We start from the raw sequence: 57359 nt of genomic DNA on the forward strand, positions 1-57359 counted from the left end.
CGATACGTGGCTCGAAATCGTCCAGCATATCGATTTTGTTCATCACCAGAAGCGTTGGGATCTCGTGCGCATCGATCTCTTCGAGCACGGTATTCACCGCGTCGATGTTTTCCTGCACGCGAACATCCGCAGCGTCGATGATATGCAGCAGCAGCGTCGCCTGACGCGTCTCCTGCAGTGTGGCTTTAAACGCGGCCACCAGGTCGTGTGGCAAATGACGAATAAATCCTACGGTATCCGCCAGCACTGTTTCACCCACATCCGCAACGTCAATGCGACGCAGCGTCGGGTCAAGGGTCGCAAACAACTGGTCTGCGGCATAAACCTTGGCCTCAGTGATCTGGTTAAACAGGGTGGATTTACCGGCGTTGGTATACCCCACCAGCGACACCGTTGGGATGTCAGCTTTGGTTCGCGAACGACGTCCTTGCTCACGCTGTTTTTCAACTCTTGCCAGACGTGAGAGGATCTGGGTAATACGGCCGCGCAGCAGTCGACGGTCGGTTTCGAGCTGGGTTTCACCCGGACCGCGTAAACCAATCCCGCCTTTTTGCCTTTCAAGGTGGGTCCAGCCGCGCACAAGACGCGTGGCCAGATGACGCAATTGCGCCAGCTCAACCTGCAATTTCCCCTCGTGGGTACGTGCACGTTGAGCAAAAATGTCTAAAATCAGTCCGGTACGGTCGATAACACGACATTCGCACAGGGCTTCCAGGTTACGCTCTTGAGCCGGAGATAGCGCATGGTCAAACAGCACGACGGACGCGCCGGTTGCTTTTACGGCTTCCGCAATTTCGACTGCTTTACCTTCACCAACAAAAAACTTTGGGTGCGGGGCTTTACGGCTACCGGTAATCACCTGTAATGCTTCGACACCGGCAGAAGAGACCAGAGCTTCAAACTCCTGGAGATCTTCCATATCTTTGTCTTGCGTAAAATAGATGTGTACCAGTACCGCATGCTCGCCGGCATCATAACGGTCAAACAAGCGTATTATCCTCAAAATAAATCAGCGGGGAACGCAGAAACCTGGCTCCCCGTGTGGAAAAACAGCCCGTTACCTTATTCGGTTTCTTCGCTGTCCTGCGCAGGAGCAGAAGAGCCCTGTGCGTTGCTGCCATGATGGTAGTTACTACCGGTGCCGCCGCCAGCGTTGTTGCTGTGATGAGATACTGGACGAGACGGAACAACAGTAGAGATAGCGTGCTTATAAACCATCTGGCTGACCGTGTTTTTCAACAGGATCACGAACTGATCGAAAGACTCAATCTGACCTTGCAGCTTAATACCATTCACCAAATAAATAGAAACTGGAACACGTTCACGACGCAATGCGTTCAGAAACGGATCTTGTAAAGATTGCCCCTTAGCCATTCTATCTTTTCCTTATATGCTTGTTATGTACTTAGAACCTTGCGATTCTGAAAAATTGCGCACGATACGACTTAATTGTACACATTCAGTCTGCGATAGCACCCACAACCTGTAAAACTTCATTGTACGCCTGGTCTGGCTTCTCACTGTCTAACCAGTGGATACCGTCCCAACCGCGCAACCAGGTTATCTGGCGTTTCGCTAACTGTCTGGTGGCGCAAACACCTCGATAAACCATTTCATCGTATGAGATCTCGCCTTCAATGTATGACCACATCTGGCGGTATCCGACACAACGAATGGAAGGCATGTCCGTATGCAAATCTCCGCGAGCAAATAGCGCCCGCACTTCTGCTTCAAAACCTGAAGCTAACATCTGATGAAAACGCTGCTCAATTCGTTGATGGAGCAGTTCACGGCTCGCCGGGGCGATGGCGAACTGATGCACCTGATACGGCAGAGCCTCTCCTGACGTTTGCGTCAGTTCCGTTAAAGTTTTACCCGAAATGAAAAAAACTTCCAGTGCCCGGGAAAGCCTTTGCGGATCATTTGGATGAATCCGTGCTGCGGCAACCGGGTCAATTTCCTCCAGCTGCTTGTGCAACGCGCCCCATCCTTGCTCTGCCGCCTGCTGCTCAATTCTGGCTCTCACCTCAGGGTCTGCGGATGGCAAGGGTGATAACCCTTCCAGCAGCGCCTTGAAGTAGAGCATGGTCCCGCCAACTAACAACGGTATCCGGCCCGCTGCGGTGATCTCGGCCATTTGCGCCAGCGCATCGCGGCGGAAATCCGCTGCGGAGTACGCCTGGGACGGGTCGAGAATATCCAGCAGTCGGTGCGGTGCCGCGCGCAGTTCTTCTGCGTCTGGCTTCGCCGTGCCGATATCCATCCCTTGATAAATAAGGGCGGAATCGACGCTAATCAACTCTACTGGCAAAACTTTACGTAGCTCAATGGCTAACGCGGTTTTACCCGAGGCCGTTGGGCCCATTAAAAAAATCGCCTTTGGCAGGCTCGCCTTACTCACATCACTCATTTTTCAGGGCATTCATCGCCGAATCTAAATCAACACGTTGTAATAAACCACCCGGCGGTGCTTTGACCAAATGAGGGCAAAGACGTTCAACTTCGGCCAATACGGTAATGGCTTGCGCCATATTCCACGGATGATGGTCGCTCGCTAAATGACGGGCGATCCACTGCGCGGTATTGGTGGCATCAAAGGTCGTTTGCTGCGCCAGGTAGCCTATCAGTTCAGGAATCAAGTTTTGTAAATTTTGTTGGCGTAAGGGTAAAGGCACCGCGCGAATCGTCACATGATGCGCCTCTAACACAAATTCGATGCCCATTTCCGCCAACAGCGCTTTCGCACGGTTTAACAGGCCGGCTTCGTCCGCTGAAATTTTGAGCCGAACCGGAATCAGCAGCGGCTGAGCACAGGCCGCATTTGCCCCGGGCGTCACCTGTGCCTGCTTCAGCCAGCGCTCCGCAACCGGTAACGCCAGCAGAGCCAGTTTCCCGTCACGCTCCAGCAGCGCCACATCCGGCGCAATGATGGTTAACACCCGACCAAAACTTTGGCTGTGGCCTTCCAGCGCAGGGGCCGATGGCGCCACGGGCTCTTTGCGCTCTACGGCTGGAGTATCCAGCAATTTGCTATAAAGCGCACCCTGCTGCTTTTGATAACCCGGCGCATGAGGGTAATTCGCCCCGCTCGGGCGCGGCGCCTGGCTGGTCGGGGAATAGCGCGGGGTTTCGGGTTCACGGGCAACGGCGGGTTCTGCAAACTGGTTACGGCCAGCCGCCACGCGGTTTTCCGGGATCGGACGCGGCGCGGCGCTCTCTTCTTCCAGCGGCAATACCGCTTCCGCCTGCAGCTGTAAAACGCTCAGCACGCCCTGATAGATAAAATCATGGACCAGACGCGACTGGTGGAAACGCACTTCATGCTTGGCAGGATGCACGTTGACATCCACCTGATGCGGATCGATTTCAAGATAGAGAACAAACGCAGGCTGCTGATCCGCGCCGAGTTTATTTTCACAGGCCTGGCGGATAGCGTGGTTGATCAGACGATCGCGCATCATGCGACCGTTGACGTAACAGTACTGGATTTCCGCCAGCGCCGCGTTCATGGATTTTGGATCGGCCACCCAGCCGCGCATCGCGAGATCGCCGTGCTGCCATTCAATTGCCAGCGCCTGTTCCAGGAAGCCGGTCCCGCAAATCGCCCCCAAGCGACGCTCTTTCTGCCCGCCTTCCGCAACGGCGCGATACTGGCGCATCACTTTGCCGTTGTGGCTCAGGTTGATCGTCACGTCAAAACGCGCCAGCGCGATGCGGCGAATGATTTCGTCGATGTGGCTAAATTCGGTTTTTTCGGTGCGCATAAACTTGCGCCGCGCCGGGGTGTTATAGAACAGATCCAGCACTTCCAGCGTGGTGCCCACCGGATGCGCGGCGGGTTTGACGGTCACGTCCATGTCGCGCCCTTCCGCGTACGCCTGCCAGGCTTCCTGCTGTTCGGCGGTGCGGGAGGTGAGCGTCAGACGCGAAACGGAGCTGATACTGGCCAGCGCTTCGCCGCGAAAACCGAGGCTGATAATGGCTTCCAGATCGTCGAGAGAGGCAATTTTACTGGTGGCGTGACGCGCCAGCGCCAGCGCCAGCTCGTCTTTTTTGATCCCACAGCCGTTGTCGCGAATGCGGATAAGTTTGGCACCGCCGCGTTCGATATCAATATCGATGCGGGTGGCTCCCGCATCGAGACTGTTTTCAACCAGCTCTTTCACGACCGATGCAGGACGCTCCACCACCTCGCCGGCGGCGATTTGGTTCGCAAGCTGCGGCGGCAGAACCTGAATCGGCATGATCTCTCCTTAGTTGGTCGCGCTCATGTCGCCAGGCAGGGCGGCGCTGGCGGTTTGACCCGCGCCCCCTTGCGGCGCTGACTGGAGCGGATGCGCGGCAAAATAGTTGCGCAGACCGTTATAAATCGCATCGGCAATTTGCTGCTGATAGCTGTCGCTGCCCAGCAGGCGCTCTTCGCCGTTATTGGTGATAAAACCGGTTTCAACCAGAATCGACGGGATATCCGGTGAGCGTAACACCCCTAAACTCGCATGCTCAGGACGGCGTTTGTGGATCGCACCGACGCGCTGAAGCTGGCTAATCACGTTCGTCGCCACATCATACCCGACGCGCTGAGAATGGCCGAATTGTAAATCCAGCACCGCCTGGCTGAGATACGGGTCGGACTGGCTGTTCGCCAGCACGTCACCTGCGCCGCCGAGCAGTTCAGACTGTTTCTCATGCTCCTCGAGCCAGTTCGCCATTTCGCTGTTCGCACGACGATTTGACAGCACCCACACCGACGCACCGGTCGCGCTGCGATTCGGCGCAGCATCCGCGTGAATCGACACCAGGAAGTTGGCGTTTTGCTTACGCGCCACGTCGGAACGCCCCATCACGGAGATAAAGTAGTCGCCGTCGCGGGTCATGACGCCTTTAAACATCGGATCGTCATTCAGCAACGCGCGCAACTTACGCGCAATCGAAATCGTGACGTTTTTCTCCTGCGTACCACCCGGCCCAATCGCGCCAGGGTCCTGACCGCCGTGACCGGCATCAATGGCAATGATCACTCTCTCATCGGACGACACCGCACGGGCGCGCGCCGCGGGACGCGTCACGGTATTGCTGCTGGTGACGCTGGTAAGACGATCGTTTTGCGCTTTGAACGGATTCCGCGCCGGTTCAGAAGGACGCGGCGCGACCACCGGCTGCTCTACACGTTGTGCCACGACGGGCGCTGGCGGCGGAGGGGGCGGCGGCGGAACATCGGCATTGATGGTAAAGACCACGGTGTAGTTAGCACCATTTTGCTGCTTCACCGCACGGGTTTTGCCGTTTTGCGTCAGATCCACCACCAGTCGCAGGGACTGAGGATCTTTTGCATTGCCGGAGCGAATACTTTTCACCAGGTTATTCCCGCTAAACTGCAGCGGTAGCCCCTGGATCACGCCGGTCTGTTTAATATCCAGCGCAACGCTACGTTTATCGACCTGGGTAAAGGCGTAATCGGGATCGCCCATAAAACTGAAGGTGATACGCGCCTGCGCATCACCGTTGGACACCTGAATGTCCGATAAGCTCGCCGCACCGGCCTGCGCGCACAGCAGCACCGTGGCGGCCAACAACCAACCTTTAACGCGATTAATCATCCCGTTATCCCTTCATTCAGCTGGCTAAGCGAGCCAGCAAGGAACAGCCTGATGAGGAAACTGCACTGATGCGTGCCTCACGCCCTTGCGCCTGGTAATCTAAGTGAATTTCGACATCCGGGTCAGGCAACACACCCGCACCTTGTTGCGGCCACTCCACCAGGCAAATGGCATCGTTGGCGAAATAGTCACGGATACCCATAAATTCCAGCTCCTCTGGGTCCGCAAGACGGTAAAGATCAAAGTGATATACCATCAGATTGTCGAGCGTGTAGGGTTCGACCAGGGTATAGGTCGGGCTTTTTACATTCCCTTTGTGGCCTAGCGCCTGTAAAAAACCCCGGCTGAAGGTGGTTTTACCCGCGCCCAAATCACCGTACAGATAGATGACGGTGGCACCGTCACAGGCCAGTGCCAGGCGCTTGCCGAGATCCAAAGTTGCCTGCTCGTCGGGTAAAGCAATCACACGATTAGTCATTTTCTACGTCAATCACATCCGGGTTAACAACACGCCGCAGCGTGTCAAAAATATCGGTGGCCAGCATGCCGCGCGTTCCATACTGCACCGCCACTCTATCAGCGGCGGCACCGTGCGCCACGCAGCCTGCAATAGCTGCATCATAAGGGGTAAGTTTCTGTCCAAGCAACGCGCTGATAATGCCGGAGAGCACATCGCCCATTCCGCCACTTGCCATTCCCGCATTGCCCGCGTCGATAATGCCCAACGCGCCAGATTCACAGGCCACTATCGTGCCTGCCCCTTTCAGAACCGCAACACCCCCATAACGTTTTACCAGACGCTGCGCAGAAAGTAAGCGATCGCTTTCAATTTCTGCGACGCTGCAGTTAAGCAGCCGCGCGGCTTCGCCGGGGTGTGGCGTCAGGATGCGATTGTGACGTTTATCAGGATTGATTGCCAGAAGGTTCAGCGCGTCGGCATCCCACAGCATCGGTTTACGGCAATTCTCGACTTTCTGTAGCGCTTTTTTGCCCCAATCCTGTTGACCCAGCCCCGGGCCTATCGCCACCACGTCCGCCCAGGCCAGGCTCTCTTCGAGAGAGTGCGGCGTGAGTTCGCTGACCATCAGTTCAGGGCGAGCGGTAATTAACGGCGGGATGTTTTCGATGCGAGTGAGCACTCGCACCAGACCCGCGCCCGCTCGCAGAGCGGCCTCTCCGGTCATGCGAATCGCCCCTGCCGTGCCGTGATCGCCACCTATGACCACCAGTTTTCCGTGATCGCCTTTGTGGGACGTCGGACGGCGCGGCGGCAGCCACTGCGCAAGCTGGGAAGCATCAAAACGGGAAAGCGACGTCTCCTGGCCCGCAAGCCAGCTATCCAGGCCGAGTGCATGATGGTGAAGTGTCCCCACCACATCACGTGCTTTGCCGGTCAACAATCCAGGTTTAAGGGCGATAAAGGTCACGGTAGCCGTGGCGTGAATCACCGCGCCAGGCGTCGCGCCCGTTTGCGCCAGCAGGCCCGAAGGAATATCCAGGGCGATTACGGGAGCGGGATGGCTGTTGGCATGTTCAATCAGTGTCGCAACGTTCTCGCGCGGAGCCTGGCTCAGCCCGGTGCCGAGTAAACCATCAATAATCAGATCGATACCCTCTGGCCAGACGATATCCGCAGCATGGATCACGCCACCGGCGTTTAGCCAGGCGTCTCGGGCTTCGCTCGCCTCGTCTGGCAACGGTTTGTCGCTCTCCAGTGCCAGCAGGGTCACATTCAGGCCAGCGGCGGCGGCCAGTCGGGCCACCACGTAGCCATCGCCGCCGTTATTGCCGTGCCCGCAAAGAATCAACCAATGAGTGGCGTGCGGATAGGCTTCACGCGCAACGCGAAACGCCGCTTCGCCCGCGCGGAGCATCAGCTCATACAGGGTAATGCCCAGGCTATCTGCCGCCTCTTTTTCAGCGCGTCGCAGGTCATCCGCAGGCCAAATGGAATGTGGTATACTTGCGGGGATTTTCTTCACCGTATGGTCCGTCATGTCACAGCCCCTCGATCTCAATCAATTAGCGCAAAACATTAAACAATGGGGCGCTGAGCTTGGCTTTCAGAAAGTCGGTATCACCGATACTGATCTTTCCGCGAGCGAGCCAAAACTGCAGGCCTGGCTGGACAAACAATACCACGGCGAAATGGAGTGGATGGCGCGTCACGGGATGATGCGCGCCCGGCCCCACGAGCTTTTACCGGGTACCCTGCGCGTCATTAGCGTTCGCATGAACTACCTCCCCGCTAACGCGGCGTTTGCCCGCACGTTGAAAGATCCCTCCCTGGGTTACGTCAGCCGATATGCGCTTGGGCGTGATTATCATAAGCTTTTGCGTAACCGCTTAAAAAAACTCGGGGAAACTATCCAGCAGCACTGCGGCTCGCTGAATTTTAGACCTTTTGTCGACTCTGCGCCTATTCTTGAGCGCCCTATCGCTGAAAAAGCCGGGCTTGGCTGGACAGGTAAGCACTCACTTATCCTCAGCCGCGACGCAGGCTCATTCTTCTTTCTCGGTGAATTGCTGATTGATTTGCCGCTGCCGGTCGACGGCCCGGTCGAAGAAGGGTGTGGTCGCTGCGTAGCGTGCATGACCATCTGCCCGACAGGAGCGATTGTCGAGCCTTACACCGTGGATGCACGCCGCTGCATCTCGTATCTCACCATCGAACTGGAAGGGGCGATCCCCGAAGAGTTCCGCCCGCTGATTGGCAATCGAATTTATGGCTGTGACGACTGTCAGCTCATCTGCCCCTGGAATCGCTACTCGCAGCTCACGGATGAAGACGATTTTAGTCCGCGTAAAGCGTTACATGCGCCGAAACTGACGGAGCTGTTTGCCTGGGACGAACCGTATTTCCTCAGGATCACCGAAGGTTCGGCAATTCGCCGTATCGGCCATCTGCGCTGGCTGAGAAATATTGCCGTTGCGCTAGGAAATGCTCCCTGGGACGAGGCCAATATTCAGGCGCTTGAAAAGCGCAGAGGTGAGCACCCACTTCTCGACGAACACATAGAATGGGCGATTGCGCAGCAAATTGAGAAGCGAAACGCCTGTGTAGTCGAGGTGCAATTACCTCAGAAAAAACGTCTGGTGAGAGTGATCGAAAAGGGGCTTGTGCGCGACGCCTGAACTATTCACAGCCTGTGAATAAAATCATGAAGTCAGCAACCATCGGGCTTTGCAGAGAGGTCAAGAGATCTCAATAACATTTTGAAATGATATTTTTAGCTTTATATTCAATTGGTTATGAATATACCGTTCACCCTGCGAAGGTTTTTGGGCTTTTAGCAAAATAGTGGGATCTGTGGATAACTCTGTTCACAAGAGTTTGTCAGAAACAAAAGAAAGCGTCCCCAACGAAGCATTTCGCTGTGGATAAACTGGGTATGAAGAAGAATTTGGAGCGGGAAACGAGACTCGAACTCGCGACCCCGACCTTGGCAAGGTCGTGCTCTACCAACTGAGCTATTCCCGCTTGGGTGGTGCGTGTCTTGCGACACTTTTCAAATTTTGGAGCGGGAAACGAGACTCGAACTCGCGACCCCGACCTTGGCAAGGTCGTGCTCTACCAACTGAGCTATTCCCGCTTGGGTGGTGCGTACATCTTGCGATACTTTTCAAATTTGGAGCGGGAAACGAGACTCGAACTCGCGACCCCGACCTTGGCAAGGTCGTGCTCTACCAACTGAGCTATTCCCGCAAAAATTTGTTGCTGTCGTAACGTGTAATTCTCTGTCGTTACGGGAGGCGCATTATACGAGAAATCCTTTTAGCTGCAACCCCCCTGAAAGCGATTTTTTTGAAATCCTGTTCAAGTGCCTAATTAATCGGCAAGCTGCACAATTTAACGGCAAAAACCCGGCTGCGCAAGCGCGCCGGGCAGCAAACTTACAACTTAATAAAGTTTTCGCGGTAATACGCCAGCTCAGCCACCGACTCACGAATATCGTCCATCGCCTGATGGGTGCCCTGCTTCTTAAAGCCATCCAGAATTTCCGGTTTCCAGCGACGCGCCAGCTCTTTCAGGGTGCTGACATCCAGATAGCGGTAATGGAAATAGGCTTCAAGCTCCGGCATGTACTTAAACAGGAAGCGGCGATCCTGGCCGATGCTGTTACCGCAGATCGGTGATTTACCGGCAGGCACCCACTGTTTCAGAAACTCAATGGTCGCCAGCTCCGCGTCGCGATCGCCCTGAGTGCTGGCTTTCACGCGCTCTACCAGTCCGCTGCCGGTATGGGTGCGCACGTTCCAGTCGTCCATCAGCGCCAGCTGTTCGTCAGACTGATGTACCGCAATGGTCGGGCCTTCCGCCAGAATGTTCAGGTTGGCATCGGTCACCAGCGTTGCGATCTCAATGATGCGATCGCGCTCGGGATCCAGACCGGTCATTTCAAGATCAATCCAAATCAGGTTGTTTTCATCCGCGCTCATGTTATTTTCCACCCTTCTCGCATAACCGGCAGTAGCAGGTTAACTAGTATTAATTAGTGTGTATCATAGAGGTTTTGCCCGATACGGGCGACCAGGAGTCAGCACGATTGAGTAAAAATAAACTCTCCAAAGGGCAACAGCGCCGTGTGAGTGCCAACCATCAGCGCCGTCTTAAGACCACTTCGGAGAAACCCGATTACGACGACAACCTGTTTGGCGAAACGACCGAAGGCATGGTGATCAGCCGTTTCGGCATGCACGCCGATGTGGAAGCCGCCGACGGTAGCGTCCACCGCTGCAACATTCGTCGCACCATCCGTTCACTGGTGACCGGTGACCGCGTGGTATGGCGTCCAGGCAAAGCGGCGTCCGAAGGTGTCAACGTAAAAGGGATCGTCGAAGCGGTTCATGAGCGCACGTCCGTTCTGACACGCCCCGACTTCTACGACGGCGTTAAACCGATCGCTGCCAACATCAATCAGATCGTGATTGTATCGGCGATCTTACCCGAGCTTTCGCTCAATATTATCGACCGCTATCTCGTGGCCTGCGAAACGCTGGACGTTGAGCCGCTGATCGTGCTCAACAAAATCGATCTGCTGGATGACGACGGTATGGCATTTGTGAACGAGCAAATGGACATCTACCGTAATATTGGCTATCGCGTACTGATGGTCTCCAGCCACAAGAAAGATGGCCTGAAACCGCTTGAAGAGGCGCTCACCGACCGCATCAGCATCTTTGCGGGTCAGTCTGGCGTGGGGAAATCCAGCCTGTTAAATAATCTTCTGGGGCTGCAGGAAGAGATCCTGACCAACGATGTGTCCGACAACTCCGGGCTGGGTCAGCACACCACCACGGCCTCGCGCCTGTACCACTTCCCACACGGCGGCGATGTCATTGACTCTCCAGGGGTGCGTGAATTTGGTTTGTGGCACCTTGAGCCGGAACAAATCTTCAATGGATTTGTCGAATTCCATGACTATTTAGGCGCTTGCAAATACCGCGACTGTAAACACGATAACGACCCTGGCTGCGCCATTCGTGAAGCGGTTGAAACCGGGAAAATTGCCGAAACCCGTTTCTACAACTATCACCGCATCCTCGAAAGCATGGACCAGGTAAAAACGCGTAAAAACTTTTCTGATTCTGATAACTGACAACTAAGCTAAGCGTCGCTAAAATCGTCCCCTTTTTTCAGGTTCCGGCGCTGTGAAGCCGGATCAGGAACGACAAAACAATGGCCTGGAGGCTACCTTGTTAAACTCATTCAAACTTTCGCTTCAATACATTCTGCCTAAACTATGGCTCACCCGCCTGGCGGGCTGGGGCGCGAGCAAACGAGCGGGCTGGCTGACTAAGCTGGTTATCGATCTGTTCGTTAAATACTACAAGGTCGACATGAAAGAGGCGCAGAAGCCGGACACCGCCAGCTACCGCACCTTTAACGATTTCTTTGTCCGCCCATTGCGTGATGACGTTCGTCCGCTGAACACCGACCCGAATGTGCTGGTGATGCCGGCAGACGGCGTGATAAGCCAGCTTGGCAAAATCGAAGAAGACAAAATCCTGCAGGCCAAAGGCCACGACTACAGCATGGAAGCCCTGCTGGCAGGTAACTACCTGATGGCAGACCTGTTCCGCAACGGCTCATTTGTCACCACCTACCTCTCGCCGCGCGACTATCACCGCGTACACATGCCGTGCAACGGTATCCTGCGTGAGATGATCTACGTGCCAGGCGATCTGTTCTCCGTGAACCATCTGACGGCGCAAAACGTCCCGAACCTGTTCGCCCGTAACGAGCGCGTCATCTGCCTGTTTGATACTGAATTCGGTCCAATGGCGCAGATTCTGGTGGGTGCTACCATTGTTGGCAGCATCGAAACCGTCTGGGCTGGCACCATCACGCCGCCACGCGAAGGTGTAATCAAACGCTGGACATGGCCGGCTGGCGAAAACGAAGGCTCGATTGCCCTGCTGAAAGGCCAGGAGATGGGTCGCTTCAAACTGGGTTCTACCGTGATCAACCTGTTCGCGCCGGGTAAAGTGAATCTGGTGGATTCTCTGCAAAGCCTGTCCGTGACCAAAATTGGTCAGCCGCTGGCTATCTCGACGGAAACCTTCGTGACACCAGAAGTCGAGCCAGCGCCACTGGCAGAAGAAGAGATTAAAGCCGAACACGACGCCAGTCCGCTGGTTGACGACAAGAACGACCAAGGCTAACCAAAGGGGTTACTGAAGTGCGCCCGATTATCATTTTTCTGATGGCCTGGTGCCTCAGTACAGGGGCGTACGCAGCGACAGCCCCTGATGCCAAACAGATCTCTCAGGAACTGGAGCAGGCAAAGGCGGCCAAACCCGCCCAGCCGGAAGCCGTTGAGCAGCTCCAGGCCGCGCTGAACGCGCTTGAGGAACGTAAAGGTTCCCTCGAGCGCGCAGAGCAATATCAGCAGGTTATCGATAACTTCCCCAAACTCTCCCAAACGCTCCGCTCGCAGCTGAATAATTTACGCGATGAGCCGCGTAACGTTCCGTCGGGCATGACGACGGACGCCCTGAATCAGGAAATCCTGCAGGTCAGCAGCCAACTGCTGGAGAAAAGCCGTCAGGCGCAGCAGGAGCAAGAGCGGGCGCGTGAAATCGCAGATTCGCTCAGCCAACTGCCCCAACAGCAAACCGATGCTCGCCGCCAGCTGAACGAAGTCGAGCGTCGTATCGGCACCCAGCCCGGTAATAATCCGCAAAATCTCAGCCTGCAGGCCGAATCGGCCAAACTGAAAGCCCTGGTCGATGAGCTGGAGCTGGCCCAGTTGTCTGCCAATAACCGTCAGGAACTGGCGCGAATGCGTTCCGAACTGGCGCAGAAACAGGGCCAGCAGCTCGATACCTATCTGCAAGCCCTGCGAAATCAGCTTAACAGCCAGCGTCAGCGCGAGGCAGAACGCGCGCTGGAGAGCACCGAGCTGCTGGCAGAAAACAGCGAAAATCTCCCGGCGGGGATCGTGGCGCAGTTCAAGATTAACCGCGAACTGTCCGCAGCCCTGAACCAGCAGGCCCAGCGTATGGATCTGGTGGCCTCGCAGCAGCGTCAGGCGACCAATCAAACCTTACAGGTGCGTCAGGCGCTGAACACCCTGCGCGAACAGTCCCAGTGGCTGGGCTCATCGAATTTGCTGGGCGAAGCCTTACGCGCTCAGGTAGCGCGTCTGCCGGAGATGCCTAAGCCGCAGCAGTTGGACACGGAAATGGCGCAGCTGCGCGTCCAGCGTTTGCGTTATGAAGATCTTCTCAACAAACAGTCTCAAGTCCGTCAGCAGCATCAGGCCGATGGCGAGCCGTTGACCAGCGAAGAGAACCGCATTCTCGACGCTCAGCTGCGCACTCAGCGCGAGTTGCTGAACTCTCTGCTGCAGGGCGGCGACACGCTGATTCTGGAACTGACCAAGCTGAAAGTCTCTAACAGCCAGCTGGAAGACGCGCTGAAAGAGGTGAACGAAGCCACGCACCGCTATCTGTTCTGGACCTCTGACGTGCGCCCGATGAGCATCTCCTGGCCGATTGACCTCGTGCAAGACCTGCGCCGCCTGATTTCACTGGATACCTTTGGTCAGTTGGGCAAAGCGGGCGTGATGATCCTCACCAGCAAAGAGACGATTTTCCCGCTGCTCGGCGCGCTGATTCTGGTTGGTTTTAGCATATACTCGCGCAGGCACTTCACCCGTTTCCTGGAGCGTTCCAGCGCCCGGGTGGGGAAAGTGACGCAGGACCACTTCTGGCTCACGCTGCGCACCGTATTTTGGTCGATTCTGGTGGCGTCCCCGCTGCCGGTGCTGTGGATGACGCTGGGTTATGGCCTGCGAGAAGCCTGGCCGTATCCGCTCGCCGTAGCGATTGGCGATGGCGTGACGGCCACGGTGCCGTTGCTGTGGGTGGTGATGATTTGCGCGACCTTTGCCCGTCCGAACGGGCTGTTTATCGCCCACTTCGCCTGGCCGCGCCAGCGCGTGACGCGGGCGATGCGCTATTACCTGATGAGTATCGGGCTTATCGTGCCGCTGATTATGGCGCTCATTATGTTCGATAATCTCAACGACCGTGAGTTTTCCGGCTCCCTCGGACGTCTGTGCTTTATGCTGATCTGCGGCGCGCTGGCGATGGTAACCCTGAGCCTGAAACGAGCCGGGATTCCGCTGTATGTCGACAAAACCGGCAGCGGCGAAAACATGGTGAACCGCATGCTGTGGAACCTGCTGCTCAGCGCTCCGCTGGCGGCGATTCTTGCCGCAGCAGTTGGGTATCTGGCAACCGCCCAGGCTCTGCTTGCCCGTCTGGAAACGTCGGTGGCGATCTGGTTCCTGCTGCTGGTCGTGTATCACATTATCCGCCGCTGGATGCTGATTCAGCGTCGCCGACTGGCGTTTGACCGTGCCAAACATCGTCGCGCCGAAATCCTCGCCCAGCGTGCGCGTGGCGAAGACGATCCGCACAGCACCAGCAGCACTGAAGGCACAACGGAAGTGGACGAGGTCGAACTGGATCTGGATGCCATCAGTACCCAGTCCTTGCGCCTGGTGCGCTCCATCTTGATGCTCATCGCGCTGCTGTCGGTGATTGTACTGTGGTCCGAGATCCACTCGGCGTTTGGCTTCCTTGAGAACATCTCTCTGTGGGATGCCACATCTACGGTGCAGGGCGTCGAAAGCCTTGAGCCGATTACGCTGGGAGCGGTGTTGATTGCGATTCTGGTGCTGATCATTACCACCCAACTGGTACGTAACTTCCCTGCTCTGCTGGAGCTGGCGCTGTTACAGCATCTGGATCTCACCCCCGGCACCGGATATGCCATCACTACGATTACCAAATACCTGATTCTGCTGTTTGGCGGACTGGTTGGCTTCTCGATGATTGGGATTGAGTGGTCCAAACTGCAATGGCTGGTCGCGGCACTGGGTGTCGGTCTGGGCTTTGGTTTGCAGGAGATCTTCGCCAACTTTATCTCCGGCCTGATCATCCTGTTCGAAAAACCCATCCGCATTGGCGATACCGTGACGATCCGCGATCTGACCGGGAGCATCACCAAGATCAACACCCGTGCAACTACCATCAGCGACTGGGATCGCAAAGAGATCATCGTGCCGAACAAGGCGTTTATCACCGAGCAGTTTATCAACTGGTCGCTGTCCGACTCCGTCACGCGTGTGGTGCTGACCGTTCCGGCGCCATCAGATGCTAACAGCGAAGAGGTGACGCAGATTTTGTACACCGCTGCCGAGCGCTGTTCGCTGGTGATCGATAACCCGGCACCGGAAGTGTTCCTGGTCGATTTGCAGCAGGGGATTCAGATTTTCGAACTGCGTATCTACGCCGCCGAGATGGGCCACCGTATGCCGCTGCGTCATGAAATCCACCAGCTGATTCTGGCCGGGTTCCGCGAGCACGGTATTGATATGCCATTCCCACCGTTCCAGATGCGTCTGGAAACACTCGATGGGCGTAAAACGGGAAGAACGTTGACGTCTGCGGCGCGCAAGCGCCCGGCGGGAAGTTTGTAGGGTGAGTAGGGTCTGATGCACTCACCCGCCCTCTCCCTCAGGAGAAGGGCTCACATAAAAAACCCTCTCTCGAGAGGGTTTTTGCTGCTTATCTAGGCGCGATCAACCGTAAACGCAATCACATCGCCTAATTGCTCGGCACCGAGCGCCAGCATCACCAGACGATCCACACCCAGCGCTACGCCGGAGCAGTCTGGCAGACCGGCTTTTAATGCTTCCAGCAGATGGGTATCAATCGGCTGCTGCGGCAGGCCGCGCGCGGTACGCTTGCGGTTATCCTGTTCGAAGCGCTGCTGCTGTTCGCGGGCATCGGTCAGCTCGTGGAAACCATTCGCCAGTTCCATGCCTTTGTAATAGACCTCAAAACGCTCGGCGACGCGGTGATCTTCGGTGCTGATCTGCGCCAGCGACGCCTGACTTGCCGGGAAGTGATAGACAAAGGTCGGGCGGTCTTTACCAATCTGCGGCTCTACGCCAAAGGTGAACAGCAGTTGCAGCAAGGTATCGCGATCTTCTTCTGTATCCGCGACGTTGCTCAGATCCAGCTTCGCCGCCACTTCACGCAGCTGCGTTTTGTCCGCGGACAGCGGATCGATTTCCAGATGACGCTGGAAAACCTGCTGATAAGAGAGCGTCTCAGCACCGGCGCACTCAAGCACCTGTTGCAGCAGATCGTCCACTTCGTTCATCAGACGGTACATGTCGTAATGCGGGCGATACCACTCCAGCATGGTGAATTCTGGGTTGTGGTGACGCCCCATCTCTTCATTGCGGAAGCTGCGGCACAGCTGATACACCGGGCCACAGCCCGCCGCCAGCAGGCGCTTCATGTGATATTCCGGGCTGGTCATCAGGTACAGATTCATCCCCTGAGAGTGACCAGGACCGACAAAACGGGTTTCAAACGGGACCAGATGAATATCTGTTACCGTCGCCTGACTCATGCACGGCGTTTCCACCTCAAGTACACCACGGTCAGCAAAGAAGCGGCGAATTTCTGCCATAATTGCTGCACGTTTTAACAGGTTAGGGATGGTTGCGCTCGGCTGCCAGGTGGCCGTTTCGCTCATGGGAATTTTCTCCGGATTCAGACAAGGGCACGAAGTCTACTCGTTAGCGGGGAGAGAGACAAATTTTGCACAGTAAATTTTCTCGATTCAGCAATCCGCTAAATTCCGTGACGCAATCCATCAATTACGGTGATAAATCCCAGGACTTAACAGCAAAAAAATCGAACGCGTCAAATTTCCCCCACATCCATACGGTTATACTGTTTTACCCATAAAGGAGCAGTGGAAACGCATTCGCAACCGCCCTTGCGGCAAGTGAAACCTGTCAGGTCACACGTTGCGAAAAAACAAAAATCTGGAGGAATGTCGTGCAAACTTTTCAAGCCGATCTTGTCGTTATAGGTGCTGGCGGCGCAGGATTACGGGCTGCGATTGCTGCAGCACAAGCGAATCCAACCGCTAAAATCGCACTGATTTCAAAAGTCTATCCGATGCGCAGCCACACGGTTGCCGCAGAAGGAGGGTCCGCCGCCGTCGCGCAGGATCATGACAGCTTCGAATACCATTTCCACGACACGGTTGCAGGGGGCGACTGGCTTTGCGAACAGGACGTCGTTGACTACTTTGTCCATCACTGCCCGACGGAAATGACCCAGCTGGAGCAGTGGGGCTGCCCGTGGAGTCGCCGCCCGGACGGTAGCGTTAACGTGCGCCGCTTCGGCGGGATGAAGATCGAACGCACCTGGTTTGCCGCCGATAAAACCGGCTTCCACATGCTCCACACCCTGTTCCAGACCTCCCTTCAGTTCCCTCAAATTCAACGCTTCGACGAACACTTCGTCCTCGACATTCTGGTTGACGACGGTCATGCCCGTGGTCTGGTGGCGATGAACATGATGGAAGGCACGCTGATTCAGATTCGCGCCAATGCGGTAGTGATGGCGACGGGCGGTGCAGGACGCGTCTATCGCTACAACACCAACGGCGGGATCGTCACCGGTGATGGCATGGGCATGGCGCTTAGCCACGGCATTCCGCTGCGCGACATGGAGTTCGTGCAGTATCACCCAACCGGTCTGCCGGGTTCTGGCATTCTGATGACGGAAGGCTGCCGTGGTGAAGGCGGTATTCTGGTCAACAAAGATGGCTATCGCTATCTGCAGGATTACGGCATGGGCCCGGAAACACCGCTCGGTGAGCCGAAAAACAAATACATGGAACTCGGTCCGCGCGACAAAGTTTCTCAGGCGTTCTGGCACGAATGGCGCAAAGGTAACACCATCTCCACGCCGCGCGGCGATGTGGTCTATCTCGACCTGCGCCATCTGGGCGAGAAGAAATTGCTGGAGCGTCTGCCGTTCATCTGCGAACTGGCGAAAGCCTACGTTGGCGTCGACCCGGTGAAAGAACCGATTCCAGTGCGTCCAACGGCGCACTACACCATGGGCGGTATCGAAACCGATCAGCAGTGCGAAACACGCATCAAAGGGCTGTTTGCCGTCGGGGAGTGTTCTTCCGTCGGCCTGCACGGTGCCAACCGCCTCGGCTCTAACTCGCTGGCAGAGCTGGTGGTGTTTGGTCGTATGGCGGGTGAGCGTGCGATGGAGCGTGCTACTACTGCCGGTGAAGCCAACAGCGCCGCGCTGGACGCGCAGGTAGTGGATGTCGAAAAACGCCTGAAAGCGCTGGTTAACCAGGAAGGGACGGAAAACTGGGCGAAAATCCGCGACGAAATGGGGCTCTCCATGGAAGAAGGCTGCGGCATCTACCGTACGCCGGAGCTGATGCAGAAAACCGTCGATAAGCTGGCGGAGCTGCAGGAGCGCTTCAAACGCGTGCGCATTACCGATACCTCCAGCGTGTTTAACACCGACCTGCTCTACACCATCGAGCTGGGCCACGGCCTGAACGTTGCCGAATGTATGGCACACTCCGCCCTGGCGCGTAAAGAGTCGCGCGGCGCGCATCAGCGTCTGGACGAAGGCTGTACCGAACGCGACGACGTGAATTTCCTCAAGCATACCCTCGCTTATCGCGACGCGGACGGTACCACTCGTCTGGATTACAGCGACGTGAAAATTACCACGCTGCCACCAGCAAAACGCGTGTATGGGGCAGAAGCGGAAGCAGCCGATAAGAAGGAGAAGGCGAATGGCTGAGATGCAGACGTTGAAAATTGAAGTGGTGCGCTACAACCCGGAAGTGGATGTCGCACCGCACAGCGCGTTCTACGACGTGCCTTTTGATGAGCAGACCTCCCTGCTGGATGCGCTCGGGTACATCAAAGATAACCTGGCACCCGACCTCAGCTATCGCTGGTCCTGCCGCATGGCTATCTGCGGCTCCTGCGGCATGATGGTCAACAAAGTGCCGAAACTGGCCTGTAAAACCTTCCTGCGCGAGTACACCAAGGGCATGAAGGTCGAAGCGCTGGGTAACTTCCCGATTGAACGCGATCTGGTGGTCGATATGACCCACTTTATCGAAAGTCTGGAAGCGATTAAGCCGTACATCATTGGCAACCCGCGCACACCGGATCAGGGTCCAAACACCCAAACCCCGGCGCAGATGGCGAAATACCATCAGTTCTCCGGCTGCATCAACTGCGGTCTGTGCTACGCCGCCTGCCCGCAGTTTGGCCTGAATCCGGAGTTTATCGGCCCGGCCGCCATCACGCTGGCACACCGTTATAACGAAGACAGCCGCGACCACGGGAAGAAAGAACGTATGGCGCAGCTGAACAGCCAGAACGGCGTGTGGAGTTGCACCTTTGTGGGCTATTGCTCGGAAGTGTGTCCGAAGCATGTCGACCCGGCCGCCGCTATTCAGCAGGGTAAAGTGGAAAGCTCGAAAGACTTTCTTATCGCCACCCTGAAACCACGCTAAGGAGTGCATGATGACGACTAAACGCAAAGCCTACGTGCGGCCAATGCCAGCCACCTGGTGGAAGAAACTGCCGTTTTATCGCTTCTATATGCTGCGTGAAGGCACGGCGGTTCCCGCGGTCTGGTTCAGCCTTGAACTGATGTACGGCCTTTTCGCGCTGAAGCACGGCCCGGAAACCTGGGCCAGTTTTGTGGGCTTCCTGCAAAACCCGATCGTGGTGATCCTGAACCTGATCGTGCTCGCCGCCGCGCTGCTGCATACGAAAACCTGGTTTGAGCTGGCGCCGAAAGCAGCAAACATCATCGTGAAAGGCGAGAAAATGGGACCGGAGCCTGTCATTAAAGGGCTTTGGGCGGTGACTGCAGTGGTGACTGTGGTCGTTCTGTTTGTGGCACTGTTCTGGTAAGGAGGCCTGAGTGATTAATCCCAATCCAAAACGCTCTGACGAGCCGGTATTCTGGGGCCTGTTCGGTGCAGGCGGCATGTGGAGCGCCATCGTCGCACCGGTCATCATCCTGCTGGTAGCGATCTTGCTGCCGCTGGGGCTGTTCCCTGGCGATGCGCTGGGCTACGACCGCGTGTTTGCGTTCGCCAGCAGCTTTATTGGCCGCGTGTTTATCTTCCTGATGATTGTTCTGCCGCTCTGGCTGGGGCTGCATCGCATCCACCACGCCATGCATGACCTGAAAATCCACGTGCCTAACGGCAAGTGGGTGTTCTACGGTCTGGCAACCATTCTGACGGTTGTCACCCTGGTTGCTATCGTCACAATTTGATATTGTGCGTCTTCATCCGGCCCGCCCTTCCGGCGGGCTTTTTTATGGAAGATGCTCAGATGAAAAAATCACTTTGCTGTGCGTTACTGCTCAGCGCGTCATTCTCAACGCTCGCGGCCCCCGTGACAGACAAACAGCTGGCCGATATCGTTAACCGCACCATTGCCCCGCTCATGCAGGAGCAGGCTATCCCAGGGATGGCGGTCGCGGTGATTTACCAGGGCAAACCTCACTTCTTCACTTGGGGTAAAGCCGATATAGAAGCTAACCGCCCCGTCACTCAGCAAACGTTGTTTGAACTGGGTTCCGTGAGCAAAACCTTCACCGGTGTGCTGGGCGGCGATGCCATCGCGCGCAGCGAAATTCGCCTGAGCGATCCTGTGACAAAATACTGGCCTGAGCTGACGGGTAAGCAGTGGCAGCACATTAACCTGCTTCATCTGGCGACCTACACGGCGGGTGGTTTGCCGTTGCAGGTGCCTGATGAAGTAACCGATCGGGCTGCCTTGCTGAAGTTCTATCAAAACTGGCAGCCACAGTGGGCGCCCGGCGAAAAGCGTCTTTACGCGAACGCCAGCATTGGCCTGTTTGGTTCGCTTGCGGTCAAACCCTCCGGTATGAGCTTTGAAAAGGCCATGACCACGCGCGTACTCCAGCCGCTGAAACTTAATCACACCTGGCTGACCGTGCCTGAGAGCGAACAGCAGCATTACGCCTGGGGCTATCGCGACGGCAAAGCGGTTCACGTTTCGCCGGGCCAGTTGGATGCAGAAGCCTACGGCGTTAAAACCACAATTGAGGATATGGCGAGCTGGGTGCAGGCCAACATGAATCCGGCAACCGTAAGCGATCAAAAACTGCAGCAGGGCATTACGCTTGCTCAATCGCGCTACTGGCAGATCGGTGAGATGTATCAGGGCTTAGGCTGGGAAATGCTGAACTGGCCGGTGAAGGCGAAAACGGTGGTGACCGGCAGCGATAATAAAGTGGCGCTGGCGCCGGCGACTGCAGTGGAAATTAATCCGCCTGCGCCTGCCGTGAAAGCATCATGGGTACATAAAACCGGATCCACCGGCGGATTTGGTAGCTACGTGGCCTTTATTCCGGAAAAAGATCTCGGCATCGTGATGCTGGCGAATAAAAGCTATCCCAACCCGGCTCGTGTAGATGCCGCGTTCCGTATTCTGGACGCGCTCCAGTAACCTTTTGTCCCGCATTTTCCTTGCTGTCATCTACACTTAACAAAAAAACAGCAAGGAAACTTCTATGCGCATTTTGCCTGTTATCGCCGCGGTGACAGCCGCGTTTTTAGTTGTGGCCTGTAGTTCCCCTACCCCGCCGAATGGCGTCACCGTAGTGAATAACTTTGATGCACAGCGTTATCTCGGTACCTGGTATGAAATCGCCCGTCTCGATCACCGCTTTGAGCGCGGGCTACAGCGCGTCACTGCGACCTACAGCACCATGGATGACGGCGGCATTCAGGTCATTAATAAGGGATATAATCCAGAGCGTGGAATGTGGCAGCAGACGATCGGCAAAGCCTACTTTACCGGCGACCCGAGCAGAGCCGCGCTGAAAGTGTCGTTCTTTGGCCCGTTCTACGGCGGGTATAACGTGATTGCGCTGGACCGGGAATATCGCCATGCGCTGGTCTGCGGGCCGGATCGCGACTATCTGTGGATACTCTCACGTACACCGATCATTTCTGACGAAATGAAAAAGCAAATGCTCGATGTCGCGACCCGACAAGGGTTTGATGTGTCGAAATTAATCTGGGTTGAACAGCCGCATTAATGGGTGCTGAGTTTAAGCCCAATAATCCCCGCGACGATTAACGCGAGGCTGGCGATACGCGCCGGACTCGCGGATTCCCCCAACAGCAGAATGCCGGTAATTGCCGCACCGACTGCGCCAATCCCCGTCCACACGGCATAGGCTGTCCCCACGGGCAGCGTGCGCATCGCCCAGGAGAGCAGTGCAATACTGACAATCATCGCGGTGACGGTAATGATGCTGGGCGTGAGGCGCGTAAAACCGTGGGTGTATTTCAGGCCAATGGCCCACACCACTTCCAGCAAACCGGCGATCAAAAGAATTATCCAGGACATATCAGGCTCCTTAACTTAAATAACAGTCTGGGGCCGTCCCCGGTGAGAGAAGCGCTTGCAGGTCGTCCCGCAAGGCTGAGTTGAGAGGCCTATTCTGCGCAAGATGTGATTTTTTTTCAATCTGTTTGCTGAATGTAAGTAAAAGCCTGAAATAGCCTCAGTATGCAACGGAGTTCCATCATTTATCACTCATCGGACTTCCCTATGATGGTGTGCTTTCTGATGGCAGAAAGCCGAACCCGTTGCCTGATGCGAAAAAAAACATGTTTAAAATTCTCTTGATTGACCGTTGTCACTTCACCCGCTCAGGGTTTGCAGCATGGCTCAATCATTCAGGTCTGTTCCCCGGCTCTTTTATGGTCACCGGCGTTAACAACCTGTTCCTTGCCCGGGAGCATATCCTGCAATGGAACCCTACGCTGATTATTGCTGACTTAAATAGTTTTACTCAGGATATGGGTGATATCCAGCAACTCTCCTCGCTGCTCATTGCCAGCGAGACGCGGCCTTTTATTTTGCTGCAATCCAGCGAAAAAACGGACATGTCGCAATATATAAAACAGTTCCCGCTGTGGGCCTCGCTGTGTAAAAACACGCCGCTCTACACGCTGGCGACGGTGATTAATGACGCCCTGAGTTCCTGTGCCAGCTATGAGATACCGCAAATTGCGACGCCGCTCCTGACCCGCCAGGAAGAGAAAGTATTAGCACTGTGGATGGAAGGCGCGAGCAATCAGAAAATTGCCGGTAAGCTGAGTATTAACAGTAAGACGGTCTACACCTACAAACGGAACATCCGTATGAAGCTGCATATGGATACGCGGTTTTCACCGTTTTTGACACTTCAGGACGTTGCAAGCTGACGGTACGGTGGCAGTTCCGTACCGTCCGTTAACACCGCTATTAATTCTGTGCTTTTGTTGCTGCACCAGAAATAGCGTTACCGCCGCTTTGGATATCTTCACCCACGCCACGCGTGGTGTTGCATGCGGTTAATACTGAGGAAAGCACCAGTACAGAAAAGATCGCTGCAATTGTTTTCTTAACCATAATATATCTTCCTTTTATAGCCAATGTTATTTGTGTATAGCCACTTAAGGATAGACAAAATCCCGCCGGTCGACGGAAAAGGACGTATTTTTTCGGAGTTTTAGAAGTGATTAGCTGGCCGCGTGGGAAATAACATGGCCCAGATCTTTAATATCCTCGCCGACACCACGTGCGGTATTGCACCCGGAAAGGATCGCGCTGGAGAGCACCAGCATCAGCAGAATTTTAACGGTACGTTTCATCATCCCTGCCTGAATCAATCAGGCGCAGCAGACGCTGCGCCTCAATCATTTACATGAATTACTTCACGCGGGATACGTATTCGCCAGAGCGAGTATCCACTTTGATCACTTCGCCAATCTGAACGAACAGTGGAACTTTAACCACTGCGCCAGTGGACAGCGTTGCTGGCTTGCCGCCAGTCCCTGCGGTATCACCTTTCAGGCCTGGATCGGTTTCAATGATTTCCAGCTCAACGAAGTTAGGCGGAGTCACGCTGATAGGCTGACCGTTCCACAGGGTCACGATACATTCAGCCTGATCCAGCAGCCATTTCGCATTGTCACCAACGGCTTTCTCGTCAGCAGCCAACTGCTCGAAAGTTTCGTTGTTCATGAAGTGATAGAACTCGCCGTCGTTGTACAGGAAGGTCAGGTTCATATCGACCACGTCAGCGCCTTCAGCGGAGTCGGTGGATTTGAAGGTTTTCTCAACACGGGTACCGGTCAGCAGGCGACGCAGCTTAACGCGCGCAAATGCCTGGCCTTTACCTGGTTTAACGAATTCGCTGGCTTCAACCGCATACGGTTCGCCGTCCATCATGATTTTAAGACCAGCACGAAAATCGTTGCTATAGTAAGTCGCCATAAGGCCCTCTGAAAATTGTTAACTGGTAGCTAAGCCACAAAATGGCGCATATTGTAACCCTAAATACCCCGTCCAGAGAAGATTGGTTATCGCAACTTCCCGATGTAATCACCAGTCCTGATGAACTGCTGCGTCTATTGAATATAGACACGGATGAAAATTTGCTCGCCGGTCGTGAAGCAAAACGCCTCTTTGCCCTGCGCGTGCCGCGTGCGTTTGTCGCGCGTATGGAGAAAGGCAACCCCGACGATCCGCTGCTTAAACAGGTACTTACCTCGCAGGATGAGTTCGTGACAGCACCGGGCTATAGCACCGATCCGCTGGAAGAACAGAACAGCGTGGTGCCGGGCCTGCTGCATAAATACCTCAACCGCGCGCTGCTGCTGGTGAAAGGTGGCTGTGCGGTAAATTGTCGCTATTGCTTCCGTCGCCACTTCCCGTATGCCGAAAATCAGGGCAATAAGCGCAACTGGCAGGTGGCACTGGACTATATTGCCGCCCATCCGGAGCTGGATGAGATCATCTTTTCCGGTGGCGATCCGCTGATGGCGAAGGATCACGAGCTGGACTGGCTGCTCACGCAACTCGAAGCGATCCCGCACATCAAACGGTTACGCATTCACAGTCGTCTGCCGATTGTGATCCCCGCGCGCATCACAGACACCCTGGTTTCGCGCTTCGAACAGTCGCGGCTGCAAATCCTGCTGGTGAATCATATTAACCACGCCAACGAGATCGACAACGCATTTCGTTCGGCGATGGTTCGTCTGCGCCAGGCTGGCGTGACCTTGCTAAACCAGAGCGTGCTGTTGCGCGGCGTGAATGATAACGCACGTGCGCTCGCCGATCTGAGCAATGCGCTGTTTGATGCGTCGGTTATGCCCTATTACCTGCATGTGCTGGACCGCGTTCAGGGTGCGGCGCATTTCATGGTGAGCGATGAGGAAGCCCGGCAGATTATGCGGGAGCTACTGACGCTGGTATCAGGCTATATGGTGCCGAAACTGGCGCGAGAAATTGGTGGTGAGCCGAGCAAAACGCCACTGGATTTGCAGCTACGTCAGTCGTAAAAAGCGGATGGTGTAGGGTCAAAACAAAACGGCAACAGGTGTTGCCGTTTTTTGTTTGTACCCTCTGCGATAAACAGAGGATTCAGGTGAGGACATTAGCCCGCACGTGACTCAGTTCGGGCACTTATAGACCTGGCCGTTCATGGAACTGGCCGTCGGGACAAAGCTCGACAGAATGCCTTGCGACGGGCTGCTCACACCGTAAATGACGTTGCCACCCATTGCCGCCGCCTGGTTACGCAGCGCATTCGCGGCACCACGCATTGAACCGCCTTCGTCACCGTGCTGACCCGACATCCAGTTACTCTGCTCACCGGTTGCCGAACCTAACAGCTGGCACTCGCTGCCCGGCTTATCTTCCACAAAGCGAACGCCCTGACCCGCCGAGGAGAGCTCATTACTGGAGCTACAACCTGCCAGCAGCAACGCTGCCCCTACGATCCCTGCACAGACTTTAACGCGCATGTTATTCCCCGTTTGCAATAAGCTGGACAAGAGTTGTCCGTGTGTAAACCTTATACTAAAAAGATGAACAAAAGAAAAACCCCCAGACATTTCTGAACTGACCCCCGAAAGTTGGACAGTGATTTACTAGGCAGCTAACTGAACCTGGGTCCGGTATTCTACCGGGCTCAGGCCTTTTAACCTTGAGCTGATTCGCTCATTGTTGTAGTAATCGATGTACTCTTCGATGGCCCTTCGTAGCTCTTTGGTACTTTTAAATTTATTCAGGTAATAACATTCTGATTTGAGCATTCCAAAGAAGCCTTCCATCACGGCATTGTCCAGGCAGTTTCCTTTGCGCGACATGCTTTGAACCACTCCGTTTGATTTCAAGATATGCTGGTAATGCTTCATCTGGTACTGCCAGCCCTGATCTGAATGCAGGATTGGCTTATCGCTTTGCCCAAGCCTCAGCATGGCCTGCTCAAGCATCGTATTAATCATCTGTATTCTGGGCCTCTCGGACAGGCTGTAGGCGATTATCTCTCTGTTATAAAGGTCCAGCACTGGGGAAAGGTAAAGTTTCTTCCCTTCTACGGCGAACTCCGTTACGTCGGTAACCCACTTTTCGTTCGCCTTCTCGGCATTAAAGTTCCGCTGTAGGAGATTTGGTGCAACTTTCCCCACCTCACCTTTCCATGAACGGTATTTTTTCACCCGGATGAGTGCCTTCAGGCCCAGTTCCTCCATTAGTCTCTGCACGACTTTATGGTTAATACTGAGGCCCTGTCTTCTCAGCCAGACGGTGATCCGGCGATATCCATAGCACCCTTTATGATACTGGTAAATCTCGCTAATTTGAGTTTTTAAGTCAGCATCAGAATCAGGCTGCGTAAGCCGCCTGAGATTATGGTACCAGGTGCTACGTGGCAGTTTTGCTGCACGCAATAAATCACGCAAACTGTGCTCATGCCTTAGTTCATTGATTATTTGTGTTTTTTCTCTAGTTTTTCGTTTTGAACTAAGGCTTTCAGCTTTTTTAGATAGGCATTCTCCGCTCGCAGATAGCGGAGCTCGGCAGCAAGCTCCTCCTGTGTCATTTTCTCTGGAGGGAATGTTGTTATTTTTTGTTCTGGCTGGCTTTTTTTGTTCACGTGGCTGGGTATTCCTCTGCGGGAGTTGAGTGATTCAGCTCCATGGTCTTTATACAGACTAACCCATTTTCTAATCACTGAGGCATCAGAAACATTAAACCGTGCAGCCGCTTCCCGGGGGGACAGATCTTCTTTGATAGTGGTGAGTACGATTTGAAGTTTTTCTTCGTAGGATGTATGGGTTCGCTTTCGCCTAAGTCCGTCAAGACCATGCTTAAGATAAACCCTGATCCATTTTTTTACTGATGTGATTTCGACATTAAAGTAGGCTGCGGTTTCCCGCTGCCCGGCATGACCTTCCGTGTAGTGCATTACTACGGCTAGTTTTAGTTCTAATGAATGCTTCATGAATCTGCACCTTACTCAGTTGAGTGTCCAACTTTTGGGGTGCAGTTCATTTCTGCCTGGGGGTTTTTCAATTCCGGGAGGGTTACGCCCAACGCATTCTGGTTACAGAATGATGCCGGGCGTAGGGCAATTACATCATGCCGCCCATTCCACCCATACCGCCCATGCCGCCTGCGCCTAAGTCAGGAGCATCGCCTTTAGGCAGGTCGGTCACCATGCATTCGGTGGTGATCATCAGACCCGCTACAGATGCCGCGTACTGCAGAGCAGAACGGGTAACTTTAGTTGGGTCCAGGATACCGAAGTCGATCATGTTGCCGTATTCTTCAGTTGCTGCGTTGTAACCGTAGTTACCTTCGCCTGCTTTCACGTTGTTCGCCACAACAGACGGCTCTTCACCGGCGTTGGACACGATCTGACGCAGTGGAGCTTCCATTGCGCGCAGCGCAACTTTGATACCCACGTTCTGATCTTCGTTCTGAGCAGTCAGGCCAGCCAGTTTAGCGGCAACGCGAACCAGCGCAACACCACCACCCGCAACCACGCCTTCTTCTACCGCAGCACGGGTTGCGTGCAGGGCGTCATCAACGCGCGCTTTCTTCTCTTTCATTTCAACTTCGGTAGCAGCACCGACTTTGATTACTGCAACGCCGCCTGCCAGTTTCGCTACGCGCTCCTGCAGTTTTTCACGGTCGTAGTCAGAGGTCGCTTCTTCGATCTGCTTACGGATCTGAGCAACACGGCCCTGGATTGCGCCTTCGTCACCCACGCCATCGATGATGGTGGTGGTGTCTTTGTTGATCACAACGCGTTTCGCCTGACCCAGGTCTTCCAGAGTCGCTTTTTCCAGTTCCATACCGATTTCTTCAGAAATCACGGTACCGCCGGTCAGCGTTGCGATGTCCTGCAGCATTGCTTTACGACGATCGCCGAAGCCAGGTGCTTTAACCGCAGCGACTTTCACGATGCCGCGCATGGTGTTAACCACAAGCGTTGCCAATGCTTCGCCTTCAACATCTTCAGCGATGATAACCAGTGGTTTACCGGCTTTCGCAACGGCTTCCAGCACTGGCAGCATTTCACGGATGTTGGAGATTTTTTTGTCAGCCAGCAGGATGAACGGGCTTTCGAGTTCAACAGCGCCGGTTTCTGGCTTGTTGATGAAGTATGGGGACAGGTAGCCGCGGTCGAACTGCATACCTTCTACTACGTCCAGTTCGTCTTCCAGACCGGTACCGTCTTCAACGGTGATCACGCCTTCTTTACCGACTTTGTCCATCGCTTCAGCGATCAGTTTACCTACGGTTTCGTCGGAGTTAGCGGAGATAGTACCCACCTGCGCAATCGCTTTAGAGTCGGAGCATGGTACGGACAGGGCTTTCAGCTCTTCAACAGCGGCGATAACCGCTTTGTCGATACCGCGCTTCAGATCCATTGGGTTCATGCCCGCAGCAACAGCTTTCAGGCCTTCAGCGATGATCGCCTGAGCCAGCACGGTCGCGGTGGTGGTACCGTCGCCTGCAGCGTCGTTCGCTTTAGAGGCAACTTCTTTCACCATCTGCGCGCCCATGTTTTCGAATTTGTCTTCCAGTTCGATTTCACGTGCAACGGAAACGCCATCTTTAGTGATGGTTGGTGCGCCGAAGGATTTATCCAGCACTACGTTACGGCCTTTCGGGCCCAGGGTCACTTTAACTGCATCTGCCAGTACGTTTACGCCGCGCAGCATTTTCACACGAGCGTCGTTACCGAATTTTACGTCTTTAGCTGCCATGTTCTTATTTCCTCAAATTCGTTCAGTATCGTTTCGCGGATTACGCTTCAACAATTGCCAGGATGTCGCTTTCGGACATGATCAACACTTCTTCATTGTCGATCTTCTCGGATTTCACGCCGTAGCCATCGTTGAAAATCACGATGTCGCCAACTTTAACGTCCAGCGGTTGCACTGTACCGTTTTCCAGGATGCGGCCCTTACCGACAGCGATGATTTCGCCACGAGTTGATTTGGCTGCTGCAGAACCGGTCAGTACGATGCCGCCTGCAGATTTGGTTTCAACTTCTTTACGCTTGACGATCACACGATCATGTAACGGACGAATACTCATTGATAGCTCTCCTTCGAGAAAGTCATTATCAGTTATGGAAGACGCCGGGCCGTAAAAGGTTTACCGACTGGTGCCCTGAGAGATGGGGGTCGGATTTTGCCCCTTCAAGGGGCAGTCGAAAAAAAATTTGTGAAAGTGTTACCATCGCCTCTCTTTTGATGGTGGCAGGACGAAGTGAATGAGTGGACTCAAACAGGAGTTGGGGCTGGCGCAGGGCGTTGGTTTGCTCTCTACCTCCTTGTTAGGTACCGGCGTTTTTGCCGTGCCCGCACTGGCGGCTCTGGTGGCAGGAAATAACAGTCTGTGGGCGTGGCCGGTGCTGATCGTGCTGGTTTTTCCGATTGCGATTGTCTTTGCGACGCTCGGCCGCCATTTCCCCAGCGCCGGTGGCGTGGCGCATTTTGTCGGCATGGCGTTTGGCCCACGGCTGGAGCGCGTCACCGGCTGGCTTTTCCTGTCGGTCATCCCTGTAGGGCTTCCTGCTGCCCTGCATATCGCCACCGGTTTTGGTCAGGCGCTGTTTGGCTGGCATGACGAACAGCTGCTGCTGGCGGAGCTGGGGACACTGGCGATCGTCTGGTGGGTCGGGTCTCGCGGCGCCAGTTCCAGCGCTAATCTGCAAACGTTGGTCGCCGTGCTGATTGTCGCGTTGATTGCGGCGATATGGTGGGCGGGCGATATTCAGGTGAGCGCGATTCCGTTCCCGGCGATCGCAGATGTCGAGCACACACAACTATTCGCCGCACTTGCGGTGATGTTCTGGTGTTTTGTCGGGCTGGAGGCGTTCGCGCATCTGGCGTCAGAGTTTAAACAGCCGGAGCGAGATTTCCCGCGCGCGCTGATTATTGGCCTGCTGCTGGCGGGCACCGTTTACTGGGCCTGTACGGTTCTGGTGCTGCATTTCAGTGCGTATAGCGCCGACATGGCCGCAGCCGCTTCGCTGCCAGGGATCGTGGTGCAACTGTTTGGCGTCAAAGCTCTGTGGATTGCCTGCGTGATTGGCTATCTCGCCTGCTTCGCCAGCCTCAATATCTATATTCAGAGCTTCGCCCGTCTGGTGTGGTCCCAGGCGCAGTATAAGCCGGACAGCCGCCTCTCGCGCCTGTCAAAGCGTCAGTTACCCCTTAACGCACTAAACGCCGTGCTGGGCTGTTGCGTGCTGAGCACACTGTGCATTTATGGGCTGAATATCAATCTGGATGCGCTGATCGTCTATGCGAACGGCATTTTTATCATCATTTATCTGCTGTGCATGCTGGCAGGATGCCGGTTGCTGAAAGGACGATTTAAAGTGCTGGCGGTAGTCGGTGGCGTGTTGTGTTTGCTGCTGCTGGTGATGGTTGGCTGGAAGAGTTTGTACGCTTTGGTGATGCTGGCAGGGCTGTGGATGTTCTTGCCGAAACGAAGCGTGCTTTAAACGCCGGATAGCGCTGCGCTTTTCCGGCCTGCAAGAGATTAGGCCCGGTAAGCGAAGCGCCACCGGGCACACCTGTCAGCGGTCGTCTTTATGATCGAGGCGGTCGCGCTGATCGTCCTTACGCTGAAACTCCCCGTCAAAGGTCTCTCCATTTCCCGGCCCAGTGCTGAAACCGCCGCCAGGCATGCGATTAAAACGCAGATGCGGTAGCAGTCTCATGGTCAGAAGTTTTTGCACCGGTGGCAACAGCAGTAACAGGCCAAGGAAATCGGTGAAGAACCCCGGCAGAATCAGCAGCAGGCCCGCAAGAATCAGGGACACGCTTTTGATCATCTCGGCTGCCGGGCTTTCCCCCGCCGCCATCTTCTGCTGCATTAACAGGAAATTTTTGAAACCCTGATTGCGCACCAGCGACATCCCAATTACGGATGTGAAGATGACCAGGATCAGCGTCAGCAGGACGCCCAGCACGTGGGCGACCTGGATAAAAATAGAAATCTCGATGTAAACATAGAGAAAAATGGCAATAAAAGGTATCCAGCGCACTGGTTTCTCCTGTGTGGCAGACGCCTCTGGCCTCTGTCTGTATGTGTTTGCGAGTCGCGTCTTTCTGAGATGGAGACGGATAGCCAAATTTCAATCGGTTTGCACGGATATTTTTTCTGGAAATATTCAAGCGGTGATTCATTTCACAGATTAATAATTATCATGAGATGAGGGCGATAATAAGTGATCCAGATTACGGCAATTCGCTATCATCAGCATATGATCTCGAGTATCTGGCTGATTGAGGGAATAATCGTCGGTCAGCAAATATTGAAAACCACATATCTACTGTGTGTTTAGTACAATCCATCGGCCGCTTTAAAAGAAGGTTCACATGTTAAACAACATTCGTATCGAAGAAGATTTGTTGGGTACCAGGGAAGTTCCAGCGGATGCCTACTACGGTATTCACACTCTGAGAGCGATTGAAAACTTTTACATCAGCAACAACAAAATCAGCGACATCCCTGAATTTGTACGTGGCATGGTGATGGTGAAAAAAGCCGCAGCACTGGCAAACAAAGAGCTGCAAACCATTCCGAAAAGCGCTGCAAATGCCATCATCGCCGCCTGCGATGAAGTGCTGAACAACGGCAAATGCATGGATCAGTTCCCGGTTGACGTCTATCAGGGCGGTGCGGGGACCTCCGTCAACATGAATACCAACGAGGTGCTGGCTAACATCGGTCTTGAACTGATGGGCCACCAGAAAGGTGAGTACCAGTACCTCAATCCAAACGACCACGTTAACAAGTGCCAGTCTACCAACGACGCCTATCCGACCGGTTTCCGTATCGCCGTGTACGCCTCTGTGGTGAAACTGATCGACGCGATTAACCAGCTGGGCGATGGCTTCCAGCGTAAAGCCGTTGAGTTCCAGGACATTCTGAAAATGGGCCGTACCCAGCTGCAGGATGCCGTGCCGATGACCCTCGGCCAGGAATTCCATGCCTTTAACGTGCTGCTGAATGAAGAGACCCGCAACATCCTGCGCACCTCTGAGCTGCTGCTGGAAGTGAACCTTGGCGCCACCGCCATCGGTACGCGTCTGAATACCCCGGACGGTTATCAACAGCTGGCGGTGCAGAAACTGGCGGAAGTCTCCAATCTGGCGGTTGTTCCGGCGGAAGACCTGATCGAAGCGACCTCCGACTGCGGTGCCTACGTGATGGTGCACAGTGCGCTAAAACGTCTGGCAGTGAAACTCTCCAAAATCTGTAACGACCTGCGCCTGCTCTCCTCCGGTCCACGCGCTGGCCTGAACGAAATCAACCTGCCAGAACTGCAGGCCGGTTCGTCCATCATGCCAGCTAAAGTGAACCCGGTGGTGCCAGAAGTGGTTAACCAGGTGTGCTTCAAAGTCATCGGCAACGACATTACCGTGACCATGGCTTCCGAAGCGGGTCAGCTGCAGTTGAACGTCATGGAGCCAGTGATTGGCCAGGCGATGTTTGAATCCATCCACATTCTGACCAATGCCTGCTACAACCTGCTGGAAAAATGCATTAACGGCATCACGGCGAACAAAGCCGTGTGCGAAAGCTTCGTCTACAACTCCATCGGTATCGTCACTTACCTGAACCCGTTCATCGGCCACCATAACGGTGACATCGTCGGGAAGATTTGTGCCGAAACCGGTAAGAGCGTGCGCGAAGTCGTCCTTGAGCGTGGACTGCTGACAGAGGCTGAGCTGGATGATATCTTCTCGGCGCAGAACCTGATGCACCCGGCCTACAAAGCGAAGCGTTATACCGATGAAAGCGAACAATAACAGTTCGGGTTAAACTTCCGAAAGGCACGTCACTTGTGACGTGCCTTTTTGCTTTTATAGGACATCACAAAAATAACATTTACGTATCCAACAACTAACATTCAAGGAAGCGATTATGATTGTCATTGAGCTGATTATCGTTTTAGCGGCGATTTTCCTCGGCGCCAGGCTAGGAGGGATTGGTATCGGCTATGCCGGGGGTTTGGGCGTGCTGGTTCTGGCAGCCATTGGTGTCGCACCGGGGAAAATCCCGTTTGACGTTATCTCCATCATCATGGCGGTGATTGCAGCCATCTCGGCCATGCAGATTGCGGGTGGCCTGGATTATCTGGTTAATCAAACGGAAAAACTGCTGCGCAAAAACCCGAAATACATCACCATTCTCGCGCCGGTCGTGACCTACTTCCTGACGATTTTTGCCGGTACCGGCAACATCTCTCTGGCAACGCTGCCGGTTATTGCCGAAGTGGCGAAAGAGCAAGGCATTAAGCCGTGCCGCCCGCTGTCGACTGCTGTGGTGTCCGCGCAGATCGCGATTACCGCTTCGCCGATTTCTGCCGCGGTGGTGTATATGTCATCGGTAATGGAAGGCCATGGCGTTAGCTATATACATCTGCTCTCCGTGGTGATCCCATCGACGCTGCTGGCCGTACTGCTGATGTCGTTCCTGGTCACTATACTGTTTAACTCCAAACTTTCTGACGATCCGGTGTACCTGAAACGCCTGGAAGAAGGTCTGATCGAACTGCGCGGTGAAAATAAAGTTGAGATCAAACCGCGCGCGAAACTGTCGGTGCTGCTGTTCCTGCTGGGCGTGGTCTGCGTGGTGATTTATGCCATCGTCAACAGCCCAAGCCTCGGCCTGGTGGCAACACCGCTGATGAATACCACCAACGCGATCCTTATTATTATGCTGAGCGTCGCGACCCTGACCACCGTGCTGTGCGGCGTGGAAACGGACAGCATTCTCAGCTCCAGCACCTTCAAAGCCGGGATGAGCGCCTGTATCTGTATCCTCGGCGTGGCGTGGCTGGGTGATACCTTCGTTTCCCACAATATCGACTGGATTAAAGAGACCGCAGGTACCGTAATTCAGGGCCATCCGTGGCTGCTGGCGGTAATTTTCTTTGTGGCTTCCGCGCTGCTGTATTCTCAGGCTGCGACGGCGAAAGCGCTGATGCCGATGGCGCTGGCACTGAACGTGTCTCCACTGACCGCTGTGGCCTCTTTCGCTGCCGTTTCTGGCCTGTTTATTCTGCCAACCTATCCGACGCTGGTGGCGGCCGTGCAGATGGACGATACCGGGACGACGCGCATCGGACGTTTCGTCTTTAACCATCCGTTCTTTATTCCAGGCACGATGGGCGTCGTGTTTGCCGTATGCTTCGGTTTCCTGATCGGTAGCGTGATTCTTTAAGCTTTCGGTGTTGTAAAAATAGTTAAAGTCGGGCCGCTCAGCGGCCCGATTCATTAATGCCCTCAGGCTCAGCGTGATATAGTGATTTTTTCGCGAAGAGGAGGTCGAGTAGTGAATACACCTGACGCTGTCGTTGTACTGTGTACCGCCCCCGATGAAGCCACTGCCCAGGAGCTTGCCGCCAAAGTGCTGGCAGAACAGCTCGCTGCCTGTGTGACGATCCTGCCCGGCGCTACCTCGATGTACTACTGGGAAGGCAAGCTGGAACAGGAGTACGAAGTGCAGATGCTGCTGAAAACCAACGTCGCGCATCAGCAAGCGCTTCTCGACTGCCTCAAGTCTCATCATCCATACCAGACCCCAGAACTGCTGGTGCTGCCAGTGGTTCACGGCGATAACGATTATCTCTCATGGCTCAACGCTTCCTTACGCTGATCCTGCTGCTGTGCAGCACATCAGTTTTTGCCGGGTTGTTCGACGCGCCCGGCCGCTCTAATTTTATTCCCGCCGACCAGGCGTTTGTCTTCGACTTCCAGCAGGACCAGCACGATCTCAATCTGACCTGGCAGGTCAAAGAGGGCTATTACCTCTACCGCAAGCAGGTGAGCATTACCCCCGATCGCGCGACCGTTGGCGAGCCGCAGCTGCCCGCAGGCGAATGGCACGAAGATGAGTTCTACGGCAAAAGCGAAATCTATCGCCATCGGCTGACAGTGCCGGTCACTGTAAATCAGGCCAGTTCAGGGGCCACGCTGACGGTGACATACCAGGGCTGCGCCGACGCAGGTTTCTGCTATCCGCCAGAGACCAAAGTGGTACCGCTGAGCGAAGTGCAGGCGTCCCCTGCACCTTCAGCTCCCGCAGAGGAAACGGATGATACGAGTGCTAAGCTGCCCTTCTCCGCGCTGTGGGCGCTATTGATCGGTATTGGTATCGCCTTCACGCCCTGTGTCCTGCCGATGTATCCCCTGATTTCCGGCATCGTCCTCGGCGGCAAACAGCGTTTATCCACCGCCCGTGCGCTGCTGCTGGCCTTTATCTATGTTCAGGGGATGGCGCTGACATACACCACCCTTGGCCTGATCGTGGCCGCAGCAGGGCTTCAGTTCCAGGCGGCGCTCCAGCACCCCTATGTGCTCATCGGGCTGTCGGTGGTCTTTACCCTGCTTGCACTGTCGATGTTTGGGTTATTCACCTTGCAGCTGCCGTCGTCACTACAAACACGCCTGACACTGATGAGCAACCGTCAGCAGGGCGGTTCTGCTGGCGGCGTCTTTGCAATGGGCGCCATTGCAGGGCTGATCTGCTCCCCCTGCACTACCGCGCCGCTTAGCGCAATTCTGCTCTACATCGCTCAGAGCGGGAACATGTGGTTCGGTGGCGGGACGCTCTATCTTTATGCACTGGGCATGGGGCTGCCGCTGATTCTGGTCACCGTCTTTGGCAACCGTCTGTTGCCGAAAAGCGGTCCGTGGATGGAAACCGTGAAAACGGCGTTCGGCTTTGTGATTCTGGCCCTGCCGGTATTCCTGCTCGAACGTGTGATTGGCGACGTCTGGGGAGTGCGCCTGTGGGCGCTTCTGGGTGTGGCATTCTTCAGCTGGGCGTTTATTACCAGCCTGCACGCGCAGAAGCCGTGGATGCGGATCGTGCAAATTATCCTGCTGGCCGCCGCGCTGGTGAGCGTGCGTCCCCTTCAGGACTGGGCGTTTGGTTCCCCAGGCGTACAAACCCAGGCGCATCTTAGCTTTACTCAAATTAGTAACGTTGATGAGCTGAACACCGCCCTGGCGCAGGCCAAAGGCAAACCCGTGATGCTCGATCTCTACGCCGACTGGTGCGTGGCCTGTAAAGAGTTTGAAAAATACACCTTTAGCGATCCGCAGGTGCAAAACGCGCTGAAAAATACCGTTCTGCTGCAGGCCAATGTGACGGCCAATAACGCGCAGGACAAGGCTCTGTTAAAACAGCTCAACGTGCTCGGCCTGCCGACTATTTTGTTCTTTAATGAGCAAGGAGAAGAGCAGCCTGCCGGGCGCGTGACGGGATTTATGGATGCCGCAGCGTTCAGCGCGCATTTGCGCGATCGCCAACCGTAAACGACACTGTTAACGGGAGAAACCGTTAGCATTGGGAGGAGAAAACCGTGCAACGTGAAGACGTACTGGGACAAGCCCTGCAATTACTTGAGGTTCAAGGGATCGCCAGCACCACGCTTGAGATGGTTGCCGAACGCATCGATTATCCTCTGGATGAGCTTCGCCGCTTCTGGCCCGATAAAGAAGCGCTGCTGTACGACGCCCTGCGCTATCTGAGCCAGCAGGTGGATATCTGGCGCAGGCAGTTAATGCTTAACGAAGAGCTGACGGACGAGCAGAAAATACTGGCGCGTTATACGGCCCTCGCGGATTGCGTTCGCAACAAACGCTACCCGGGCTGCCTGTTTATCGCCGCCTGCACTTTCTATCCTGATCCAGGGCACCCGATCCATCAGCTGGCGGATCAGCAAAAAAGCGCGGCGCACGACTTTACCCATGAGTTGCTCACCCGACTCGAAGTCGACGATCCCGCAATGGTCGCGCGGCAGATGGAGCTGGTGCTGGAAGGTTGCCTGAGCCGTATGCTGGTCAACCGCAGCCTGGCCGACGTCGAGACGGCGCACCGTCTCGCGGAAGATATCCTGCGTTTTGCGCAGTGCCGTATGGGTGGCGCGCTGACTTAAGCCAGCATGCCTGCCCACGCAGAGATAAGCAGGCATAGCGCCATTACGCGTTGAAAGCGCACCATCGCCACGGTGGTGCGAAACACCCGATTTACCGCCTTTCCCAGCCACGCCCAGCACATCAGACAAGCAATCGAAATGATTAAGAACCAGAGCGCCATCAGCGCCACATCTCGCAGGGCATGCTCACCAACCGGCGCAAACAGGCTCACGACGGCCAACGCCATCATCCATGTCTTTGGATTAATTACCTGTAACAACGCTGCCGCACGTGCCGTAAAACGGTGATGCGAGCCATGTGACAGGTTTGCCGCTGGCGCGCTGAATAACTGCCAGCTCATCCAGCTTAACCACAACACGCCAGCCCAGCTCATCACCTGACGAATCAGCGGGTACTGGCGCAATACTTCCCCGGCTCCCGCGCCAGAGATCAGCACGATGGCACTGGCCGCCACACAGCCGCTGACAAGGGCGGGAATCGTCGCCTTCACCCCGTAGTGCTGGCTGTTGGTCAGAACAAGGATATTGGTTGGGCCAGGCGTTATCGAGGCGACAAAAGCAAACAGCAGAAACGGCATCACGTTCACAGGTAGCTCCTTATTTTTGGAGCTCTGACTGTGCCGCTATTTTCTGGAAACGTCTGGAAGGTTTGTGCACAACTTTCGGTAATGGGCTGGGGTGATGCGATAGGCCCGCTGGAACCAGCGTCCAAGATGGCTCTGATCGGCAAAACCCAGCGACGCAGCGACATCCACCGGTAAATCGCCACGTGCCAGCATCTGACGGGCTTTGGCGAGCCGAAGCTGGATAAGCCAGGCGTGCGGTGCCAGATGGAACTCACGTTTGAAACAGCGCGTCAGCGTAAAGCGATCGGTTCCCGTCTCGCGCGCAAGATCAGACAGCCCGAGATTTTCGCCCATATGCGCATACAGATAGTCACGCGCCCGATGTGCCACCGCCGCGCTTTGCAGCTGCGAAGGGAGCCTTTTGCGCCAGTGGCAATGGGAAGTGATCTGCGCCAGCATGTGATCCATCGTGCTTTGCTGGACGATTTTCATCTCATCCTGATGCAGCGCATTAAACGTCTCACCGATGGTGCGAACCAGCTGCGGCTCACGCGTCAGGGTTTGCGCAAAATGGAGTGAATAACTACCGGGCGTGGACTCGTATAGCCCGTGCAGCGTGTTGTTCAGCCACTGTTCGTCCAGATAGAACGTCAGATAGGTAAAGCCGCCCTCGACCGGGGCATCGCCATCATGGATTTCACCGGGTTCAAGCAGAAAGGCATCTCCCGGCTGACTCTGGTGACGCTCGCGGCGGCAATGGAACTGCTGAGTGCCAGAAAGCGTAATGCCCACCAGATAGCTGTCATGCCAGTGTGGGTCGAAAGCATGGCCTTCGAAGTGTGCCTTAATGGTTTCAATACCTGTGTCTGCATGCTGACGTAGCTCAAGCCAGTCGTTCGCCATATCGCCCTCCTCTGATCTGTCAGCATTGCTATTTAGCACCCCCATTGTCTGGAAGATTTGTGCAATTTCGCGGTGCAAACGGACAGATTGCCGTAAAGTTAAGCAGTTGAACAGCTTTTCCTGAATTAGGGTTGACGACCATCCGGGATTAAGGTTTAATGCGCTCCGTTGCCCGGATAGCTCAGTCGGTAGAGCAGGGGATTGAAAATCCCCGTGTCCTTGGTTCGATTCCGAGTCCGGGCACCACTTTCACTTCTGCAGTACTCTCCCAAACTCCTCGAAACTCAAGTACAATCAAACATATACAACCTTAAAGAACGCTTTGAACTCCACCAAAGTCAACCTGACTCTCCCTTAATCAAGGATCAGCCGGGGGCTTACCTGGGGGCTCAATGTGTTCAATCAGTTTTAGGGGCCCCCTTATGGCACTCACAGCCAGGCAGGTAGAGACTGCCAAGCCGAAAGAGAAAGACTATAAACTCAGTGATGAGCGAGGATTGTTCTTGCTGGTCAAAACCAGTGGTGCACGCTACTGGCGTATGAAATACCGTATCGCAGGCAAAGAGAAAAAACTGTCGATTGGTGTCTATCCTGAAATCACTCTCGCTGAAGCCAGACTCAAACGTGACGACGCACGCAGGGTTATCGCTGAAGGCGGAGATCCCAGTGAGAAAAAAAACAGCTCGAAAAGCTCTCACGGAAAATCTCCGTCGTAAATACGTTCAGGGCGCTTGCTATGGAGTGGCATACACACAAGCAGGCTTCATGGTCCGAAAGCTATGCAGAGAGCGTGCTTGAGGCGCTCGAGAAAGACATTTTCCCTCACGTGGGTAAACGCCCGGTGGCTGAAATTCTTCCTCTGGAAATGCTGCAGGTTCTTCGCCTGATTGAAAAACGCGGTTCGCTCGAAAAACTTCGTAAGGTCCGACAGTTCTGCAATCAGATCTTCCGTTATGCAATTGCAACAGGCCGCGCCACCATCAATCCCGCCTCTGAATTAACCAGTACACTGACCGCGCCAAAAACAAAGCACTTCCCTCACCTTCTGGCACATGAACTTCCAGAATTGCTCGTAAAGCTGGCCGATTACCACGGCAGCCCTGTTACCCGTATGGCAACCAGCCTGTTGATGTTAACAGGCGTAAGAACCATTGAGTTAAGGGCTGCTGAGTGGTCTGAATTTGATTTAGACAATGCCATCTGGGCGGTACCGGAATCGAGAATGAAGTGTGGACGCCCCCATCTGGTGCCTCTGTCAAGACAGGTCACGCAAATTCTGCAGGAACTTCGCGCACTTACAGGCCAGTATCGTCTGGTATTCCCGGGGCGTTGCGACATCAACAAACCCATGAGCGAAGCAAGCATCAATATGGTGCTCAAACGCATTGGTTACGACGGCAGAGCAACAGGCCACGGTTTTCGCCACACCATGAGCACCATTCTTCATGAGAAGGGCTTTAATACCGCATGGATTGAGATGCAGCTTGCCCATGTGGACAAAAACAGTATTCGCGGAACCTATAACCATGCGCAGTATCTGGAAGGCAGACGGGAAATGATGCAGTGGTACGCGGATTACATCGACAACCTGGAGCAGCAAAGACAGGTTCTTACCGCGCCAGAACGTTAACCCTCACATTACATGTCCCTGCCGGAAACGGCGGGGACAAGTTTTTTTTGTTGTTAGAATTCGCTTTGTGCCATTTTCAGGGGGACGGGAGATGGTATTTGGCGGCAACGTTGATGAATACTTAATACCTGATTTTGTTGACACCTTTCACAAATTAAACATTCCGCACCCGATGACACCAGGTAAAACAAGAATTCACCTATATTCATCTCTGGCAGCCCGTTTATACACACTTTTTCGATGGTTAATTATGCAGCTAATGATGATGAAAGGCCTTCCCTCACAGCTTACTTTCGAACGGATTACCGGTAATGCTGACCGTTTTCATATGGATGAGGCAGGCGAACAACGCAACGTACCGGTGCGTCATAGAGAAAGGCAACTGAGCAACTTTCTGCCAGAGGAGAGAGCGGAAGTCCGTAGCCTGCAAGGCCCGACCTTACCTGCGTCGTTAAAAACATTTGCTGTTCTCCGTATTACTGATATGTCCGGACCTGGGAGCACCCAATCTCCGACTGCGCCCTTTGCGCCATATACGGAGATACCGGTAACGTGCTGAACGCTGAAGCCCGCCGGGGCGACACTCCCGAAGAGCGTCCGGCAGACCGAAATGCCCTGCGCAACATCATTCCCCTCATGACGCTCGGCGTGCTCTTTCTGTGCACAGCCTTAACGCTGTGCGTCACGCTCTGGTTCCAGAAGCAAAACGTTGAAAACTACGTCATGACCAAAAACGCGCTTTATGCCACCAAACTTTCAGAGATGGCCGCGTGGCATTTCTGCCGCGCCGGAAGGCTTTCAGACTGCGGAGCGATGTTCAAAGAGGAGACAATCGAAGAGCGATATATGCTCACCTGTTACAGGGGCACGGATTCTCCCCTGCTGGCTGCAACGCGCTGCTTTCAGTTGCCCCTTCAGGAAATGAAACCCGCCGGGAACTTCGATCCCCGCTGGCTTATCACTCCCGTTTATGCAGGGCTGGGGATCACGCTTTCCGATATCCTTGACCTGAGGTACGACGTCGATCGTGAACGTGTGTTTATCATTGACGACGCACTGATGATAGTCTGGAGCAGACACCCCTGGCTCGCCGGTTTTTCTCTGGACGCCAACTACAACATGTTTATCCATTTTAATCCGGCAGTCAGCACCACCTCGTTCAGGGCTACGGTCAAAGGCCATGAGTACCTTGTCAGCCATGCGCAGATTGGCGCATCACGCTATCACATGGTTATCGCGGGTACGCCCGGCAGCGTCATCGACATACTGCTTTATGCGAGCCGCAACATAATCGCAGGCAGCCTTTTTCTGCTGCTCGTCTTTTCGGTGCTCATTATCCTCATTGTACGCCGGCTGCTTTTCCCGCTTAATCAGCTGGCTGAAGCGACACAGAAGATCACGCTGATTGATTTTTACAGGGTCAGCACCGGCTACCGCGAGATTTATTACCTGTGGAAGGCTATCTACGGCTATCACCTGCAGGTCACCAGTAAAATAAATACGCTCTCCGGGGAGGCCAGTACCGACCCGCTGACACGCCTGTTTAACCGACGCGGCCTCACTGGGGCGTTTGACTGGCGAAGGGGCGGCTCACACTGGCTGATGCTGGCTGATATTGATAATTTCAAAAGCATTAACGACAGGCTGGGCCACGCCGCCGGCGACGAGGTGCTGATCGACGTTGCCAGCATTCTGACACGGCATTCAAGGCTGTCAGATATTTGCTGCCGGTTTGGCGGCGAGGAGTTTGTCCTGTTTATGCCCGACACCACCGAAAAAGAGGCCCTTAACATCGCCAGAGGGATCTGCCATGCAGTAGAAAACCATGATTTTAAGCTGGCGGGAAGAGTAACCCTTTCAGCAGGCATAGCGGGCATGGACGGTTTTGATGGCGATCTGGACGCGTGTATCAGGTATGCAGACGAGCAGCTCTACCGCGCTAAAAGCCAGGGGAAAAACCAGGTCTGCGCCTGAGCGGCGTTGCCGCACCTTCTCCGGGAGATAACTGGACCGGTGAAACCATGCGTATGGAAACATTTCAGCTGAAGAAAGAAACTAACATTTACAGATAAGTCAGCACGCAGGCAAAACTCGTTAACCTATAATAATAACAGCTATTGTCGGCCCGAATAGCAAGTGAGCGTTCGTTATATCAGTGCAGGAACTCAAAAATCAAGACAATAACAGGATTCATGAATGTTACATGCTATTTTAAATGGAAAGGCCAGACGCGTTAGTCTCCTTAATGATGAGTCGCACAGCTGGCGTTCAGTTTTTAAGCGCTATGAGGATTTACTAACAGCCGCGTTTTGGGGGCGAATGAGCTACCTGTCTCACGAAGCTCAGCACAAAATCTTGTCCTCTCTGTTAGCTCTCGATTCCCGTGTATGGGGTACGCTGGATACTATACAGTTTTGGCCTCGCTACGCTCTCCCGGATGAGTTTGATGAATCCTTGTATGCCCAAATTACTGGTGAAGAGAACTTTGCAGAGCCTGATGTAGTGCTGACGTTTAAGTTTGCGATAATTATTATTGAGGTCAAACCACCCGCCGGCGGAATGCAATATCAAAAACAGTGGTTCAGGGAAATTTATGCCTGGAAGAACACTGATGAAAATGCAAATGGCAAGAAACTCCATTTTCTGGCACTTGGTAATTTGCCGGAAAATTATGAAATATTGTCTAAACAGCTGGAAAACCATTTTGGCGATGTGAAGTGCCACTGTATCGAATGGGACCAGGTAAGAATGGTACTGCAGCATCCGGAATGGGAATGGCCGACTAAGGCGGACAAACGAATTTCTGAAGATTGTCTGCAAGCTCTTGCTCTGTATGGAATCCGTGAGCCGTTAGGTCCCTGGAAACCATTCCTGAATTTCCTGTCTTCACAAAACCTCCCTGAGGATTTCTCTTTTTTACAAGGAAAACAATAATGCCTGACTCGTTCAGCGTTGTGCGCCAGGCACACCGCATTTGCGCAGCCTACTACCAGCAAATATTACCGGTACTTAATGAAACAGCGCAGAAGCTTGAAGCTACGTTTGTGTGCTGGGAGAACTGGAGTTATGAAAAGCTGTCACCACGCAAAAATCCCCTTGATACATACTCAACCTGGAAATGGGCTTTCCTGCCGGCGATGGATATGTCATTTGTTTTTAGCTTCCAGCAGGCTCCCGGAACACCATCTGCGGGGAAGGATTTTGTGCTTGATTTCCGGCTGATAACGGACTCCGAACTTTCGATAGAATATGGCTGTAAGAAACAAGAGGTAGAGCCAGTCGCTACGGAGTTATTGGTTTCAGCCGAGGATGCAAAAAGCTATCTTCAGGTATATTTGTTTTCCTCTGCAACAGAAACCAACACTTACGAGTATCCGAAGGAAATGTGGAATAATTATGATGGCTACCCTGAGATTAATTCACAAGTTCATTTTTCCGATGGCGATAACATCAGGGCAATTGGCTTTGCGCTTGAGCTGAAAGAGATAGCACGCGATGATGCCTGTAATATACTGACTGAAAAAATCAATGCACACCTTGCAATATTGTTAGCACCCCGCCCCTAAAAGTAAGATATTTTAAGCACGCAAAAGGTCGCACTGCACTGGCGACCATTTTAAGCATACCTGAATCGTTTCGCTTATTCAATTTATCGCTATAGTTTCACTACTTTATTTAAACGCACTTGAACTTAATTAAAGTGTATTATTAAGGCACTACGTTCACTGAGTTTGAAATACTGAGCGTGATTTTCTTGATGCTAATCGGGAGAAGGGTGTTAGTCCGTTTGATTTCGCACGAAATTAAGCTCTATTCTGTACTAGAACAAACCAGTTAGATTGATTTTTCTTAGAATTTAAATCAAAAAAAGCCAACCAGAAGTTTTCTGGTTGGCTTTTGAATGGTTATTTATGTTATGGCAATGGGGATAATCCAAGCTCTTTAAGAAATTCGTTATGACTTTCTTTTGCTTTAGAGATTTCGCGCTCTATATCAACCAACTTTTTATGTTCCTCGCCGAGTTCGATTTTATCTTCTGGCACAGTTGTGCTGATATAACGGGAAATATTCAGGTTGAAGTCGTTAGATTTTATTTCTTCCAGTGGTACGCGACGGGAATAACGCTCTTCCTCTTTGCGGAACTGGTACGTGTCGACAATCTTGCTTATATGTTCCTTGTTAAGACGATTCTGCCGTTTGCCCTTCTCATAGCATTCACTGGAGCTGGCGTTGATAAACAATACGTCATCTGATTTTTTGCACTTTTTCAGTACCAGAATACATACCGGAATTCCTGTCGAAAAAAACAGATTAGCAGGTAAGCCGATCACGGTATCGATGTTGCCATCTTCCAGCAGTTTACGGCGGATGCGTTCCTCAGCCCCACCCCTGAATAGAACACCGTGCGGTAGAACGATTGCCATCGTGCCTTCTGGGGCAAGAAAATGGAAGCCGTGCAGCAAGAAGGCAAAATCGGCGGCGGATTTCGGTGCCAATCCATAGTTTTTGAATCGGAAATCTTCGCCCATGGCTTCGTTGGGTTCCCAACGATAGCTGAAAGGCGGGTTAGCCACTACTGCGTCAAAATGCATCTTTTTGGCAGGATTCGCTTCTTTAAGCATCACCCAATCATTGAGCAGGGAGTCGCCGTGAACAATCTCAAACTCAGAATCTTTTACGCCGTGTAGCAGCATGTTCATCCGTGCAAGGTTATAGGTAGTGATGTTCTTTTCCTGCCCATAAATCTTGCCGATGCCGTGTGCGCCGAGTTTATTACGCACATTAAGTAGTAGAGAGCCGGAGCCGCAGGCGAAGTCGAACACTTTATCCAGCCGTTTTTTCTTACCAGTGGTCGGATCCTGGCTGTCGAGAGTCACGATCTCAGACAGAATGCTGGAGATTTGCTGTGGGGTATAAAACTCACCTGCTTTTTTACCGGAACCAGCGGCAAACTGACCGATCAGGTATTCATAGGCATCGCCCAAAATATCGCTATTGGTGGAGAATTTGGCGATTCCTTTGGCGATTTCACCAATGATGGTGCAGAGTCGGGCATTACGGTCAGCATATTTTTTACCCAACTTGTCTGATGTCAGGTTAATTTCGGAGAACAGCCCCTGAAAGGTACTCTCGAAAGATTGATTCTCGATATAGTCAAACCCATCTTCCAGTGTGTTGAGCAGTTCGTCATTCTGCGTGCGAGCCATTTCGGCGATGCTGCTCCACAAAAACTTCGGCTTGATAACGTAATGTACCCGACGGCGCATCAACGCCTCAAAATCTTTGATGTCATCAGGATTATTTTTGTACCACAGACTCAATGGCGCGACGGTGGGTGTGTCTTTATTATCCGGGTATTCAGAACCTAATTCTTTTTGTGCGGCAGTTTCGTAGTTATCCGATAAGTAGCGCAAGAACAGAAACGAGAGCATATAGTCGCGGAAGTCGTCGGCATTCATTGCGCCACGCAGCGTGTCGGCAATATTCCATAAGGTATCACCCAGTTGTTTTTGGTCTTGTTCAGTCATGCTTGATCCACAGATTCAGGGAGTGCAACGGAAATTTCCGGTTGGGCAGTAGATGGCTGTGGTTTTTCAGCCAATAACTCCGGCAGCTCAAATTTATATTTATTCAGAAACGCGCTCAATATATTTTTAAATAAAATTCGGTTATCTTCGACCATTTCTCGGGGTTCATAGGTCGAATGTTTTCCATGGCTTAATAAGTTAAGTGCACGGGAATACAGCACCTCATCTTCTATTCCGTGAATACAATCGGAGAAGTCACTATAGCCAAAGAAAGTTGACGTTTTTTCTAGAATGCTGCGCAGCATGTTGAAATGGTGCGTATAGATTTTATTGCTCGCAACCGCCTGCTGTAACTCGCTTAGCATGGCGACATGATGGAAGAATGGCGTATCTTCGGTGGCCCGCAGCGTATAAGTGTTGGTGCCTTTTTCACAGTAAAAGAAGTACGTTTTGGGCTTCGCTTTTTTAAGCTCGTTGCACATCACATTGAAAAACAGGCCATGATGTGAAGAAATCACTGTTTTCAGCTTGCCTTTTCCGCGCCGGAGCAGGCGTGCCAGATCGCTGGCGATAGCAATGGCATTGTTGTCATCCAGCGAGGAAATGGGATCGTCTATATAAAGGAATTTTACCCAGCTATACGGACTTACTTCGTCACCATCAATGGCCAGTTCGCAGATCGCCAGATAGATGCACCAGATAAAAATATTTTCCTCACCGCGCGAGACTTTAATATGGGTTGTATCTTCTTGGTAGAAAGTGACCGTCCATTCTTCGTAGTCAATGCGAAAATTGAAATTGGCGTAGCGTTCCAGATAAGCGAAGATCTTCTCTTCTAACGCCAGTTCTCTTAGACCAGCAAAGAATTTTGACGCTGAATTGATGCGCAATACTCGCTCGGTATCTCCGTTCAAATCGTTATCCCAGTAGAACAAATCCTCGGTATAGGCGTTAAAGTAGAGGGTGTCGCCCTTTATTTCTTCGATCATCAGCGGTTGGCCAACATGATCACCAACGCTAAACGGGCGATGAGTTTTCTTTTTCCCTTTATCTTTAAATGCCATCGACAGGCGCGTTTTACCTGTACCGTTATAGGCATAGAGCAGCACAAAGTCGGTATTGCTCAAGTCGTCGCGCAGGCGAGTAACAATGCGTTCCATAGTTTTGTAGCTGTAAACTTTTGGCTTGTTGCTCATGCGGTAACCTCATCCATTGAAGGGAAAAGCTGTTGCATCATGCCGATCTTGTGGGTTTTAAGGGCTGTCAGTTTTTGGCTTTCGGCAGCAATGAGATTGTCAAGAGATGAAAGACAATCAGCGATCTTCTGCTGTTCATTTAATTTTGGCAATAAAATCAATGTATTTCGTAAACTGTCCATGTTTATTTTGCATGGAACGGCATTTAGTAATGATTTTGCATGAATCTCAGCCTGATATCGATTGGATTGCATAAAGTAGTGCAAATAAAAAGAGTCGAATAACTTTGATTTTTTGATGACTGCTAATGTGACATAGATACTAAAGTCATAGTCCCAATCTACTACTTTTGAAAAACCAATCTTCCCAATTCTGGTTAATAAAATATCACCTTTCTCTGGTTTGTTCTTCTTTGTTGAGGAAATAAAATCATCCTTTGAAATTAATTTATTTTCTTTGCCGCTAACAATATTTTCAACGCTAAAAAAAGGAATACCTTCACGTTTATAACTTGGGGTTTGATGTGTCCCATCGAAAATCGAAGGGGAAACGTCAGAAAGTTTTTTTTCCCCCCATGATGATTCATTTCGAAACTCACTAAACCGCAACTCCGGCACCACCTCTCCCTCAGCCGGAAATAACTTCTGCATCAGTCCTTTTTTATACTGCTGAAGTGTATCAATTTTCTGAGTTTGTAAAGAAATCACTTTATCAAGCGAAGAAAGGCAATCAGCAATTTTTTTCTGTTCTTTTTCTTTTGAGGGGATTTGTACTGTTATTTTTTCAATAAAATTAACAGATAATCCCGGCTGAGCTTGACCAATAGCGTATTGGTTAAGCTTTAGCTTATTTAAACAATAAAAAAGCCAATTATTGTTAACACCTTTGCTTGGTGTGACAACAACTGCGTGTTCAGTAGCATAGAAGTCTCCATTTGCAAAAGTAATATTTCCGCATAATGCTCCTTGGCGACCAATAAGCGAGTATTCACCAGTATGTGAGTATTCATCTGTAAAACCACGCAAACCGTTACCGCCGTAGCAAGGATATAATCCTTCTGCGGGGGGCTGATTTATTTTTGACGCCGATATAAATTTGCCTGCTTTCATGTGACAAATTGATTGCAGTTGCTTTTCTTGCCATTCCTTTTCATCGCAAAACTCTGGAAACCTCAACTCAGGAACCCGTATTAGCGTCTCTTTTTTACCCTGCTCTGAATTCTTTATTTCACTGTTCATACGCCGCCAACCCCGAAATCTCTCTACCTTGCGCCAGTTTATGTAACAACGGCGCTAAATCTTCCATCAACGCCAGACTCTTCTGCGTTCTCGCCTTCCAGCCCAAGTCCAGCGGAGCCAGCAAATCACTTAACTGTTCCCCGTCAAAAATCATTCGTTGCATAATTACATCAACAAACGCCTGTAATGCTGTGCTTTCCAGCCCGTGCTGTTCCGCTACTGCCGCCAATTCATAAGTAAATTTCTGTGCTTTGAACGTTTCATAGCCCTGAAGGATCGCTTCTTTACTCTCATTCATGCCGGGTTCCAGCGTATAGATATAAGCGGTAAGCTCCTCAAGGTCATCGGCAAACTTCGCATCTGCGCAAATCAGGCCAATCAACTGCTCACGGGTCATCTTCTGTTTGTCGGGCTTGCTTTGGGTGTAACGGGACAGCAGACCCATAATGTAGTCGTAGTCGATTACCGCCGAGGCAAACAGCACAAACTCAAAGTCTAGTTCCTGCACTTCAGGGGTAACGGTAGCGTCATTTTTTTCCTGCTGCGCTTTCAATCGCTGTGCAGTGCTCAGATATACACCGCGGAAAGCACGTAAGGTATTTTCCGGCAACGTCTGCTCAATGCTGGCGACATTCTCCGGCGTCAGATCAGTGTATTGATCGAGCTGGGTTTTCAGTCGCTGTATCTCTTTAAATAGGTTAATAAACTGGCTGCGGGCTTCGTCCCCTTTCAGGTTCGCCACTTCTTCCGGCGCACAGGTCAGCCCCTGCGAGGTCATAAAGCTGTCCAACGTGGCGACTGCCTGTTCTAGTTCGCCGATCACCACCGGTGCCGCATCAACCAGCCATATCTCTTTGGCGTGTTCCTTTTTCTCGCCGGAAAACAGCGCGATGGCGTCATTAACCGCATCCTGTTGCTGGCGGAAATCCATCACCTTGCCGTAAGGCTTGGTGTCGTTTAGCACGCGATTTGTACGTGAAAAGGCCTGAATCAGCCCGTGGTGTTTCAGATTTTTGTCGACATACAACGTATTCAAGAATTTGGAGTCAAAACCAGTCAGCAGCATATCAACCACAATCGTCACGTCAATTTTCTGTGCGTGGGCATAATCCCGGTTCGGGTACTGTTGCGCCTTAATACGTGACTGCACATCCTGATAATACAGGTCGAAGTTATTGATATCGTAATTGGTGCCGTAGCGGATATTGTAGTCGGCAATGATCTTCTTCAATGCCGCTTTCTTTTCTTCCGGCGCTTCTTCGTTATCTGCTTTTTCCTGTGGCAAATCTTCCTGAATTTGCTGTACGTCTTTGTTGCCTTCGGCAGGTGGCGAGAACACGCAAGCGATATTCAGCGGAGTGAAAGTGCTGTCTTCTGCAACCCGTATTGCCTGGATCTCCTGAAACAGCCGGTGATACTCAATGGCGTGATTGATCGACGCGGTAGCCAGAATCGCGTTGAATTTACGCCCGGCGGTAGTGGCGTCATGTTTATCCAGAATTGCCCTGACCACAGCCTCTTGCGCAAGCATTTCACCGGGTTTCAACCGCCCCTTACCTTCCGCTTTGTAATATTCGATGTGGAAGCGCAACACGTTACGATCTTCGATTGCGTGAGTGATGGTATAAGCGTGAAGCTGCTTCTGGAATACGTCTTGCGTGGTGACAATCGATTTTTCCTGCCCGTCAATCTGCTTATAGGTGCCGTTTTCCGGGAAAATTGGCGTACCGGTAAAGCCAAATAACTGGGCGTTGGGGAAGAATTCTTTAATGGCCTGATGGTTATCGCCAAACTGGGAGCGGTGACACTCGTCGAAAATAAACACCATGCGTTTATTTCGTAGTGATTCCAGTCGTGCTTTATAGTTACGCTTATTGTTACCATCCAGCGCCAGACCAAGCTTCTGAATGGTGGTGACGATCACCTTATCGGCGTAGTCGTCGGATAACAGGCGGCGAACTAGCGCTTCGGTATTAGTATTTTCCTCCACACATCCGGCCTGAAACTTGTTGAATTCCTCTCGGGTTTGCCTGTCGAGATCTTTACGGTCAACGACAAACAGGCACTTTTCAATATCTGGATTATCTTTCAGCAGCGTCGACGCCTTAAAAGAGGTCAGTGTTTTGCCACTGCCGGTGGTGTGCCAGATATAGCCGTTGCCTCGGCGTTGGTGTATGCAGTCGACAATAGCCCGTACAGCGTAAATCTGGTAAGGCCGCATCATCAGCATTTTTTGCTCGCTGGCGACCAGCACCATATAGCGGCTAATGGTTTCGCCGAGCGTACATTTAGCGAGGAACTTGTCGGCAAACGTATCAAGCTGAGTGATCTTCCGGTTGCTCTCATCGGCAAGCTGGTAAAGCGGCAGAAAACGCTCGTCTGCGTCAAAGCTGAAGTGGCGATCGTTATTGTTGGCAAAATACCATGTGTCGCTGCGGTTACTGACGATAAACAGTTGCAGGTAGCAGAGTAGGGTACGGTTGTAACCATTGCCGGGGTCATTTTTGTAATCAACTATCTGCTGCATGGCGCGACGTGGGCTGATCGCCAGAGACTTGAGCTCAATTTGTACCACCGGAATGCCGTTGATCAGCAACAGCACATCGTAGCGGTGATGGCTGTTATCGGTATTTATTCGTAGCTGATTGACACATTCAAAGGTGTTTTTGCACCAGTCTTTGATATTGACCAGCGTGTAGTGCAGCGGGGTACCGTCGTCGCGCTCGAAACTGCTGCGCTCGCGCAGTCGGGTGGCAGCAGTAAAGACATCCTGAGTGATCGTCAGTTCCATCAGCCGGGAAAATTCACTGTCAGTCAGATGTACCCGGTTCAGTTCTTCGAATTTCTCGCGGAAATTGCGCTCCAACGCAGCGCGATCACGAATATCAGAACGGTGGACGTATTTGAGATTAGTTAGTTTGGTGATCAGATCTTGTTCAATTTGCTTTTCTGTTGTTGTCATGTGTAGCACCAGTTTGTTGGGCATCCTTTGTTGAACAGGCTTGGTCCTATCGCCAACTTAAATTCTGTCAATGAGGAGCTATGCTTTGTTATGCAATTTTTAAAAAAATGCATTTGTTCCCGCCCTGTAAAGCAACAATAAAACTTACGTAATAAAGAGGCCTTAACACTTTCCTCTCGGCGTCAAGAGTCTCTATGAGCAGGTATAAGGTGGAGAAGGCATAGCTACCGCACAGCGTTGCACTAAAAGCTGCCGCTCCTCATAAAGTGTTGGTCTATTTTTAACCAATTGCGTTAACAATGGTTCGTCATTGTACCGTGCTTTCTGACAAACTTAAGATCTAAAAAGAGTGTCACAAGGATAGGGGCCAATCCAGGACTTAAGACATGGCAGGCGTAAGCCGTGCTTAAAGTGCAGGTCTACGCCATGCTGTTGAATGGATTAAAAGGATTAAGAAGAGCATAGCGGTGCTGTTGTCACACGATGGGGTCATGACGTAAATAAAGCGCCATCAGCAAAAACGATGTATGGAATCTCAGCTCTGACTACAGCCGAAAGAGCGTTCCTTCCTGTTGTAATCTTTGGTGCGTCCTTTCGCAAAATAACTTAACCGAAACGTCAGTTGGTCATAAGATTCTTTGTAGCCAGCGGAATTAATGTCCAGATAATAAAGTGGATTATCGGGAAAACGGGCTAGCGCCCCGTGCTCTGAGCGGTGACTAAGCTGTAAGGCACTCAGCCAGGCCTCTCGTATCAGAGACGCTAGGCCCGTCCCGTCTTCTTTGTAACTCCCCAAACTATTGAACGTATCGTTATTGACGAACAACACCATGTGGTAATGCGATTTCAGATTAAGCTCACCTGACCTGCCCCCAGGATTAGATACAACCTTCAGTTAGTAATGTCAGTTGGTTTTTCTTCATATTTCCCGTTTAGCCAGTCCGCTGCAAATTCAGCTGGCGTCTGGTAATCCAGCGATGAATGTGGACGGCACTCGTTATAATCGTAAGACATAATGACTTTCCGTGAGACAGGCGCTGGCCAACGTGGGATATTGAACGCGTGTTAACATCGTTGCCAGTGCCGCATGGGTGAGCTGTTGCTACACCCCGGTATTTCCATCACGGAGGCCAGCATGAACAACAATAGCACGTTGTACGTCGGATTAGATGTTCACAAAGAATCCATTTCTGTTGCCTATGCCATCAATTCAGAACAAGTTGAATTTATGGGTAAAATTAGCTCGACACCCACTGAGATTGAACGTCTTTGCAAGCGCCTGCAGTCAAAGTCATCTCAGGTAAGTATCGTTTATGAGGCCGGCCCCTGCGGCTATGGCCTTTATCGGCGACTGGTGAAGTTCGGCTTTGATTGCATGGTCTGTGCCCCTTCGCTTATGCCAAAAAAACCGGGCGAACGGATCAAAACTGACCGGCGTGATGCCATCAGACTGGTGCGCTCACTACGTGCCGGAGATCTTTCTGCTGTCTACGTACCCGGTATTGAAGATGAGGCATTCAGAGATTTGGCCCGGGCATGGGCATCTGCCCGCGATGATTTACGGCATGCCCGACAACGACTGAAGTCGTTTCTTCTGGTCCATGGGATCCATTATGCCGGACGGGCTGACTGGGGGCCAGCGCACCGACGCTGGCTCAGCAAATACTCATTCGAGAGTCCCTGGCGGCAATTAGCTTTCGACGAGCACCGCCGCACAATAGAAGACCGGCTGGCACAATGCGAACGGCTGGAGTCAGCCCTGAGGGAGGCGGTTACCGAATGGAGACTTTACCCTGTGGTGGAAGCTCTGCAGGCGATGCGGGGAATTCAGTTTATTACGGCAATTGGATTGATTTCTGAACTGGGCGACCTGACCCGTTTCGAACATCCTCGACAGCTAATGTCATGGTTTGGTATCACTCCATCGGAATATTCGTCAGGTGGAAACAGACATCAGGGCAGCATTACTAAAGCCGGGAACAGCTTTGCAAGGAAACTGCTGGTTGAAGCTGCGTGGAGTTACCGGCATCCGGCACGTATCAGTCCGGCAATACAAAATCGTCAGGAACATTTACCCCGCCCCGTCATTGACAGGGCATGGGATGCTCAGGTCAGGCTTTGCAGAAGGTATCGAAAACTTCAGGCAAAGGGGAAGCATGTCAATATAACGATTGTTGCTGTTGCGCGAGAACTGGCGGGTTTTATCTGGGATATCGGTCGGATAGCAATGTCATTGACACGGCAATCACAACATCAAAAACCAGCATGACGACAGAGGCATCATTTAAAGAAGAAAGATGTATCAGTTTCCTGAAGGCGGCGTAGCCCGGTACAAGAGTAACCCACGTTTACGCTTAGCGACGGCGGAACAGAGCCAATTCGCGACGTAAGAAAGTGGCAGGCTCATATGACGGACCTCTGTAATGCGGTACCCAACCCGCGAATATCAGCGTGATTCACCGTCGGATTTACTGCTACGTCGCCCTCAGGGAATTAGACCCAAAAGATAATTGCAAAAAACCAGAGGTTTCGGTTTGACCCGGAAAGTCATATCAGTGTTAACGCAAGAAGCAGCAGGATCTTGATGTCTACCTGATAAGGCATGCCGACCGACAGCGTTGTGATAATCAAAACGAGTATGGAGTAAGCCGCGGTTTTACCCGGCTGGTTTGTTGATGCTGAGTTCGTTTGTTCTGAAGACATAACTATCCATGATTAATAGGGAATTTTGCTGACAAGTGCAAAATGGCGTCAAGTCGATCCCGGTCAGGCATCCTTCCGATCACTCCGGGGATGCGCAGGGATTACCGTTGCATTACCACTCAGACAGATCGCCCAATTATCGTTCTCACTCACGGTAATACGCACATCAGTAACTTGCTCAAAACGGTAATACTGCTCTGTTCTTCGCTGCCGGGACTTACACAATTAAATTTTTGTCTATCGGCCACTCCAATCCGTACAGGCTCTCAGGTCAACCAAAGGCTGATGCCTGGTCTGGCGGATAAAAATACAGTACCTTCGACAGCTCAGTTAACGGGTCGGGGCTGCATTTTGGTTATAGCCTGTTCGATTTCATCATCTTCCGGATTTTCATTCGTTGCTATCAGGAAACATTTACCATCATAACGATGATAATGGCGTACGTTGTAGCTTATCTTTTTTTGTACAAGAACTTCAGATGGAAAATGAGGAGAACAATACTTCGCCATGGGTACGTATATTGAGTTAACTTCAAGACAATCGGTTAAAGGACCATTGTAACACCGTCCATCATGCTCACCACCTATAACAAGATAATCGAAATATATACGTTCATTCATATTGTCACCCTAAACGTGTTCCTTAGCCGTATCAAAAATATAATAAATTGAATTTTAATGTGTTCCTCATCGAGAAATAACCATAATTTATTCAGTTTTTTTTCTGTCGACCAGCGTCCGACTCATAAGTTACTCAATTCTTTCCCCCGGAAAATGACAAGATCAGAAGGCTTTATCCAGCGTTTGCGGTATTCACCGGGTGAAAGACCAAATTCTCTTCTGAAGCAACGATAAAAAGTTGAGATATCTTCAAAACCCAGTCCGAAGGCGATATCTGATATGCCAGCATCATTTTCACGCAGTAAGCGGGCCGCCGCACCCAGCTTTCTTAGACGAATATAACGGGCAATCGGCTCGCCGGTGACAGATGTGAACATATGCTGCAGATAAAATGTTGAGTAGCCAGACCTCCTGACAATATCCTTTACCGACAGCGGATGATGGATATTCTTATCTATCCAGTCAAGCAGTTCGTGAATGGCCATGCTGATATTGTACATCGTGCCGGAATGCAGGCCATTAATTTCTGATGACATATTCCCCCTTCATTATCTGTATCTGCCGGCCAGCGTATAAAAATTTGAGTGCATTGCAACTTTCATTTTAAATTTTTTTGAGAACATACTTCACAGTAATCTTTTCAGCCATTGCAATACCAGCTTTAAGTGCCGCCGAAATCCTTTCCGTCGTTATCAATGCGAGCAACCAGAACAACGTCGCCTGGGTCGCATTCAGTTCAGCCATATTGATGTTAGCACTGATAAAGATAATGACGACATGCTGAATAAGCATAATAATGTATGCTCTGGAAGCCAGACCGGATACGTTATTATTAAGCCTGAAACGTATAAAGCCCCGGTTAATAACCGGATAGCAGGCATGTAAAATAAACAGAAACGCCACGGAAAAAAACAGGCTGCGTGGCGCAAGTGGGAAAAGGATTTCCCGGATACTTTTCTGTGAAAGGTCAGACACCGCACATCCGCCAAGAATAACGACCATGCCCGTCACAGCAAGCAGGATCCGCCACTTAAAGAACCAGGGCAGAAAATGCATAAACAGCATACCGAACGCAAAGTCACATATCCGCACCTGAGCTGACCAGTACGGATTAGCAAGTGTACTGTCGTAGCACAGAACGCTGACAGTAAGCGCTGCAGACATCGTCAGCAACGGCGCCAGCTGCATTATCCGGAAAACCAGCGGTGCAATAGCATAATGCAGAATGATACAGCCAATGAACCATTCACCGGTAAGATATGCTGTTTCCACTCCCCAGATGCCATGAAGGTAGTGGTCAATACCGACGAGGGTGGGAAGAAACGCGATAACGTTTTTCTCACCATTCATCAGCTGCTCCAGCGGGTTCACCGGATAGCGGAAGTAAAACCCCAGTACCAGCAGTATAAGTGCTGCTGTAAAATACACCATGTTGTAGGGTATCAGGACCGAACAGGTCCGCCTGACGTAGTATTCGCGAAGGCTATAGCGCGTCAGGGAAACATATGCCAGCGCACCGGATATCATAAAAAAAATCGAAACGCCGAGCCTGCCAATCCCGCCCGTAAGATATTCGCGCGGAAAGGTAATCAGAGTGCTGTTATCAAACATATAGGCATAATGCGAGGTTATTACCAGCAGAACGGCAGTAAGGCGCAGAAAGTCCAGAAAGGTGTTACGTGTTGAGAGCATATTCAGGGGATTTTCCAGATCTGGTAAGAGGATAATTTAGCTGCCCTGACGGGGCAGCGTCGTTTTCTCATGTCGCCTGTGCACGCCCTTCTGGAGACTCAGGACTTTGCGCTCAAGGTAGTCGACCCCCGCCAGTATTCCCACCACCAGTCCGGTCATTATGAGCGCCTGCAGAGCAAGACCCAGACCTATCATTGCGCCCGTTGCCGCCATCATCCAGACCGTAGCGGCGGATGTTGCACCCGTCACGATACCATCGCGCGTCATCATGACGCCGGCCCCTAAAAAGCCCACACCGGTAATCAGCTGTCCCAGCACACGAGCCCGGTCGGCGGCATCCGCAGTAACAGCACCCAGCATGGCGAGGAAGCAGTAGCTCCCGAGGACAATTAACGTGGAGGTCCGGATGCCAATCGGCTTGCCGCGCAGCTGGCGTTCAAGGCCCACGGCAAAGCCACACAGCAGGCAGGTCGCTATCTGTCCTGAGGTGAAGGGAAGCAGCAGAGTCTCTGCTGCGGGTAAAGTCAGATGCATGGGTTACTCACTCAGATAAGAAAATATTCATGGACAAACTATTTTGACCCGGGCCGTAGCGTAGCCAGTACCCGGGAAAGGAGTGCGACCGTCCAGCCTGCCAGCAAGACCCCGACCAGACCTTCTGCCGCACCAGTTATGCGAAGATGTGCAGGCAGCAATACGTCGCCGTAGCCCACCGTCGCGTAACTTGCCAGCGAAAAATACAGGGCGGTTGCCACATCGCTGAAGCCTGAGCGCCAGTAATAAAAGAGAGCAAAACACGTCGCCTCGATAAAATGGATCATCAGCATCGAAACACAGATGCGAACCAGTATCATAACCAGCCTGACGGTGTCGGTGACTTTCCCGGGCACAAGCCTCAGAATATGCAGACTCCAGAGCGTATGAATAACCACCATGAGTGACATCAGCGCCGCAAGCCATATCAGCTGCAAAAACATGAAAACTCCATAACACAATACCGGGGCACACAATCGCCATATATGAGAAAGATCG

54 protein-coding genes, 4 tRNA genes and 2 pseudogenes (1 of these 60 cut by a window edge) are annotated in these 57359 nt (G+C 52.7%); 25 read left to right on the forward strand and 35 right to left on the reverse strand.

Going from position 1 to position 57359, the window contains the following annotated elements:
- The 7 genes from hflX to nnr all read right to left on the reverse strand — a co-directional run.
- Positions 1-988 carry the 5' portion of a ribosome rescue GTPase HflX gene (hflX, locus tag OVA10_RS22325; protein ID WP_268196815.1) on the reverse strand. Its footprint begins 293 nt before the window's first position, so the window shows 988 of its 1281 coding nt (coding positions 1-988); the start codon lies at positions 986-988; the stop codon falls past the left edge of the window.
- 74 nt (positions 989-1062) lie between these two features.
- Positions 1063-1374 (reverse strand): RNA chaperone Hfq, encoded by a 312-nt coding sequence (gene hfq, locus OVA10_RS22330; RefSeq protein ID WP_006810391.1) that lies wholly within the window; start codon positions 1372-1374, stop codon positions 1063-1065.
- A gap of 85 nt (positions 1375-1459) precedes the next feature.
- A complete protein-coding gene (gene miaA, locus OVA10_RS22335; protein ID WP_100777897.1) occupies positions 1460-2410 on the reverse strand; it encodes a tRNA (adenosine(37)-N6)-dimethylallyltransferase MiaA in 951 nt (316 codons plus the stop codon).
- A complete protein-coding gene (mutL, locus tag OVA10_RS22340; RefSeq protein ID WP_268196816.1) occupies positions 2403-4244 on the reverse strand; it encodes a DNA mismatch repair endonuclease MutL in 1842 nt (613 codons plus the stop codon). The genes miaA and mutL overlap by 8 nt, the downstream gene beginning before the upstream one ends.
- A 9-nt stretch (positions 4245-4253) precedes the next feature.
- Positions 4254-5597 (reverse strand): N-acetylmuramoyl-L-alanine amidase AmiB, encoded by a 1344-nt coding sequence (amiB, locus tag OVA10_RS22345; RefSeq protein WP_100777898.1) that lies wholly within the window; start codon positions 5595-5597, stop codon positions 4254-4256.
- Positions 5598-5613: 16 nt separating this feature from the next.
- Complete coding sequence (gene tsaE, locus OVA10_RS22350; protein ID WP_100777899.1) at positions 5614-6075, reverse strand: tRNA (adenosine(37)-N6)-threonylcarbamoyltransferase complex ATPase subunit type 1 TsaE; 462 nt, start codon at positions 6073-6075, stop codon at positions 5614-5616.
- On the reverse strand, positions 6068-7594 hold the full coding sequence (nnr, locus tag OVA10_RS22355) for a bifunctional ADP-dependent NAD(P)H-hydrate dehydratase/NAD(P)H-hydrate epimerase (RefSeq protein ID WP_268196817.1): 1527 nt from the start codon (positions 7592-7594) through the stop codon (positions 6068-6070). The genes tsaE and nnr overlap by 8 nt, the downstream gene beginning before the upstream one ends.
- Between nnr and queG the strand changes: the two genes are divergently transcribed.
- A complete protein-coding gene (queG, locus tag OVA10_RS22360) occupies positions 7593-8732 on the forward strand; it encodes a tRNA epoxyqueuosine(34) reductase QueG (protein ID WP_102104433.1) in 1140 nt (379 codons plus the stop codon). The two genes, nnr and queG, sit on opposite strands and share 2 nt — an antisense overlap.
- A 270-nt stretch (positions 8733-9002) precedes the next feature.
- On the opposite strand, the gene OVA10_RS22365 is transcribed toward queG, so the two are convergent.
- The 4 genes from OVA10_RS22365 to orn all read right to left on the reverse strand — a co-directional run bounded on the left by OVA10_RS22365 (position 9003) and on the right by orn (position 10037).
- A tRNA-Gly gene (locus tag OVA10_RS22365) sits at positions 9003-9078 on the reverse strand.
- A gap of 36 nt (positions 9079-9114) precedes the next feature.
- Positions 9115-9190 (reverse strand) — tRNA-Gly (locus OVA10_RS22370).
- Between the two features lie 37 nt (positions 9191-9227).
- A tRNA-Gly gene (locus OVA10_RS22375) sits at positions 9228-9303 on the reverse strand.
- 188 nt (positions 9304-9491) lie between these two features.
- A complete protein-coding gene (orn, locus tag OVA10_RS22380; RefSeq protein ID WP_100777902.1) occupies positions 9492-10037 on the reverse strand; it encodes an oligoribonuclease in 546 nt (181 codons plus the stop codon).
- A gap of 107 nt (positions 10038-10144) precedes the next feature.
- Between orn and rsgA the strand changes: the two genes are divergently transcribed.
- The 3 genes from rsgA (at position 10145) to mscM (ending at position 15592) form a co-directional block, all read left to right on the forward strand.
- Positions 10145-11197: a small ribosomal subunit biogenesis GTPase RsgA gene (gene rsgA / locus OVA10_RS22385; protein ID WP_268196818.1), complete on the forward strand. Its 1053-nt coding sequence runs from the start codon at positions 10145-10147 to the stop codon at positions 11195-11197.
- 97 nt (positions 11198-11294) lie between these two features.
- Positions 11295-12263 (forward strand): archaetidylserine decarboxylase, encoded by a 969-nt coding sequence (gene asd, locus OVA10_RS22390; RefSeq protein ID WP_102104431.1) that lies wholly within the window; start codon positions 11295-11297, stop codon positions 12261-12263.
- Between the two features lie 17 nt (positions 12264-12280).
- The gene (gene mscM, locus OVA10_RS22395) at positions 12281-15592 is read left to right on the forward strand and encodes a miniconductance mechanosensitive channel MscM (protein ID WP_102104430.1); all 3312 of its coding nucleotides are present in this window, start codon (positions 12281-12283) and stop codon (positions 15590-15592) included.
- Positions 15593-15684: 92 nt separating this feature from the next.
- Here mscM and epmA read toward each other — a convergent pair whose 3' ends face one another.
- Positions 15685-16662, reverse strand: a complete 978-nt coding sequence (epmA, locus tag OVA10_RS22400; RefSeq protein WP_194514478.1) for an elongation factor P--(R)-beta-lysine ligase — start codon at positions 16660-16662, stop codon at positions 15685-15687.
- 308 nt (positions 16663-16970) lie between these two features.
- On the opposite strand from epmA, the gene frdA reads away from it, so the two are divergent.
- The 6 genes from frdA (at position 16971) to OVA10_RS22430 (ending at position 22061) form a co-directional block, all read left to right on the forward strand.
- Positions 16971-18761 (forward strand): fumarate reductase (quinol) flavoprotein subunit, encoded by a 1791-nt coding sequence (gene frdA, locus OVA10_RS22405; protein ID WP_107702403.1) that lies wholly within the window; start codon positions 16971-16973, stop codon positions 18759-18761.
- On the forward strand, positions 18754-19488 hold the full coding sequence (locus OVA10_RS22410; protein ID WP_100777908.1) for a succinate dehydrogenase/fumarate reductase iron-sulfur subunit: 735 nt from the start codon (positions 18754-18756) through the stop codon (positions 19486-19488). Before frdA ends, OVA10_RS22410 begins: the two co-directional genes overlap by 8 nt.
- A gap of 10 nt (positions 19489-19498) precedes the next feature.
- Complete coding sequence (frdC, locus tag OVA10_RS22415) at positions 19499-19894, forward strand: fumarate reductase subunit FrdC (RefSeq protein WP_100777909.1); 396 nt, start codon at positions 19499-19501, stop codon at positions 19892-19894.
- 10 nt (positions 19895-19904) lie between these two features.
- Positions 19905-20264: a fumarate reductase subunit FrdD gene (gene frdD, locus OVA10_RS22420; protein ID WP_102104428.1), complete on the forward strand. Its 360-nt coding sequence runs from the start codon at positions 19905-19907 to the stop codon at positions 20262-20264.
- A 59-nt stretch (positions 20265-20323) separates the two neighbouring features.
- On the forward strand, positions 20324-21466 hold the full coding sequence (ampC, locus tag OVA10_RS22425; RefSeq protein ID WP_268196819.1) for a CMY2/MIR/ACT/EC family class C beta-lactamase: 1143 nt from the start codon (positions 20324-20326) through the stop codon (positions 21464-21466).
- Between the two features lie 64 nt (positions 21467-21530).
- Entirely contained in the window at positions 21531-22061 is a 531-nt protein-coding gene (locus tag OVA10_RS22430; RefSeq protein WP_268196820.1) for a lipocalin family protein, read from the forward strand.
- On the opposite strand, the gene sugE is transcribed toward OVA10_RS22430, so the two are convergent.
- Complete coding sequence (sugE, locus tag OVA10_RS22435) at positions 22058-22375, reverse strand: quaternary ammonium compound efflux SMR transporter SugE (protein ID WP_100777912.1); 318 nt, start codon at positions 22373-22375, stop codon at positions 22058-22060. The genes OVA10_RS22430 and sugE overlap by 4 nt on opposite strands.
- Before the next feature lie 263 nt (positions 22376-22638).
- Here sugE and OVA10_RS22440 point away from each other — a divergent pair, with 263 nt between their 5' ends.
- Complete coding sequence (locus OVA10_RS22440; protein WP_100780775.1) at positions 22639-23238, forward strand: LuxR C-terminal-related transcriptional regulator; 600 nt, start codon at positions 22639-22641, stop codon at positions 23236-23238.
- Between the two features lie 40 nt (positions 23239-23278).
- On the opposite strand, the gene ecnB is transcribed toward OVA10_RS22440, so the two are convergent.
- From ecnB to efp, 3 genes are all read right to left on the reverse strand, one after another.
- On the reverse strand, positions 23279-23425 hold the full coding sequence (gene ecnB, locus OVA10_RS22445; protein ID WP_100777913.1) for a lipoprotein toxin entericidin B: 147 nt from the start codon (positions 23423-23425) through the stop codon (positions 23279-23281).
- 110 nt (positions 23426-23535) lie between these two features.
- A complete protein-coding gene (locus OVA10_RS22450; protein WP_100777914.1) occupies positions 23536-23667 on the reverse strand; it encodes an entericidin A/B family lipoprotein in 132 nt (43 codons plus the stop codon).
- A gap of 58 nt (positions 23668-23725) precedes the next feature.
- On the reverse strand, positions 23726-24292 hold the full coding sequence (gene efp / locus OVA10_RS22455) for an elongation factor P (RefSeq protein WP_095280459.1): 567 nt from the start codon (positions 24290-24292) through the stop codon (positions 23726-23728).
- A gap of 41 nt (positions 24293-24333) precedes the next feature.
- Here efp and epmB point away from each other — a divergent pair, with 41 nt between their 5' ends.
- Complete coding sequence (epmB, locus tag OVA10_RS22460; RefSeq protein WP_268196821.1) at positions 24334-25362, forward strand: EF-P beta-lysylation protein EpmB; 1029 nt, start codon at positions 24334-24336, stop codon at positions 25360-25362.
- A 111-nt stretch (positions 25363-25473) separates the two neighbouring features.
- Here epmB and OVA10_RS22465 read toward each other — a convergent pair whose 3' ends face one another.
- The 4 genes from OVA10_RS22465 to OVA10_RS22480 form a co-directional block, all read right to left on the reverse strand.
- Positions 25474-25827 (reverse strand): DUF4156 domain-containing protein, encoded by a 354-nt coding sequence (locus OVA10_RS22465; protein ID WP_100777916.1) that lies wholly within the window; start codon positions 25825-25827, stop codon positions 25474-25476.
- Positions 25828-25953: 126 nt separating this feature from the next.
- Positions 25954-27308, reverse strand: a protein-coding gene (locus tag OVA10_RS22470; RefSeq protein ID WP_268196822.1) for an IS3 family transposase whose coding sequence is annotated in 2 segments (ribosomal slippage) — positions 25954-26840 and positions 26840-27308 — 1356 coding nt in all. Because the reading frame shifts where the segments join, the coding sequence is not laid out codon by codon here.
- Positions 27309-27438: 130 nt separating this feature from the next.
- Positions 27439-29082, reverse strand: coding sequence for a chaperonin GroEL (gene groL, locus OVA10_RS22475; RefSeq protein ID WP_268196823.1), 1644 nt, complete (start codon positions 29080-29082; stop codon positions 27439-27441).
- A gap of 40 nt (positions 29083-29122) precedes the next feature.
- The gene (locus OVA10_RS22480) at positions 29123-29416 is read right to left on the reverse strand and encodes a co-chaperone GroES (RefSeq protein WP_003855929.1); all 294 of its coding nucleotides are present in this window, start codon (positions 29414-29416) and stop codon (positions 29123-29125) included.
- A gap of 178 nt (positions 29417-29594) precedes the next feature.
- Here OVA10_RS22480 and yjeH point away from each other — a divergent pair, with 178 nt between their 5' ends.
- A complete protein-coding gene (gene yjeH, locus OVA10_RS22485) occupies positions 29595-30833 on the forward strand; it encodes an L-methionine/branched-chain amino acid transporter (protein ID WP_268196824.1) in 1239 nt (412 codons plus the stop codon).
- 75 nt (positions 30834-30908) lie between these two features.
- Here the strand turns inward: yjeH and OVA10_RS22490 are convergent, their stop codons facing one another.
- On the reverse strand, positions 30909-31379 hold the full coding sequence (locus OVA10_RS22490) for an FxsA family protein (RefSeq protein WP_100777919.1): 471 nt from the start codon (positions 31377-31379) through the stop codon (positions 30909-30911).
- A gap of 334 nt (positions 31380-31713) precedes the next feature.
- On the opposite strand from OVA10_RS22490, the gene aspA reads away from it, so the two are divergent.
- The 5 genes from aspA to OVA10_RS22515 all read left to right on the forward strand — a co-directional run bounded on the left by aspA (position 31714) and on the right by OVA10_RS22515 (position 37289).
- Positions 31714-33150, forward strand: coding sequence for an aspartate ammonia-lyase (aspA, locus tag OVA10_RS22495; RefSeq protein WP_100777921.1), 1437 nt, complete (start codon positions 31714-31716; stop codon positions 33148-33150).
- Between the two features lie 115 nt (positions 33151-33265).
- Positions 33266-34567 carry an anaerobic C4-dicarboxylate transporter gene (locus OVA10_RS22500; protein ID WP_100777922.1) on the forward strand — a complete coding sequence of 434 codons (1302 nt, stop codon included), beginning with the start codon at positions 33266-33268 and terminating at the stop codon, positions 34565-34567.
- A gap of 111 nt (positions 34568-34678) precedes the next feature.
- The gene (gene cutA, locus OVA10_RS22505) at positions 34679-35002 is read left to right on the forward strand and encodes a divalent cation tolerance protein CutA (protein ID WP_095280450.1); all 324 of its coding nucleotides are present in this window, start codon (positions 34679-34681) and stop codon (positions 35000-35002) included.
- The gene (locus tag OVA10_RS22510; protein WP_268196825.1) at positions 34978-36666 is read left to right on the forward strand and encodes a protein-disulfide reductase DsbD; all 1689 of its coding nucleotides are present in this window, start codon (positions 34978-34980) and stop codon (positions 36664-36666) included. The genes cutA and OVA10_RS22510 overlap by 25 nt, the downstream gene beginning before the upstream one ends.
- A 47-nt stretch (positions 36667-36713) precedes the next feature.
- Complete coding sequence (locus OVA10_RS22515) at positions 36714-37289, forward strand: transcriptional regulator (RefSeq protein ID WP_102104422.1); 576 nt, start codon at positions 36714-36716, stop codon at positions 37287-37289.
- On the opposite strand, the gene OVA10_RS22520 is transcribed toward OVA10_RS22515, so the two are convergent.
- Together OVA10_RS22520 and OVA10_RS22525 are read right to left on the reverse strand one after the other, a co-directional pair.
- On the reverse strand, positions 37286-37876 hold the full coding sequence (locus OVA10_RS22520; RefSeq protein WP_107702411.1) for a LysE family translocator: 591 nt from the start codon (positions 37874-37876) through the stop codon (positions 37286-37288). The genes OVA10_RS22515 and OVA10_RS22520 overlap by 4 nt on opposite strands.
- Positions 37877-37912: 36 nt before the next feature.
- Entirely contained in the window at positions 37913-38758 is an 846-nt protein-coding gene (locus OVA10_RS22525; protein WP_158238460.1) for an AraC family transcriptional regulator, read from the reverse strand.
- A gap of 170 nt (positions 38759-38928) precedes the next feature.
- Here OVA10_RS22525 and OVA10_RS22530 point away from each other — a divergent pair.
- From OVA10_RS22530 to OVA10_RS22555, 6 genes and pseudogenes are all read left to right on the forward strand, one after another.
- A tRNA-Phe gene (locus tag OVA10_RS22530) sits at positions 38929-39004 on the forward strand.
- A 176-nt stretch (positions 39005-39180) separates the two neighbouring features.
- A pseudogene (locus tag OVA10_RS22535) lies at positions 39181-40388 on the forward strand (tyrosine-type recombinase/integrase).
- A gap of 91 nt (positions 40389-40479) precedes the next feature.
- Complete coding sequence (locus OVA10_RS22540) at positions 40480-40947, forward strand: hypothetical protein (RefSeq protein ID WP_268196826.1); 468 nt, start codon at positions 40480-40482, stop codon at positions 40945-40947.
- Positions 40941-42362 (forward strand): GGDEF domain-containing protein, encoded by a 1422-nt coding sequence (locus OVA10_RS22545; RefSeq protein ID WP_268196827.1) that lies wholly within the window; start codon positions 40941-40943, stop codon positions 42360-42362. The genes OVA10_RS22540 and OVA10_RS22545 overlap by 7 nt, the downstream gene beginning before the upstream one ends.
- 222 nt (positions 42363-42584) lie before the next feature.
- Positions 42585-43322 (forward strand): hypothetical protein, encoded by a 738-nt coding sequence (locus OVA10_RS22550; RefSeq protein ID WP_268196828.1) that lies wholly within the window; start codon positions 42585-42587, stop codon positions 43320-43322.
- On the forward strand, positions 43322-43954 hold the full coding sequence (locus tag OVA10_RS22555) for a hypothetical protein (RefSeq protein WP_268196829.1): 633 nt from the start codon (positions 43322-43324) through the stop codon (positions 43952-43954). Before OVA10_RS22550 ends, OVA10_RS22555 begins: the two co-directional genes overlap by 1 nt.
- A 348-nt stretch (positions 43955-44302) precedes the next feature.
- On the opposite strand, the gene OVA10_RS22560 is transcribed toward OVA10_RS22555, so the two are convergent.
- From OVA10_RS22560 to OVA10_RS22585, 6 genes and pseudogenes are all read right to left on the reverse strand, one after another.
- Positions 44303-45916 (reverse strand): type I restriction-modification system subunit M, encoded by a 1614-nt coding sequence (locus tag OVA10_RS22560; RefSeq protein WP_268196830.1) that lies wholly within the window; start codon positions 45914-45916, stop codon positions 44303-44305.
- Complete coding sequence (locus OVA10_RS22565) at positions 45913-47112, reverse strand: AAA family ATPase (protein WP_268196831.1); 1200 nt, start codon at positions 47110-47112, stop codon at positions 45913-45915. The genes OVA10_RS22560 and OVA10_RS22565 overlap by 4 nt, the downstream gene beginning before the upstream one ends.
- Positions 47109-48350 (reverse strand): restriction endonuclease subunit S, encoded by a 1242-nt coding sequence (locus OVA10_RS22570; RefSeq protein ID WP_268196832.1) that lies wholly within the window; start codon positions 48348-48350, stop codon positions 47109-47111. Before OVA10_RS22570 ends, OVA10_RS22565 begins: the two co-directional genes overlap by 4 nt.
- A complete protein-coding gene (locus tag OVA10_RS22575; RefSeq protein ID WP_268196833.1) occupies positions 48340-51312 on the reverse strand; it encodes a type I restriction endonuclease subunit R in 2973 nt (990 codons plus the stop codon). The genes OVA10_RS22570 and OVA10_RS22575 overlap by 11 nt, the downstream gene beginning before the upstream one ends.
- Before the next feature lie 535 nt (positions 51313-51847).
- Positions 51848-52174: pseudogene (locus tag OVA10_RS22580) on the reverse strand (YagK/YfjJ domain-containing protein); the annotation flags it as partial.
- A 29-nt stretch (positions 52175-52203) separates the two neighbouring features.
- On the reverse strand, positions 52204-52326 hold the full coding sequence (locus tag OVA10_RS22585; protein WP_442787974.1) for a hypothetical protein: 123 nt from the start codon (positions 52324-52326) through the stop codon (positions 52204-52206).
- A 121-nt stretch (positions 52327-52447) separates the two neighbouring features.
- Between OVA10_RS22585 and OVA10_RS22590 the strand changes: the two genes are divergently transcribed.
- Complete coding sequence (locus tag OVA10_RS22590; RefSeq protein WP_268196834.1) at positions 52448-53581, forward strand: IS110 family transposase; 1134 nt, start codon at positions 52448-52450, stop codon at positions 53579-53581.
- A gap of 278 nt (positions 53582-53859) precedes the next feature.
- Here the strand turns inward: OVA10_RS22590 and OVA10_RS22595 are convergent, their stop codons facing one another.
- The 6 genes from OVA10_RS22595 to OVA10_RS22620 all read right to left on the reverse strand — a co-directional run bounded on the left by OVA10_RS22595 (position 53860) and on the right by OVA10_RS22620 (position 57304).
- A complete protein-coding gene (locus OVA10_RS22595) occupies positions 53860-54015 on the reverse strand; it encodes a hypothetical protein (protein WP_268196835.1) in 156 nt (51 codons plus the stop codon).
- A 326-nt stretch (positions 54016-54341) separates the two neighbouring features.
- Positions 54342-54635, reverse strand: a complete 294-nt coding sequence (locus OVA10_RS22600; RefSeq protein ID WP_268196836.1) for a hypothetical protein — start codon at positions 54633-54635, stop codon at positions 54342-54344.
- A 122-nt stretch (positions 54636-54757) separates the two neighbouring features.
- A complete protein-coding gene (locus tag OVA10_RS22605; RefSeq protein ID WP_268196837.1) occupies positions 54758-55171 on the reverse strand; it encodes a helix-turn-helix domain-containing protein in 414 nt (137 codons plus the stop codon).
- A 67-nt stretch (positions 55172-55238) separates the two neighbouring features.
- Positions 55239-56327, reverse strand: a complete 1089-nt coding sequence (locus tag OVA10_RS22610) for an acyltransferase family protein (protein WP_268196838.1) — start codon at positions 56325-56327, stop codon at positions 55239-55241.
- A gap of 36 nt (positions 56328-56363) precedes the next feature.
- On the reverse strand, positions 56364-56861 hold the full coding sequence (locus OVA10_RS22615) for an MgtC/SapB family protein (protein WP_268196839.1): 498 nt from the start codon (positions 56859-56861) through the stop codon (positions 56364-56366).
- A gap of 38 nt (positions 56862-56899) precedes the next feature.
- Positions 56900-57304, reverse strand: a complete 405-nt coding sequence (locus tag OVA10_RS22620; protein ID WP_268196840.1) for an ion channel — start codon at positions 57302-57304, stop codon at positions 56900-56902.
- Between the last annotated feature and the right edge of the window lie 55 nt (positions 57305-57359).

The sequence above is a fragment of the Lelliottia sp. SL45 genome (assembly GCF_026672535.1).
In the GTDB taxonomy this organism is placed as follows: Bacteria; Pseudomonadota; Gammaproteobacteria; order Enterobacterales; family Enterobacteriaceae; genus Enterobacter; species Enterobacter nimipressuralis.

Coding starts and splice junctions, on each gene's coding strand:
- OVA10_RS22550 (WP_268196828.1), top strand. CDS start 42,585: ATGTTACATGCTATTTTAAATGGAAAGGCCAGACGCGTTAGTCTCCTT.
- frdC (WP_100777909.1), top strand. CDS start 19,499: ATGACGACTAAACGCAAAGCCTACGTGCGGCCAATGCCAGCCACCTGG.
- aspA (WP_100777921.1), top strand. CDS start 31,714: ATGTTAAACAACATTCGTATCGAAGAAGATTTGTTGGGTACCAGGGAA.
- sugE (WP_100777912.1), bottom strand. CDS start 22,375: ATGTCCTGGATAATTCTTTTGATCGCCGGTTTGCTGGAAGTGGTGTGG.
- OVA10_RS22610 (WP_268196838.1), bottom strand. CDS start 56,327: ATGCTCTCAACACGTAACACCTTTCTGGACTTTCTGCGCCTTACTGCC.
- OVA10_RS22575 (WP_268196833.1), bottom strand. CDS start 51,312: ATGACAACAACAGAAAAGCAAATTGAACAAGATCTGATCACCAAACTA.
- epmA (WP_194514478.1), bottom strand. CDS start 16,662: ATGAGCGAAACGGCCACCTGGCAGCCGAGCGCAACCATCCCTAACCTG.
- epmB (WP_268196821.1), top strand. CDS start 24,334: ATGGCGCATATTGTAACCCTAAATACCCCGTCCAGAGAAGATTGGTTA.
- OVA10_RS22430 (WP_268196820.1), top strand. CDS start 21,531: ATGCGCATTTTGCCTGTTATCGCCGCGGTGACAGCCGCGTTTTTAGTT.
- hfq (WP_006810391.1), bottom strand. CDS start 1,374: ATGGCTAAGGGGCAATCTTTACAAGATCCGTTTCTGAACGCATTGCGT.
- OVA10_RS22410 (WP_100777908.1), top strand. CDS start 18,754: ATGGCTGAGATGCAGACGTTGAAAATTGAAGTGGTGCGCTACAACCCG.
- OVA10_RS22480 (WP_003855929.1), bottom strand. CDS start 29,416: ATGAGTATTCGTCCGTTACATGATCGTGTGATCGTCAAGCGTAAAGAA.
- efp (WP_095280459.1), bottom strand. CDS start 24,292: ATGGCGACTTACTATAGCAACGATTTTCGTGCTGGTCTTAAAATCATG.
- OVA10_RS22510 (WP_268196825.1), top strand. CDS start 34,978: ATGGCTCAACGCTTCCTTACGCTGATCCTGCTGCTGTGCAGCACATCA.
- yjeH (WP_268196824.1), top strand. CDS start 29,595: ATGAGTGGACTCAAACAGGAGTTGGGGCTGGCGCAGGGCGTTGGTTTG.
- mutL (WP_268196816.1), bottom strand. CDS start 4,244: ATGCCGATTCAGGTTCTGCCGCCGCAGCTTGCGAACCAAATCGCCGCC.
- OVA10_RS22440 (WP_100780775.1), top strand. CDS start 22,639: ATGTTTAAAATTCTCTTGATTGACCGTTGTCACTTCACCCGCTCAGGG.
- queG (WP_102104433.1), top strand. CDS start 7,593: ATGTCACAGCCCCTCGATCTCAATCAATTAGCGCAAAACATTAAACAA.
- OVA10_RS22605 (WP_268196837.1), bottom strand. CDS start 55,171: ATGTCATCAGAAATTAATGGCCTGCATTCCGGCACGATGTACAATATC.
- OVA10_RS22600 (WP_268196836.1), bottom strand. CDS start 54,635: ATGAATGAACGTATATATTTCGATTATCTTGTTATAGGTGGTGAGCAT.
- ampC (WP_268196819.1), top strand. CDS start 20,324: ATGAAAAAATCACTTTGCTGTGCGTTACTGCTCAGCGCGTCATTCTCA.
- OVA10_RS22450 (WP_100777914.1), bottom strand. CDS start 23,667: ATGAAACGTACCGTTAAAATTCTGCTGATGCTGGTGCTCTCCAGCGCG.
- OVA10_RS22525 (WP_158238460.1), bottom strand. CDS start 38,758: ATGGCGAACGACTGGCTTGAGCTACGTCAGCATGCAGACACAGGTATT.
- OVA10_RS22500 (WP_100777922.1), top strand. CDS start 33,266: ATGATTGTCATTGAGCTGATTATCGTTTTAGCGGCGATTTTCCTCGGC.
- OVA10_RS22585 (WP_442787974.1), bottom strand. CDS start 52,326: ATGTCTTACGATTATAACGAGTGCCGTCCACATTCATCGCTGGATTAC.
- OVA10_RS22540 (WP_268196826.1), top strand. CDS start 40,480: ATGGTATTTGGCGGCAACGTTGATGAATACTTAATACCTGATTTTGTT.
- miaA (WP_100777897.1), bottom strand. CDS start 2,410: ATGAGTGATGTGAGTAAGGCGAGCCTGCCAAAGGCGATTTTTTTAATG.
- OVA10_RS22615 (WP_268196839.1), bottom strand. CDS start 56,861: ATGCATCTGACTTTACCCGCAGCAGAGACTCTGCTGCTTCCCTTCACC.
- OVA10_RS22565 (WP_268196831.1), bottom strand. CDS start 47,112: ATGAGCAACAAGCCAAAAGTTTACAGCTACAAAACTATGGAACGCATT.
- ecnB (WP_100777913.1), bottom strand. CDS start 23,425: ATGGTTAAGAAAACAATTGCAGCGATCTTTTCTGTACTGGTGCTTTCC.
- tsaE (WP_100777899.1), bottom strand. CDS start 6,075: ATGACTAATCGTGTGATTGCTTTACCCGACGAGCAGGCAACTTTGGAT.
- amiB (WP_100777898.1), bottom strand. CDS start 5,597: ATGATTAATCGCGTTAAAGGTTGGTTGTTGGCCGCCACGGTGCTGCTG.
- OVA10_RS22570 (WP_268196832.1), bottom strand. CDS start 48,350: ATGAACAGTGAAATAAAGAATTCAGAGCAGGGTAAAAAAGAGACGCTA.
- OVA10_RS22595 (WP_268196835.1), bottom strand. CDS start 54,015: ATGTCTTCAGAACAAACGAACTCAGCATCAACAAACCAGCCGGGTAAA.
- nnr (WP_268196817.1), bottom strand. CDS start 7,594: ATGACGGACCATACGGTGAAGAAAATCCCCGCAAGTATACCACATTCC.
- OVA10_RS22555 (WP_268196829.1), top strand. CDS start 43,322: ATGCCTGACTCGTTCAGCGTTGTGCGCCAGGCACACCGCATTTGCGCA.
- orn (WP_100777902.1), bottom strand. CDS start 10,037: ATGAGCGCGGATGAAAACAACCTGATTTGGATTGATCTTGAAATGACC.
- OVA10_RS22560 (WP_268196830.1), bottom strand. CDS start 45,916: ATGACTGAACAAGACCAAAAACAACTGGGTGATACCTTATGGAATATT.
- OVA10_RS22620 (WP_268196840.1), bottom strand. CDS start 57,304: ATGTTTTTGCAGCTGATATGGCTTGCGGCGCTGATGTCACTCATGGTG.
- groL (WP_268196823.1), bottom strand. CDS start 29,082: ATGGCAGCTAAAGACGTAAAATTCGGTAACGACGCTCGTGTGAAAATG.
- OVA10_RS22590 (WP_268196834.1), top strand. CDS start 52,448: ATGAACAACAATAGCACGTTGTACGTCGGATTAGATGTTCACAAAGAA.
- OVA10_RS22465 (WP_100777916.1), bottom strand. CDS start 25,827: ATGCGCGTTAAAGTCTGTGCAGGGATCGTAGGGGCAGCGTTGCTGCTG.